At 62.6% G+C, this 54853-nt stretch carries 60 protein-coding genes, 1 tRNA gene and 1 pseudogene (2 of these 62 running past the window's edge); 19 read left to right on the plus strand and 43 right to left on the minus strand.

What is annotated here, in order from left to right:
• The 4 genes from N6L26_RS08340 to N6L26_RS08355 all read left to right on the plus strand — a co-directional run.
• Positions 1-1445, plus strand: the 3' portion of a protein-coding gene (locus N6L26_RS08340; RefSeq protein ID WP_263605134.1) for a lipopolysaccharide biosynthesis protein. The gene continues 43 nt to the left of window position 1, outside the view; 1445 of the gene's 1488 nt are visible here — the last part of the coding sequence; the start codon falls outside the window, past its left edge; it ends in the stop codon at positions 1443-1445.
• Between the two features lie 142 nt (positions 1446-1587).
• A complete protein-coding gene (locus N6L26_RS08345; RefSeq protein WP_263605135.1) occupies positions 1588-2568 on the plus strand; it encodes an aspartyl protease family protein in 981 nt (326 codons plus the stop codon).
• A 47-nt stretch (positions 2569-2615) separates the two neighbouring features.
• Positions 2616-4418, plus strand: coding sequence for an ABCB family ABC transporter ATP-binding protein/permease (locus tag N6L26_RS08350; protein ID WP_263605136.1), 1803 nt, complete (start codon positions 2616-2618; stop codon positions 4416-4418).
• 148 nt (positions 4419-4566) lie between these two features.
• Entirely contained in the window at positions 4567-6072 is a 1506-nt protein-coding gene (locus N6L26_RS08355; protein ID WP_263605137.1) for a SulP family inorganic anion transporter, read from the plus strand.
• Positions 6073-6154: 82 nt separating this feature from the next.
• Here the strand turns inward: N6L26_RS08355 and N6L26_RS08360 are convergent, their stop codons facing one another.
• The 5 genes from N6L26_RS08360 to N6L26_RS08380 all read right to left on the minus strand — a co-directional run bounded on the left by N6L26_RS08360 (position 6155) and on the right by N6L26_RS08380 (position 10330).
• On the minus strand, positions 6155-6907 hold the full coding sequence (locus tag N6L26_RS08360; protein WP_263605138.1) for an SDR family oxidoreductase: 753 nt from the start codon (positions 6905-6907) through the stop codon (positions 6155-6157).
• 569 nt (positions 6908-7476) lie between these two features.
• The gene (locus tag N6L26_RS08365; protein ID WP_263605139.1) at positions 7477-7881 is read right to left on the minus strand and encodes an ACT domain-containing protein; all 405 of its coding nucleotides are present in this window, start codon (positions 7879-7881) and stop codon (positions 7477-7479) included.
• Positions 7881-9182 (minus strand): ATP-dependent protease ATPase subunit HslU, encoded by a 1302-nt coding sequence (gene hslU, locus N6L26_RS08370; protein WP_263605140.1) that lies wholly within the window; start codon positions 9180-9182, stop codon positions 7881-7883. The genes N6L26_RS08365 and hslU overlap by 1 nt, the downstream gene beginning before the upstream one ends.
• A 92-nt stretch (positions 9183-9274) precedes the next feature.
• On the minus strand, positions 9275-9835 hold the full coding sequence (hslV, locus tag N6L26_RS08375) for an ATP-dependent protease subunit HslV (protein ID WP_263605141.1): 561 nt from the start codon (positions 9833-9835) through the stop codon (positions 9275-9277).
• Positions 9836-9877: 42 nt separating this feature from the next.
• A complete protein-coding gene (locus tag N6L26_RS08380) occupies positions 9878-10330 on the minus strand; it encodes an outer membrane protein assembly factor BamE (protein ID WP_263605142.1) in 453 nt (150 codons plus the stop codon).
• A gap of 161 nt (positions 10331-10491) precedes the next feature.
• On the opposite strand from N6L26_RS08380, the gene N6L26_RS08385 reads away from it, so the two are divergent.
• Together N6L26_RS08385 and N6L26_RS08390 are read left to right on the plus strand one after the other, a co-directional pair.
• Positions 10492-11019: a ubiquinol-cytochrome C chaperone family protein gene (locus N6L26_RS08385; protein ID WP_263605143.1), complete on the plus strand. Its 528-nt coding sequence runs from the start codon at positions 10492-10494 to the stop codon at positions 11017-11019.
• Positions 11016-11546 carry a YceD family protein gene (locus N6L26_RS08390; RefSeq protein ID WP_263605144.1) on the plus strand — a complete coding sequence of 177 codons (531 nt, stop codon included), beginning with the start codon at positions 11016-11018 and terminating at the stop codon, positions 11544-11546. Before N6L26_RS08385 ends, N6L26_RS08390 begins: the two co-directional genes overlap by 4 nt.
• 13 nt (positions 11547-11559) lie before the next feature.
• Here the strand turns inward: N6L26_RS08390 and N6L26_RS08395 are convergent, their stop codons facing one another.
• The 8 genes from N6L26_RS08395 to N6L26_RS08430 all read right to left on the minus strand — a co-directional run bounded on the left by N6L26_RS08395 (position 11560) and on the right by N6L26_RS08430 (position 19049).
• Positions 11560-12951, minus strand: coding sequence for a class I SAM-dependent methyltransferase (locus tag N6L26_RS08395; protein WP_263605145.1), 1392 nt, complete (start codon positions 12949-12951; stop codon positions 11560-11562).
• Positions 12948-13157 (minus strand): hypothetical protein, encoded by a 210-nt coding sequence (locus N6L26_RS08400; RefSeq protein ID WP_263605146.1) that lies wholly within the window; start codon positions 13155-13157, stop codon positions 12948-12950. The genes N6L26_RS08395 and N6L26_RS08400 overlap by 4 nt, the downstream gene beginning before the upstream one ends.
• Before the next feature lie 68 nt (positions 13158-13225).
• Positions 13226-14791: a hypothetical protein gene (locus tag N6L26_RS08405; RefSeq protein WP_263605147.1), complete on the minus strand. Its 1566-nt coding sequence runs from the start codon at positions 14789-14791 to the stop codon at positions 13226-13228.
• Positions 14792-15003: 212 nt separating this feature from the next.
• On the minus strand, positions 15004-15555 hold the full coding sequence (gene ssb / locus N6L26_RS08410) for a single-stranded DNA-binding protein (RefSeq protein ID WP_263605148.1): 552 nt from the start codon (positions 15553-15555) through the stop codon (positions 15004-15006).
• 101 nt (positions 15556-15656) lie between these two features.
• Complete coding sequence (feoB, locus tag N6L26_RS08415) at positions 15657-17504, minus strand: ferrous iron transporter B (RefSeq protein WP_263605149.1); 1848 nt, start codon at positions 17502-17504, stop codon at positions 15657-15659.
• Complete coding sequence (locus N6L26_RS08420; RefSeq protein ID WP_263605150.1) at positions 17501-17740, minus strand: FeoA family protein; 240 nt, start codon at positions 17738-17740, stop codon at positions 17501-17503. Before N6L26_RS08420 ends, feoB begins: the two co-directional genes overlap by 4 nt.
• Before the next feature lie 54 nt (positions 17741-17794).
• Positions 17795-18454 carry a COQ9 family protein gene (locus N6L26_RS08425; protein ID WP_263605151.1) on the minus strand — a complete coding sequence of 220 codons (660 nt, stop codon included), beginning with the start codon at positions 18452-18454 and terminating at the stop codon, positions 17795-17797.
• A gap of 1 nt (position 18455) precedes the next feature.
• Positions 18456-19049, minus strand: coding sequence for an ankyrin repeat domain-containing protein (locus N6L26_RS08430; protein WP_263605152.1), 594 nt, complete (start codon positions 19047-19049; stop codon positions 18456-18458).
• Positions 19050-19144: 95 nt separating this feature from the next.
• Here N6L26_RS08430 and N6L26_RS08435 point away from each other — a divergent pair, with 95 nt between their 5' ends.
• From N6L26_RS08435 to N6L26_RS08465, 7 genes are read left to right on the plus strand one after another with little or no spacing between them, the layout of a single operon-like run.
• A complete protein-coding gene (locus N6L26_RS08435) occupies positions 19145-19729 on the plus strand; it encodes an SCO family protein (RefSeq protein WP_263605153.1) in 585 nt (194 codons plus the stop codon).
• On the plus strand, positions 19717-20178 hold the full coding sequence (locus tag N6L26_RS08440; RefSeq protein WP_263605154.1) for a YcgN family cysteine cluster protein: 462 nt from the start codon (positions 19717-19719) through the stop codon (positions 20176-20178). Before N6L26_RS08435 ends, N6L26_RS08440 begins: the two co-directional genes overlap by 13 nt.
• Positions 20175-20897 (plus strand): M48 family metallopeptidase, encoded by a 723-nt coding sequence (locus N6L26_RS08445; protein WP_263605155.1) that lies wholly within the window; start codon positions 20175-20177, stop codon positions 20895-20897. The genes N6L26_RS08440 and N6L26_RS08445 overlap by 4 nt, the downstream gene beginning before the upstream one ends.
• A gap of 43 nt (positions 20898-20940) precedes the next feature.
• The gene (locus N6L26_RS08450) at positions 20941-21396 is read left to right on the plus strand and encodes a hypothetical protein (RefSeq protein WP_263607280.1); all 456 of its coding nucleotides are present in this window, start codon (positions 20941-20943) and stop codon (positions 21394-21396) included.
• Positions 21377-22348, plus strand: a complete 972-nt coding sequence (gene ribD / locus N6L26_RS08455) for a bifunctional diaminohydroxyphosphoribosylaminopyrimidine deaminase/5-amino-6-(5-phosphoribosylamino)uracil reductase RibD (RefSeq protein WP_263605156.1) — start codon at positions 21377-21379, stop codon at positions 22346-22348. The genes N6L26_RS08450 and ribD overlap by 20 nt, the downstream gene beginning before the upstream one ends.
• Positions 22349-22360: 12 nt before the next feature.
• Complete coding sequence (locus N6L26_RS08460; RefSeq protein ID WP_263605157.1) at positions 22361-22978, plus strand: riboflavin synthase; 618 nt, start codon at positions 22361-22363, stop codon at positions 22976-22978.
• Positions 22979-22998: 20 nt separating this feature from the next.
• On the plus strand, positions 22999-23583 hold the full coding sequence (locus N6L26_RS08465) for a sulfite oxidase heme-binding subunit YedZ (protein ID WP_263605158.1): 585 nt from the start codon (positions 22999-23001) through the stop codon (positions 23581-23583).
• Here the strand turns inward: N6L26_RS08465 and N6L26_RS08470 are convergent.
• The 4 genes from N6L26_RS08470 to N6L26_RS08485 all read right to left on the minus strand — a co-directional run bounded on the left by N6L26_RS08470 (position 23568) and on the right by N6L26_RS08485 (position 26999).
• Positions 23568-24077, minus strand: a complete 510-nt coding sequence (locus N6L26_RS08470; protein WP_263605159.1) for a hypothetical protein — start codon at positions 24075-24077, stop codon at positions 23568-23570. The two genes, N6L26_RS08465 and N6L26_RS08470, sit on opposite strands and share 16 nt — an antisense overlap.
• A 246-nt stretch (positions 24078-24323) precedes the next feature.
• Positions 24324-24863, minus strand: a complete 540-nt coding sequence (locus N6L26_RS08475; protein WP_263605160.1) for a GNAT family N-acetyltransferase — start codon at positions 24861-24863, stop codon at positions 24324-24326.
• The gene (locus tag N6L26_RS08480; RefSeq protein ID WP_263605161.1) at positions 24864-26045 is read right to left on the minus strand and encodes an aromatic amino acid transaminase; all 1182 of its coding nucleotides are present in this window, start codon (positions 26043-26045) and stop codon (positions 24864-24866) included.
• Positions 26046-26156: 111 nt separating this feature from the next.
• On the minus strand, positions 26157-26999 hold the full coding sequence (locus N6L26_RS08485; protein ID WP_412071321.1) for a DUF1134 domain-containing protein: 843 nt from the start codon (positions 26997-26999) through the stop codon (positions 26157-26159).
• A 231-nt stretch (positions 27000-27230) separates the two neighbouring features.
• Here N6L26_RS08485 and N6L26_RS08490 point away from each other — a divergent pair.
• Positions 27231-27322: transfer RNA gene (locus N6L26_RS08490), tRNA-Ser, on the plus strand.
• Positions 27323-27811: 489 nt separating this feature from the next.
• Here N6L26_RS08490 and N6L26_RS08495 read toward each other — a convergent pair.
• The 7 genes from N6L26_RS08495 to N6L26_RS08525 form a co-directional block, all read right to left on the minus strand.
• Positions 27812-28480, minus strand: a complete 669-nt coding sequence (locus tag N6L26_RS08495) for a ZIP family metal transporter (protein ID WP_263605163.1) — start codon at positions 28478-28480, stop codon at positions 27812-27814.
• Between the two features lie 195 nt (positions 28481-28675).
• Complete coding sequence (locus N6L26_RS08500) at positions 28676-30052, minus strand: PQQ-dependent sugar dehydrogenase (RefSeq protein WP_263605164.1); 1377 nt, start codon at positions 30050-30052, stop codon at positions 28676-28678.
• Positions 30049-30483 carry a DUF2231 domain-containing protein gene (locus N6L26_RS08505; RefSeq protein ID WP_263605165.1) on the minus strand — a complete coding sequence of 145 codons (435 nt, stop codon included), beginning with the start codon at positions 30481-30483 and terminating at the stop codon, positions 30049-30051. Before N6L26_RS08505 ends, N6L26_RS08500 begins: the two co-directional genes overlap by 4 nt.
• Before the next feature lie 34 nt (positions 30484-30517).
• A complete protein-coding gene (locus N6L26_RS08510; protein ID WP_263605166.1) occupies positions 30518-30820 on the minus strand; it encodes a hypothetical protein in 303 nt (100 codons plus the stop codon).
• Positions 30813-33350, minus strand: a complete 2538-nt coding sequence (locus tag N6L26_RS08515; protein ID WP_263605167.1) for a cbb3-type cytochrome c oxidase subunit I — start codon at positions 33348-33350, stop codon at positions 30813-30815. Before N6L26_RS08515 ends, N6L26_RS08510 begins: the two co-directional genes overlap by 8 nt.
• Positions 33347-34393 (minus strand): cytochrome c oxidase subunit II, encoded by a 1047-nt coding sequence (locus N6L26_RS08520; protein WP_263605168.1) that lies wholly within the window; start codon positions 34391-34393, stop codon positions 33347-33349. The genes N6L26_RS08515 and N6L26_RS08520 overlap by 4 nt, the downstream gene beginning before the upstream one ends.
• Positions 34386-34748, minus strand: coding sequence for a c-type cytochrome (locus N6L26_RS08525; RefSeq protein WP_263605169.1), 363 nt, complete (start codon positions 34746-34748; stop codon positions 34386-34388). Before N6L26_RS08525 ends, N6L26_RS08520 begins: the two co-directional genes overlap by 8 nt.
• A 125-nt stretch (positions 34749-34873) precedes the next feature.
• Between N6L26_RS08525 and N6L26_RS13290 the strand changes: the two genes are divergently transcribed.
• Positions 34874-35533, plus strand: coding sequence for a c-type cytochrome (locus N6L26_RS13290; RefSeq protein ID WP_412071322.1), 660 nt, complete (start codon positions 34874-34876; stop codon positions 35531-35533).
• Here the strand turns inward: N6L26_RS13290 and N6L26_RS08530 are convergent.
• From N6L26_RS08530 to N6L26_RS08555, 6 genes are all read right to left on the minus strand, one after another.
• Positions 35457-36107 (minus strand): cytochrome b, encoded by a 651-nt coding sequence (locus N6L26_RS08530; RefSeq protein ID WP_263605170.1) that lies wholly within the window; start codon positions 36105-36107, stop codon positions 35457-35459. The genes N6L26_RS13290 and N6L26_RS08530 overlap by 77 nt on opposite strands.
• Positions 36104-36667 (minus strand): cytochrome c oxidase assembly protein, encoded by a 564-nt coding sequence (locus N6L26_RS08535; protein ID WP_263605171.1) that lies wholly within the window; start codon positions 36665-36667, stop codon positions 36104-36106. The genes N6L26_RS08530 and N6L26_RS08535 overlap by 4 nt, the downstream gene beginning before the upstream one ends.
• 457 nt (positions 36668-37124) lie before the next feature.
• Complete coding sequence (locus N6L26_RS08540) at positions 37125-38186, minus strand: glutathione synthase (RefSeq protein ID WP_263605172.1); 1062 nt, start codon at positions 38184-38186, stop codon at positions 37125-37127.
• Positions 38183-39397, minus strand: a complete 1215-nt coding sequence (locus N6L26_RS08545) for a tyrosine/phenylalanine carboxypeptidase domain-containing protein (protein ID WP_263605173.1) — start codon at positions 39395-39397, stop codon at positions 38183-38185. Before N6L26_RS08545 ends, N6L26_RS08540 begins: the two co-directional genes overlap by 4 nt.
• A complete protein-coding gene (locus N6L26_RS08550; RefSeq protein WP_263605174.1) occupies positions 39394-40248 on the minus strand; it encodes an N-formylglutamate amidohydrolase in 855 nt (284 codons plus the stop codon). Before N6L26_RS08550 ends, N6L26_RS08545 begins: the two co-directional genes overlap by 4 nt.
• A gap of 389 nt (positions 40249-40637) precedes the next feature.
• Complete coding sequence (locus N6L26_RS08555) at positions 40638-40862, minus strand: hypothetical protein (protein WP_263605175.1); 225 nt, start codon at positions 40860-40862, stop codon at positions 40638-40640.
• 385 nt (positions 40863-41247) lie between these two features.
• Between N6L26_RS08555 and N6L26_RS08560 the strand changes: the two genes are divergently transcribed.
• Both N6L26_RS08560 and N6L26_RS08565 read left to right on the plus strand, forming a co-directional pair.
• Positions 41248-41604, plus strand: a complete 357-nt coding sequence (locus tag N6L26_RS08560) for a PRC-barrel domain-containing protein (protein WP_263605176.1) — start codon at positions 41248-41250, stop codon at positions 41602-41604.
• Between the two features lie 149 nt (positions 41605-41753).
• The gene (locus N6L26_RS08565; protein WP_263605177.1) at positions 41754-42794 is read left to right on the plus strand and encodes a sodium:calcium antiporter; all 1041 of its coding nucleotides are present in this window, start codon (positions 41754-41756) and stop codon (positions 42792-42794) included.
• Positions 42795-43125: 331 nt separating this feature from the next.
• On the opposite strand, the gene N6L26_RS08570 is transcribed toward N6L26_RS08565, so the two are convergent.
• Positions 43126-43347 (minus strand): hypothetical protein, encoded by a 222-nt coding sequence (locus N6L26_RS08570; RefSeq protein ID WP_263605178.1) that lies wholly within the window; start codon positions 43345-43347, stop codon positions 43126-43128.
• A gap of 14 nt (positions 43348-43361) precedes the next feature.
• A pseudogene (locus N6L26_RS08575) lies at positions 43362-43559 on the minus strand (plasmid stabilization protein); the annotation flags it as partial.
• Between the two features lie 254 nt (positions 43560-43813).
• On the opposite strand from N6L26_RS08575, the gene N6L26_RS08580 reads away from it, so the two are divergent.
• The gene (locus tag N6L26_RS08580; protein WP_050599070.1) at positions 43814-44311 is read left to right on the plus strand and encodes an MgtC/SapB family protein; all 498 of its coding nucleotides are present in this window, start codon (positions 43814-43816) and stop codon (positions 44309-44311) included.
• 89 nt (positions 44312-44400) lie between these two features.
• On the opposite strand, the gene N6L26_RS08585 is transcribed toward N6L26_RS08580, so the two are convergent.
• The 6 genes from N6L26_RS08585 to N6L26_RS08610 form a co-directional block, all read right to left on the minus strand.
• Positions 44401-45270 (minus strand): SDR family oxidoreductase, encoded by an 870-nt coding sequence (locus tag N6L26_RS08585; RefSeq protein WP_263605179.1) that lies wholly within the window; start codon positions 45268-45270, stop codon positions 44401-44403.
• Positions 45271-45313: 43 nt separating this feature from the next.
• Positions 45314-45931: a flavodoxin family protein gene (locus N6L26_RS08590; protein WP_263605180.1), complete on the minus strand. Its 618-nt coding sequence runs from the start codon at positions 45929-45931 to the stop codon at positions 45314-45316.
• A gap of 43 nt (positions 45932-45974) precedes the next feature.
• Entirely contained in the window at positions 45975-46769 is a 795-nt protein-coding gene (locus N6L26_RS08595; RefSeq protein ID WP_263605181.1) for an SDR family NAD(P)-dependent oxidoreductase, read from the minus strand.
• 2 nt (positions 46770-46771) lie between these two features.
• The gene (locus tag N6L26_RS08600; protein ID WP_263605182.1) at positions 46772-47953 is read right to left on the minus strand and encodes a zinc-dependent alcohol dehydrogenase; all 1182 of its coding nucleotides are present in this window, start codon (positions 47951-47953) and stop codon (positions 46772-46774) included.
• Entirely contained in the window at positions 47953-48597 is a 645-nt protein-coding gene (locus N6L26_RS08605) for an SRPBCC family protein (RefSeq protein ID WP_263605183.1), read from the minus strand. The genes N6L26_RS08600 and N6L26_RS08605 overlap by 1 nt, the downstream gene beginning before the upstream one ends.
• A 149-nt stretch (positions 48598-48746) precedes the next feature.
• The gene (locus N6L26_RS08610) at positions 48747-49793 is read right to left on the minus strand and encodes a fatty acid desaturase (protein ID WP_263605184.1); all 1047 of its coding nucleotides are present in this window, start codon (positions 49791-49793) and stop codon (positions 48747-48749) included.
• Positions 49794-50352: 559 nt separating this feature from the next.
• Here N6L26_RS08610 and N6L26_RS08615 point away from each other — a divergent pair.
• On the plus strand, positions 50353-50502 hold the full coding sequence (locus tag N6L26_RS08615; protein ID WP_263605185.1) for a hypothetical protein: 150 nt from the start codon (positions 50353-50355) through the stop codon (positions 50500-50502).
• A gap of 39 nt (positions 50503-50541) precedes the next feature.
• Here N6L26_RS08615 and N6L26_RS08620 read toward each other — a convergent pair whose 3' ends face one another.
• The 5 genes in view from N6L26_RS08620 to N6L26_RS08640 are tightly spaced (at most 60 nt apart) and all read right to left on the minus strand, a layout consistent with a single transcriptional unit that may run on beyond the window.
• Entirely contained in the window at positions 50542-50871 is a 330-nt protein-coding gene (locus N6L26_RS08620; protein WP_263605186.1) for a PepSY domain-containing protein, read from the minus strand.
• The gene (locus N6L26_RS08625; RefSeq protein WP_263605187.1) at positions 50868-51452 is read right to left on the minus strand and encodes a sulfite oxidase heme-binding subunit YedZ; all 585 of its coding nucleotides are present in this window, start codon (positions 51450-51452) and stop codon (positions 50868-50870) included. Before N6L26_RS08625 ends, N6L26_RS08620 begins: the two co-directional genes overlap by 4 nt.
• Positions 51449-52132 (minus strand): Fe2+-dependent dioxygenase, encoded by a 684-nt coding sequence (locus tag N6L26_RS08630; protein WP_263605188.1) that lies wholly within the window; start codon positions 52130-52132, stop codon positions 51449-51451. The genes N6L26_RS08625 and N6L26_RS08630 overlap by 4 nt, the downstream gene beginning before the upstream one ends.
• A 60-nt stretch (positions 52133-52192) precedes the next feature.
• A complete protein-coding gene (locus N6L26_RS08635; protein ID WP_263605189.1) occupies positions 52193-54562 on the minus strand; it encodes a TonB-dependent receptor in 2370 nt (789 codons plus the stop codon).
• Between the two features lie 19 nt (positions 54563-54581).
• A protein-coding gene (locus tag N6L26_RS08640) for an energy transducer TonB (protein ID WP_263605190.1) crosses the window boundary here: on the minus strand, positions 54582-54853 show its 3' end. The gene runs 475 nt beyond the window's last position; only the last 272 of its 747 coding nucleotides appear in the window; its start codon lies beyond the right edge, outside the window; the stop codon is at positions 54582-54584.

The raw sequence follows: 54853 nt of genomic DNA on the forward strand, positions 1-54853 counted from the left end.
CCCAGTTCATCACCTGGGGCTCGACCATATTGGTCGTGCGCCTGCTCGACCCGGCGGACTACGGCCTCTTCGCCATGAGCCAGGTGATCGTCACCGCGCTCCACTTCCTCAATGGCTGGAGCTTCGCCAGTTCGCTGATCCAGGCGGATGAGGTGGGCGAGCGCGATATCGGCCAGGTCTTCGCCCTTCTTCTGATCACCAACGGGTCGCTTGCCGCGATCCAGCTGCTGCTCGCCCCGGTCGTCGCGGATTACTACGGTCAGCCGGAGGTGGCCGACCTGCTGCGCGTGCAGGCGCTGATCTTCGCGATGATCCCCTTTACCGCTCTCCCCACTGCGCTGCTTGCACGGCGGCTCGAGTTTCGCAGCCAGGGCATTGCCAATCTGGTGTCCGCAGTGACCGCGGCGGCCACCGCGCTGGTGCTGGCGTGGCAGGGCTTCGGCGTATGGGCGCTTATCTATGCGCCGATCGCGGGCTTTGCAGTGCGCGCGCTGATCATGAGCGTTGCTGCCCGGCTGTGGGTGCGCCCGGTGTTCAATCTCAAAGGTGCCGGGCGGATGATCGGCTTTGGCGGGGCGCTGACGCTGTGCCAGCTGTTCTGGATCGTCCAGAGCCAGAGCGACATCTTCATCGCCGGACGGGTATTCTCGGTCTACGACCTCGGCCTCTATTCCGAAGCGCTCTTCCTGACGCTGATCGTTACCGGGCGTTTTATCCCGCCGCTGAACGACGTCGCCTTCCCCGCCTATGCCGAACTGCACAAGGCAGGGCGCAGCCTCGGCCCCTATTTCGAGCGCACGGCGCAAAGCGTCCTGCTGGTCGTCTCCCCCATCTATATAGGGCTGTCGCTGACCGCCCCCGAAGCGATCCTGGTGGTGTTCGGCGAGAAATGGACCGGGATGGCGCCGATCGTTTCGGGCCTTGCGCTGGTAATGCCGCTGATGGCGCTGCAGATCATCTGTTCGCCCACCTGCACCGCGACGGGCAAGGAACGCATCTATCTTGCCACCAGCATTGCCGGCGCAGCGATCTTCGCAACCTCCTTCCTTATCGGTGTGCAATTCGGCGCGCAGGGACTGGTGCATGCCTGGTGGATCGCCGCCCCCCTGCTGCTCGCCTTTACCCTCGCGCTGACGCTGCCGCAGATCGGCCTTTCGATGAAGCGCTTGGCGCTGGCACTGGCGCCCCCGGTCCTCGCCTGTCTGATCATGGCTGCGGTGGTGCTGGGTCTGCGCCAGATCCTGCCCGCGGATATCGGCCCTGTCGCGACGTTGGGAATTCTCGGGAGCGCGGGCGCCGCCACCTATGCGGGCATCCTCTATCTCGTCTGGCCCGACGTGGTGCGCCAGAGCATTGCGATGATCAGGCGCACCCCGGCAGATCCGCTGCCGCCGCACGCCTCCGCGCCAGTGCCCGCCGATCGAACCAGTACCATAACGGATTGAGCCGTGGGCCCAGCCGGAGCAGCCAGACGGGACGGGTCTCGGTCAAGCTCTGCGGCAGGCCCCACCTCTACCCTTCCCCCTCCCCGATTTTGTCGGCTCGCCCCGCCGTGGTATCCTGCGCGGGAGAGGAAGAGTGAAAGCCATGGCTCGATACGGGTTTTCCCGATTGGCCGCCGCCGCCGCGCTGGCGATAGCCGCGCCGCTGGCTGCGCAGTCGCCCGCCCCTGCCGAAGATGGCGCGCAGTCACCGACCGAAGACCATGTCATCGACCGCGATCGCTACGAACGGCTGACCGTGCCCGTCACTATTGCAGGTCAGGGTCCCTATCGCTTCCTTATCGATACCGGCGCGCAGGCCACCGTAGTCACGCATAGGATCGTCGATGATCTCGCGCTGCCGCGCCGCGGGCGGGCAATGCTCGTCGCGATGGGCAGCGCCGAGATGGTCGATCTGATCGAAGTCGACGAGCTGCGCTTTGCCGACCGTTCGGTCACCGGCCTGCTATCCCCGCTGCTTCATTCCAGCAATATCGGCGCCGACGGAATCCTCGGCCTCGACAGCCTGCAGGATTTGCGCGTGCTGATCGACTTCCGCGAAGAACGCATGCGAGTGGCCGATGCGGCGACGCTGGGCGGCAATGCGGGGTACGAGATTATCGTCCGCGCGCGGCGCAAGCTGGGGCAGATGGTCATCACCAATGCGCTGGTCGACAATATCCGCGTCGCCGTGGTCGTCGATACCGGCGCGCAAAACACCTTGGGCAACAGCGCGCTGCTGCGCAAACTGCGCGCGCGCGACATGGGCACGATCACCAGCATGGACGTTCACGGGACGCAGGTGGTGAGCGACCTTTCCTACGCGCGCGAGCTGGAGATCGGCGGGATGACGATGGGCAACGTTCCGATCGGCTTTACCGACAGCCCGACCTTCGCCGCGCTCGGCCTGGGCAAGCGGCCTGCGCTGATCCTGGGGATCGGCAGTATGCGCGTATTCGACCGGGTGGCGATCGATTTCGCCCGCCGCCAGATACTGTTCGACATTCCCAGCGCGCAGGATGCCTCGCGCGCGCGCGCGATGTTTATGTATGACGTGCCCGTTCCGGACGAGCCGGGGACCCCTTAGGCCCGCCACCTTGCCCCGGCGGCGCAATCATCCCACATAGCCGCCCTATGCCGCCCGACCCGACAGCCTCCGCCCAGCATCACGATCCCGAGGGCTGGACCACGGTCCGGCGCTTCCTTCCCTATCTCTGGCCCGCCGATAAACCGCATCTGAAGCGGCGGATCGTCGGCGCGATGCTGTTCGTGCTGATGGCCAAGGGGACCATGCTGGCGCTGCCGTTCGCCTATAAGGGCGCGGTCGATGCGATGACCACGCCCGCGAACGAGGCGGCGATGGTCGCGCTGGCCTTCGTCATTGCCTATGCCGCGGGACGCCTCGCCGCGGTGGTGTTCGACAATCTGCGCAACATCACCTTCGAACGCGTCGGACAGGATGCCACGCGCCAGCTGGCCGAGGACACCTTCGCCCGGCTGCACCGGCTATCGCTGCGCTTCCACCTCTCGCGCCGCACCGGCGAGGTGACCAAGACGATCGACCGCGGGACCAAGAGCATCGATGTCATGCTCTATTTCCTGCTGTTCAACATCGCCCCGACTGCGCTCGAACTGATCGCGGTGGGCGTGATCTTCTACCTCAACTTCGGCTGGGAGCTGGTCGCCGCCACCGCGCTGACCGTGGCCGCCTATATTACGGTGACCCGCAAGATCACCGAATGGCGCAACGATTTGCGCCGCCAGATGAACGAGCTCGACGGGACCGCGCTGGCGCGCTCGGTCGACAGCCTGCTCAATTACGAAACGGTCAAATATTTCGGCGCCGAAGTGCGCGAGCGCGAACGTTATGCGGAATCCGCGCATGCCTATGCCGAAGCCGCGGTGAAGAGCGAAAACTCGCTCGGCCTGCTCAACATCAGCCAAGCGGTGATCATGAACCTGCTGATGGGCGGCGCGATGGGCTTTACCGTGTGGCAATGGAGCAAGGGCGTGCTGACCACCGGCGACCTGGTGCTGGTCAACACCTATCTGATCCAGCTTTTCCGCCCGCTCGACATGCTCGGCATGGTCTATCGTACGGTCCGGCAGGGGCTGATCGACATGGCCGAGATGTTCCGCCTGATCGATACCAATGCCGAAGTGCAGGATGCCCCCGGCGCCCCGGCGCTGGTCGTACGGCGGCCGACGCTGGCCTTCGAGGATGTCGTCTTCGGCTATGAGGAAGACCGCACCATCCTCCACGGGCTGAGCTTCGAGGTCCCCGCCGGCAGTCATGTCGCGATCGTCGGTCCCTCGGGCGCGGGCAAGAGCACGATCGGACGGCTGCTGTTCCGCTTCTACGACCCGTGGCAAGGCCGGATCCTGATCGACGGACAGGATATTGCGCAAGTGACGCAGGCCTCGCTGCGCGACAAGATCGGCATCGTCCCGCAGGACACCGTGCTGTTCAACGACACCATCGGCTACAATATCGCCTATGGCCGCGCCGCGGCGAGCGCCGAGCAGGTGGCCGCAGCCGCCAGCGCGGCGGCGATCCTCCCGTTCATCGAACGCCTGCCCGACGGCTTCGATACCGAGGTCGGCGAGCGCGGGCTCAAGCTGTCGGGGGGCGAGAAACAGCGCGTCGCGATTGCGCGGACGCTGGTCAAGGACCCGCCGATCCTGCTGCTCGACGAAGCGACCAGCGCGCTGGACAGCCGCACCGAACAGGCGATCCTCGCCACGCTGCGCCGGGTATCCGAAGATCGCACCACGCTGGCCATCGCGCACCGCCTGTCGACCATTGCCGATGCCGACCGCATCCTCGTGCTCGAGCAGGGGCGGCTGGCGGAAAGCGGGACGCATGGCGACCTGCTGCGCGCGCGCGGTCTCTATGCCGAGATGTGGGCGCGCCAGCAGGCCGAAAGCGACGCCTGAGCCCGCTTGCTGCGGTCCGTATGGGATCCGCGCGATCCCGGTCTGTCCGGCCGCAGTCTTGTGATGCACTGCAACATCGTTCATAGGGCGAAGCGATTTTCGCGCGCCGATTGCGCGTGCGCTTCCCGAACCTGACAGGACATTTCCCATGCTCGACCGTGCCGCGATCCACCGCGACTGGTTTTCCAACATCCGCGCAGACGTGCTCGCCGGGCTCGTCGTCGCGCTGGCGCTGATCCCCGAGGCGATCGGCTTCTCGATCATCGCCGGGGTCGATCCGCGGGTCGGGCTCTATGCCTCGGTGGCGATCGCCATGGTGATCGCCTTTACCGGGGGGCGTCCGGGCATGATCTCGGCGGCGACTGCAGCGGTGGCCGTGGTGGTGGTGCCGCTGGTACGCGACCACGGGGTCGAATATCTGTTCGCCGCGACCATCCTGATGGGTGTGTTCCAGGGCATTGCGGCGCTGCTGCGGCTCGACCTGCTGATGCAATTCGTCAGCCGTTCGGTCATTACCGGCTTCGTCAATGCACTCGCCATTCTCATCTTCATGGCGCAGCTGCCGCAGCTCGATCCGAGCAATGCGGGGATCGGCTGGATGACCTATGCGATGGTCGCTGCCGCGCTGGCGATGATCTATATCATCCCGAAGTTCACCACTGCCGTGCCCAGCCCGCTGATCGCGATCATCGTGCTGACCGCGCTGACGATCTTCCTCGATGCGCCGGTCAACACAGTCACCGACATGGGCGAACTGCCCGAAGGCCTGCCCTATTTCGCGCTGCCCAATGTGCCGCTGACGTGGGAAACGCTGACCATCATCGCCCCCTATGCAGCGACCATGGCCGCGGTCGGCCTGCTCGAATCGCTGCTCACCGCGCAGATCGTTGACGACATGACGCATACCGGCAGCAACAAGCGCCGCGAAAGCGGCGGCCAGGGCATTGCCAACATCGTCGCCGCCTTCTTCGGCGGCATGGGCGGCTGCGCGATGATCGGCCAGTCGGTCATCAATGTGACCAGCGGCGGCCGCGGCCGGTTGTCGACCTTTACCGCGGGCCTTTCGCTGCTGATCCTGCTGGCATTGCTCGGCGATCTGGTCGGCCAGGTGCCGATGCCCGCGCTGGTTGCGATCATGATCATGGTCTCGATCGGGACCTTCAGCTGGAACTCGATCCCCAATATCGGCAAGCACCCGTGGCAAAGCTCGGTGGTGATGCTGGTCACCGTCGCGGTCGTCGTGGCCACGCATAATCTCGCGCTGGGCGTGCTCGCGGGCGTGGTGCTCTCGGGTGTGTTCTTCACTCACAAGGTGATGACGATGTTCGAGGTCGTGCGCGAACGCGATGGCGAGACTGCCACTTACCGCGCCAAGGGCCAGATCTTCTACGCCAGCGTCGAACGCTTCGAAGCCGCGCTTGGCCCTGAAAGCATCATGCCCGACCCCGCCGACCATGTGATCATCGATGTGTCGAAAGCCCACTTCTGGGACATCAGCGCGATCGGCGCGCTCGACAAGGTCGTCGAACGCATGCGCCGCAATGGCCGCAGCGTGCAGGTGGTCGGGCTCAACCGCGCCAGCAGCGACCTGGTCGACAAGTTCGCGCTGACCGACAAGACGGGCGTCGAAATCGGGCTCGCGCCACATCCCTGAGTGGGCTTTCCGCTGATAGGGCGGAAAGCGGACTGGCAGCTTTTGGACAGTTCTGCTGGTAAGCGGCCGGTCCTGGAGAGGACTATAGTTTTACCGCCGCGTTGCCGCCGTCTGCCCACAGCGCCGACCCGGTAACGAAGCTCGACATGTCGCTGGCCAAGAAAAGCGCCGCTTGTGCGATTTCTTCGGGATTGGCGATCCGCTTCATGGCGTGGAGGCCGGCAGCCCATTCTCGCTGGGCCGCGTCGCCAGCCATGTCGGTTGCAGTGCCGCCAGGCAGAAGGGCGTTCGCCCGAATGCCAGCAGCAGCATAGTCCGCCGTTATCCCGCGGACGAGACCCATCAACCCAGCCTTCGCCGCTGCATACGGACACATACCCGGCAATCCCACGCTGTTGCCGACAAAGCTCCCGGTGAACACAAGTGCGCCAGCCCCTTGCTCCAGCATCGCGGGGATCTGTGCTCGAGCGCCGAGAAATGCAGCCGTCAGGTTCACCGCCAGCACTTTCGACCATTCCCGAGGCTCTATCTCGGTCAGCGGCTTCATAGCTCCAACCAGGCCTGCATTGTTGAAGGCGATGTGCAAGCCGCCAAACTCTGCCCGTGCGGCAGCGACGGCCTGCTTGTGCGTGCGCTCTTCCGTCACGTCCCCCACGATGGCGAGAGCACGCCCTCCTAAATCTTCAATTTCCGCCACCGCCGAGTCCAGCGGACCCTCCCGTCGCGCGACGAGAACCACTGCAGCACCGTGCGCGGCAAACAGTGTTGCGGCCGCCTTCCCAATACCCGAACTAGCGCCCGTGATGATGGCTGCTTTGCTGTCTAACAATTTCACTTTGGGCCCCCTTGCTGGAGCTGGGCAGCTAGGGCTCTTTACAACGACACGCGTCCCGCTCCTTGCGATCAAAGCAAGTTTGCAACCTTACCCACGAAAATGCCCCGTTTTGGCGACCGCTTTCGGGGGTCATGCTCTTTTGGGAATGATCGACTTTGGGTCGCTAGCTGACAGGCAGCTTTCGGCACCGCAATCGCATTGGGGAGTTGGTCCGCTTCTGGGCGTACCTGGCAGCCTGCGAATGTCCGCAGATAGGGTGGTTAGCTGCCTTTATTGGCTCGCGAGCCATATATTAGCCGCGACAGCGGAGCAGAGACCAACTGCGCAGCCGGCGAACGTCCGCCACTTGCGCTTCAATGCAGCTACGATGACGCCAATCAAGGTCACCGAATACGGGAGCGAGGCATGGAACTCGACAGGCGAAAGTGGCACTGCTCGGTCTTCCTAAGTTACTTCGTAGAGTATCCTCTTCACTGCGATTCTGGGGCATTTTGTAAATGTCCGAAAAGTCGTCGCCAACCGCCATTCAGCACTGGCTGCCCCGGGTCGGGAACGCTGCCCGAACCCCGTCACTTCGATGATGCGGACAGTGCATGCAGCACGTCCATTGCCTCATCGGCCCGGTCGGAAGGCACGAAGGCATGATCGTGATGAAAAGCCGCGACCATGTTGCAGGCGACCCCGGCTGCGGCCAGCGCAGTCGCAACGGCTGCGGTCAGGCCAACGCCTTCGAGGTCGGAATGCACCGTCAGTGTGATGCGCGCGAAGTCCGGGCCGTCGATCCCCAGTTCATCCGCCAGCTCTGCCGGCACGATCGCGGTTACGCCCTCGTCCTCGCGAAAAGTACTGATAGCCGCGCCGAGCAATTGCGGCGCGGTGTCGGGCATAACGAGGACGAATCGCCAGCTGCGTGGGTCGAGCCGGGGCGCCATGGCGGCGATCATCGCCCGGCCATCGCGCACCGGCCCGCCCATTACAGGATATACTTGCTGAGGTCGGTATCGCCCGCCAGCGTTTCGAGCCGTTCGCGCACATAGGCGGCGTCGATCGTGATCGTCTCGCCCTTGTGCTCCTCGGCTTCGAAGCTGATGTCCTCGAGCAGGCGTTCCATGACCGTCTGCAGGCGGCGGGCACCGATGTTCTCGACCGCTTCATTGACCTGGGCCGCCAGCTTGGCGACTTCGGTGATCGCATCCTCGGTGAAATCGAGCGTGACGTCTTCGGTCCCGATCAGCGCCCGGTACTGTTCGACCAGATTGGCGCGCGTTTCCTTGAGGATGCGGACGAAGTCCTCTTCGGTGAGCGCGCGCAATTCGACGCGGATCGGCAGGCGGCCCTGCAATTCGGGCAACATGTCCGAAGGCTTGGACAGGTGGAAGGCGCCGCTCGCGATGAAGAGTACGTGGTCGGTCTTCATCGGCCCGTATTTGGTCGCCACCGTGGTGCCTTCGATCAGCGGCAGCAGGTCGCGCTGCACGCCTTCGCGGCTGACCGATCCGCCACGCACATCGCTGACCGCGATCTTGTCGATCTCGTCGAGGAACACGATGCCGTTGGTTTCGGCATTTTCCAGCGCGACGCGATTGATGTCGTCCTGATCCATGCGCTTGTCGCTCTCTTCCTCGACCAGCCGGTCCCAGGCATCGGGCACTTTCAGCTTGCGGCGCTTGAGCGGGCTCTTGCCCATCGCCTTGCCGAGCATATCCGAGAGGTCGATCATGCCGACCCCGCCGGGCATTCCGGGCACGTCCATCGGCGAGCTGGGCGCTTCGCGCACCTCGATCTCGACCTCGGTATCGTTCATTGAATTGTCGACGATCCGCTGGCGAAAGGCCTCGCGCGTCGCTTCGCTGGCATTGTCGCCGACCAGCGCGGTGAGCAAGCGGTCCATTGCCGCCTTGCTCGCGGTTTCGCGCACCGCCTCGCGGCGGCGGTCCTTTTCCAGCCGGATCGCTTCTTCGGCGAGATCGCGGGCGATCTGGTCGACATCGCGGCCGACATAGCCGACCTCGGTGAACTTGGTCGCCTCGATCTTGATGAAGGGCGCTTCGGCGAGCTTGGCCAGTCGCCGGCTGATCTCGGTCTTGCCGCAGCCGGTGGGGCCGATCATCAGGATATTCTTGGGCGTCACCTCGTCGCGCAGCTCGGCGCCGAGCCGCTGGCGGCGCCAGCGGTTGCGCAGCGCCACGGCGACCGCGCGCTTGGCATCCTTCTGGCCGATGATGTGCTCGTCGAGCGCGGCGACAATCGCCTTGGGGGTCAGTGCTTGGGTCATGTTTTCCTATCGTCATCCCAGCGAAAGCTGGGATCTGTCTCGGTTTGGCGCCTGGCCGAAAGCGATCCCAGCTTTCGCTGGGATGACGCATATCAAACGGTTTCGACGGTCACATTGCCGTTGGTGAAGACGCAGACGTCGGCGGCAACCGCCATGGCCTTGCGTGCGATGGTTTCGGGATCGTCTTCGTAATCGACGAGCGCCTTGGCTGCGCTGAGCGCGTAATTGCCGCCCGAGCCGATCGCTGCGATCCCGCCTTCGGGTTCGAGCACATCGCCATTGCCGGTGAGGACGAGGAGGTTGTCCTTGTCGGCCACGATCATCAGGGCTTCGAGATTGCGCAGGTACTTGTCCATGCGCCAGTCCTTGGTCAGCTCGACCGCGGCGCGCAGGAGCTGGCCGTTATATTGCTCGAGCTTCTTTTCGAGCCGTTCGAACAGCGTGAAGGCATCGGCGGTCGCACCGGCGAACCCGGCGACGACTTTCTCGCCTTCGCCGATCCGGCGGACCTTCTTGGCGTTGGGCTTCATCACCGTATTGCCCATGGAGACCTGTCCGTCCCCGGCAATCACGGTAACATCGCCGCGCTTGACGCCGATGATGGTGGTGGAATGCCACTGGGTCAGCCCGTGGCGATTGTCGTTTGCATCCATGCCGCGCGATATGGGGGGTGCGCGGCCGGGGTCAAGCGCAGCCTAGCCGCCGACGCCCGGTTGGCCGACCGCACCGATGTTGCCGAACAGGTCCTGCAGGAAGCCCCGCTCGCGGCCCAGTGTCGGTGTCTCATTGCCATCGGGGCTGAGAAAGACGACCTTGTCCATGCCGGTTTGTTCGGCCGAGATGACATTACCGGCGGCATCGAACTTCACCGCCAAGACCGAATGTTCCCGGATGCGCGGACGGACGAACGGCTTGCGCCCCGTCGTGCTCGACACATAATACCAGGTCTTCTCGCCATACTGGCTTTCGAAGGTCGGGCGCCCGAGCGTACCGGTGACGCTGCGCTCGTTATCGATGCCCGGCTGGACCGACTGCAGCAGGGTAGCGTCGACGATATAGCCGCGCGGTTCGCGGATCGCAGCGCAACCGCTTGTGGCAATGGCGGCCGCGCCAACTACGGCGAGGCCCAGAATTTTCGACCTGTTCATGGGAACAGCAAATCTCCGTCTGTCGGCAGGCGCTTGGCCGCGGGCGACCACCTGCCTATATGCTCGGCCAACGCCTTAATCCGAAAGCGTCGGCCCTTGCAACTCGGCAATGGGGTGCGCTTGGGGATCGCGGTTTGAATTGCCGCTGAACGGAGTAGTCTGTGTCTATCCTTGCCCGCCTTTTCGGCACCATCTTTTCCTCCGGCCCGGACCCGCGCGAGGAATGGCGCCCCCTGTGGCACCGCGTGGTCGCCGAAGCGCGCGATCCCGACTGGTACCGCATGTGCGGCGTCGCCGACAGCGTCGAGGGGCGCTACGACATGATCACGCTAGTGCTGACCCTGGTAATGCTGCGGCTGGAGGATGCGGGCGACATGGGCCCGGCCACCGCCCGGCTGACCGAATTGTTCGTCGAAGACATGGAAGGCCAGATGCGCGAAGCAGGCATCGGCGATCCCACCGTAGGCAAGAAGATCAATGCGCTGATGGAAAGCATGAACGGGCGCATCGGCGCCTATCGCGACGGGCTGCGCAGCGATCCCAAAGTGCTGGTCGAGGCGGTCCGCCGCAACGTCACCATGGCCCAGCCTGACGAAGCCGAGGCGCTGGTCCAGCGCATGGCCGCGCTGCATGCGCGGCTCGAACGCTCGAGCGTCGACGAATTGCGCGCAGGCGAGATCGCAGCATGAGCACAGGAGAACTCAGCCGCTTGGTAAAGCCGCGTGCGCTGCCCGGAGCGTCGCTGGTCGTGGAGGCCAGCGAGGCCGAACGCGCCGCGCTGGCGCAGCGGTTCGCTGTCACCTCGGTCCCCGACCTTACCGCGACTGTCGCCTTCGACACCGATGACGAAGCGGTGCTGGCCAATGGCACGCTCACTGCGACCATCGAACAGCCCTGTGCGGTGACGCGCGAGAATATCCGCTATACGGTGACCGAACCGCTCGCACTGCGCTTCGTGCCTGCGGGAACGACGCCGGACTATGCGCCCGACGAGGAAGTCGAACTCGATACCGAAGACCTCGACGAGATTGCTTACGAGGGCGATGCCTTCGATCTCGGCGAGGCGATCGCGCAGACGCTCGCGCTGGCCATCGATCCCTATCGCGAAGGCCCTGGCGCGGACGAAGCGCGCCGCAAGGCCGGCATCACCAGCGACGAGGAGCAGGCCTCCAGTGGCCCGCTGGCCGAAGCGCTGGCGGCGCTGAAGAAGGGTTAGTCCGCGGGGGTCGTCAGTTCCGCTCGAACCAGTACAACGTTCGCGTTGGCAGCACATCCACTGCCTTCACGATCCGCGCGCGCTGCGACAGCAGCTTGGCGAAGGTCTCATTGCGATAATCCGGGAAGATATCCGGTCGCTGCGACAGCAACAACTGCACCATCGGGTCTTCCTTGTGGGGGAATTCGATCACCCCGGCAGGCGCCAGGGACACGAGCCAGTCGACCGCCATGTCGAGCGGTACGTTGCGCCCGATGGCAATGTGGTGAATGAACGCGAGCGCCAGAAGCGCATCGGGCTTGGCGCGCCCGGCAAGGCCCATCCGCTCCGCCTCGCCCCAGCCCTGCGAGGGGCTCGGATTGGCCGCATCGAGCCACAGCGGCAGCAGATCGAGCTGTTCCAATTGCGCGCGCTTGAAGGCAATTTCCAGCGCGCCGTGGTCGAAATCGAAACCGATGACCTTTCCGGCCCCGGCCTCTAGCGCCGACTTCGAATAATCGCCCGTATTGCAGCCGAGATCGTAGAGCAGGTCCGGCTTGATGGCGGCGACAACCTCCTTGACCAGATCGTGCTTGGCCTCGGCTTCGGGAGCAGCGTAGCTGGTGTTGTTCGCGTAATCGCCCCACACCGTCTTGTGCGACGGGACTTCCATTTTCGCGATGGCCCCGCGCAGACCGCGAAGCATGCCTTCGAAGCTCGAGCGCGGCAGGCGCGCCTCGCGGTACCGCGACGAGCCCGTTGTCGTCTGCACCGACCGGTTCTGCAACGTAGCCTGGGCGATAACGTGGGTCAGCACGGTCCAGTTGAGCCGCTTCCTCAGCGGAACGAGTTTGGCCAGGTCTTCCGGCGCAATGCCTTCGAGCGATCCGCGGAACCAATGGTTCGGCTGGAGATCGAGCATCGACCACATCAGCAGCGGGTTGAGGAACTGCATGCAGAACTGGCGATGTGCGGCCCAGATCTCGCCGTCTTCGTACGGGCGGATCGACAGATGGTCGATATGAACCGGTCGGGTCCCGTCGAATTGCATGTTGTATGCAGTCGCATCGCTCAGCGTGAATTCCTGGGACAAAAGCTCGAGATGCAGGTCGAGATGCGCCAGCGCCGCCGCCTTGTGCACGCTGAAGCTCCATTCATACGGATATGAGATGAACGGGATCTGCGGATGGGAAAGGAGGACATCGGCCTGCTCGATTCCGACTTGCGATGCCTGTTCGGTCACATCGGTAAAATCGACCAGTCGGCCCCTGTCGACCAGCTTGCGCATGACGCCGGACTCTTCCGCGCGTGCAAAATTGCTCGCCGCGCTGCCCGTCACCGAGCGGAACACCTTCTCGCCGACACGGAATATTCGGCCGCCCGGATCGCGAAACGAACCGGGGTCAAGGACTGCGCTGGCGCTCATTCGTCGCCGCTGGGTTTCTGGCGGCTAAACAGCGCTTTCACCTTGTAGAGCGAAGTGCGGAAGAACAGCGTCGCACCGGCAACGGCCCCGATCGCAGCCTGCAGGACGATACTGCCCGTCGCGGGATCGATATAGGCGTGGGCCGGTGCAGATAGACTGAGCATGGCGGCAAGGCCGACGAGCGAAACCATGGTTCTGTGATGCATCGAGATTCCTTCGCAAGGGGTCTGGGCTGTGGTCAAATATGAAGCGGTTTGGCTAAAATCTTATTAATCTACTGGGCAAAACTCGGCAGCGGGCGCCACTCGCGCGGGGTGCCCGCCGCATCTGTCGCCGCCACTTGGTCGGGCGCGGGCGCGGGGCGCGGGGCTGCGGCGAACTCGCGCGCGCGGAAATCGGCCATCAATTGGCCGAGGGAATGCGTTCCGGGGACCTCGCCCGGGCTTTCACCGGGAACGCGGATCGCGAAGAAAGTCGAATAGGACATCAGCAACTCGCGCGGCGAAAGCTGTGGCCCGTCGACGAATGGCTGCGTGGGAGCGATCCGCGATCCGTGATCACCGTGGATCAGGACGATCGCTTCGCGGCCTGCGGGAGCGCGATCGAGCGCATCGAGCAGCCGGTCGAGCCGCTGCTGGAGACAGCGGACCTGGTCGGCATAGCCTTGTTCGCGCGAAGCTGCCGTGCCCGGCCCGTGTTCATCGAGCCACTGGGATTCGGGTTTCACCGTGCAATCGGCGGCCAGAATATACGGATCATGCGGCAGCAGAATATGCGCGAACTTCACTTCTCCCTCGCGCAAACCGGCAACGTCAGCGATGAACCTGTCGAACTGCCCGAGCGAGGTCAGCGGGAACAGCTCGCTGCGATTATGCGCCAGCCGAGCTGCGGGATCCGGGCGAAACCTGCCCGTGGCCAAGCGGATCGTCCTGGTCAGGTTGAGCATCGTGAAGCCGAACACTTTCGCACGGTCGATCGCGCTCAATTCGGTGCCGAGCATGGAAGACAGCCCGGAACTTTCGAACGTCCTGCACCGTGTCAATTTCTGCTTCACGCAAAGATCGAAATACGCGGGGAGCAAGGCGTCGATGCGATAGCCCATTGCATCGAGATCGGCGAAATAGGGCAATTGCTCGGGTATCGAATATTCCGAGGTGATCGAGTGGACCACGGGTTCGTCCTGCCCATAGGAAAACAGCGCCGGAAGCGAGTTCAGGGTCTTTGCATGCGGGCTGTAGGCGCGCGGATAGACCTGGAAATCGTGGCTGGTGAAAAAGCCGACCTGCTCGGACCGCAAGCCCCGGTAGATGTCCGGACCCAGCGCCATGCCGTCCAGCCCGAGATAGGAATCGAGTACCAGGTGAACGACCGGCGGGCGGTCCGCGAGATCGCGATTGGGGTCCTGCAGGTTCTGCGCCTCGTTCCCGGCTTCGCGCGGGCTGCCGTCGGTCAGAACCAGTTCAGCACCTTGGAAAAGGAGCACCGCAGCGGCCGCGGCGAAGAGGATCTTCACGAACACCTCGCGCACATAGAAAGCGATCACTGCGAAAACGGCCCAGCAGCCCAGGAACCAGATAGCGCGGATCGATGCGTTCAGATCGACCAGCAACGCTGTGAAGAGTGCCACGACGAGAAACCACAGACGCGGTTTCGCCGCTTGCTGGACGAGAGCCATCAGCGCCCCGATCACTCCGAGCGCCAGCATGGTTATAGCTACCTCGGACCGAAAAAGCGGATAGTCGTTGAAGTTGAGCAAATTGAGGAAACTGGCCCACAGCGCGACGATCCATACGCTATGAGCGAGCCAGCGATCACCCGATCCTTTTTCTTGAATGCTCATGGCGTCGTCCCCCCCCCCGAATCGGGCCCGGGGTAGGTGCGCCTTGGTTAAGATGCCCTAAAGTCGGAGGCTTAGGCCGCCGAAGATGGCAGCAAGCCACCCGCATTGAGACAGCTATACTGCGCTATGAACCAAGCAGCCTTCCTCCCCAGAAAGTAGAAGCTACTGCTATCGATAGGAGGAAGACTATCCGCGCCACTCCGCGCTCACATTCAGAACGGAATGTCGTCGTCGAGATCGTCGTAGTTCGAACCGCCACCGGCACCGCCCGCGCTGCCGCCCGAACCGCCGCCGGATGAACCGCCGCCGCCCTGGTTCCAACCGCCGCTCTGGCCGCCGCCACCCGAACCGCCGCCCTGGTCCCATGACCCGCCGCCGCCACCGCCGCCGCCGCGGTTGCCGCCGCCGCCCTGGGCGCCGTCGAGCATGGTCAGCGTGCCGTTGAGCCCGCGCAGCACCACTTCGGTGGAATAGCGGTCGTTACCCGACTGGTCCTGCCATTTGCGGGTCTGCAGCTGGCCTTCGATATAGACCTTGGAGCCCTTGCGCAGGAAGCGTTCGACCACGCCCACCAGACCTTCGGAGAAGATCGCGACGGTGTGCCACTCGGTCCGCTCCTGGCGTTCGCCGGTATTGCGGTCCTTCCACGTCTCGCTCGTGGCGATGCGCAGATTGGCGACCTTGCCGCCGTTTTGGAAGCTGCGGATCTCGGGATCGGCCCCGAGATTCCCGATCAGCATGACTTTGTTGAGGCTACCGGCCATCGAATCGTTCCTTCAAATAAACAGGCGTCGGGCCTAACCGACGCTGCGAGCGGGGGCTAGGCTGGCGGGCGCCGTTTCCACCGGACCGGAGCGGGTTCTGGCTAGAGCCCGGCCGCGGTTGCCGCCCAGAAGGTCAGCCCGCCCGCGACATAGGCCAGCGCGAAGAGGTAGAAGACCATGAACGCGGGCCATTTCCACCCATTGGTTTCACGCCGCGCCACCGCGATGGTCGAGATGCATTGCGGCGCGAAGACGAACCACGCGAGGAAGGCGAGCGCGGTCGGCAGGCTCCATAGCGCGGCGATCCGGTCGGTCACGCCTTCGGCGGCGAGTTCTTCATCCTCGGCATCAACCGCATAGGTCGTCGCGAGCGCGGACACCGCCACTTCGCGCGCGGCCATCGCCGGGATCAGCGCCAGGCTCATCTCGCGGTTGAAGCCGATCGGTTCGAGCACCGGGTGCAGCACATCAGCCACCTTGCCCGCGACGCTGGCATCCATCTGGCTTTCGCCCGGTTCGGCTTTGGGAAAGCTCAGCATCAGCCACAGCGCGATGGTGACGACGAAGATGATCGTGCCTGCACGGCGGAGGAAGACCCACGCGCGCTGCCACAGGCCGATGGCCAGATCCTTGATCCGCGGCAACTGGTAGCGCGGCATTTCCATGATGAACCCGCTTGCCGCGCCGCGTGCCACGGTGCTGCGCAGCACCAGCGCCACCACCATCGCCCCGACGATTCCGGCAAGGTAGAGCACGAACAGGACGAGTCCCTGCAGACCGATGCCCGGCCCAAAGCTGGTCTCGGGAATGACCGCGGCAATGATCACCGCATAGACCGGCAGCCGCGCCGAACAGGTCATCAGCGGGGCGATCAATATGGTGGTCAGCCGGTCCTTGGCATCGGGAATGCTGCGCGCGGCCATGATTCCGGGAATCGCGCAAGCGAAGCTGGAGAGCAGCGGAATGAAGCTTTTGCCGCTGAGGCCGACGCCCGCCATCAGCCGGTCCATCAGGAACGCGGCGCGCGCCATGTAACCGCTCGCCTCCATCAACAGGATGAAGAAGAACAGGATCACGATCTGCGGCAGGAAAACCACGACCGAGCCGACGCCCGCCAGCACACCTTCGGTAAGGAAATCGCGGAACAGCCCGGCGGGCAGGACATCGCTCACCACCCCCGATACCGCGCCGACCGCGCCTTCCAGCGCATCGGCAAAGGGCGTTGCCCAGGCGAACACCGCCTGGAAGATCACGAACAACAGGCCGAACAGGATGACCGGCCCGATCCACGGATTGAGCAGAACCCGATCGACGCCGTTCTCGACCGTGTGGCGAGTCGAGGTCGACAGGATCGCGCCGCGCGCCATATGCTTGGCCGCCAGCCGCCGCTCGGGCAGCGTCAGATGCCATTGCCGGTGCGCGTCCTCGTCGGCATGGGCTTCGGCTTCCGCGATCGCCGCGGACAATTCCTTCAGCCCCTTGCGCCGCACCGCGACCGTCGGGATCACCGGCACACCCAGCGCTGCGGACAGCGCTTCGGGATCGAGCACCAGACCGTCGCGCTCGGCGAGGTCGATCATGTTGAGCGCAACCACCGTCGGGCGCCCCAGTTCGAGCACTTCCTGCGCAAATACGAGATGCTGTTCGAGATTCGCCGCATCGAGCACGAGGACGATCACCTCGGGCGTCGCTTCGCCTTCGAACTCGCCGTGCACAACCTTGCGCGTCACGTCCTCGTCTGGGCTGGCGGCGTCAAAACTGTAGGAGCCGGGCAAGTCGATCAGTTCGACCGGTTCGCCGCTCGGCAGGGCGAGTCGCCCGGCCTTGCGCTCGACCGTCACGCCGGGATAATTGGCGATCTTCTGGCGCGCGCCGGTAAGCGCGTTGAACAGCGCGGACTTGCCCGCATTGGGATTGCCGACAAGGGCGGCGGTGCGTTTGCGGCTCATGCGGGTTCGACCTCGATCGCGAGTGCGTGGCTGCGGCGCAGCGCAATGGTCATGCGTCCGATACGGATGGCGAGCGGATCGCGCGTCCCGAAAATGCCGCGATGGATGACGGCGACTTCGGCGCCTTCGTCCACGCCCAGCGCCCTAAGGCGCTTGGCCTCGTCCTCGGCCAGCGCGGCCCAGTTAACGGCCACGATCCGCGCGGCCTTATCGTGTTCGAACCCGTCCAGCGTCATACGCGCCGCCCTGTCAGAAGTGCGCGGTAGTTGCAACTGGTTATCAATAGCGCGCTAGCGCGCGGGGTAGCGCAGTCGCCCGAGGAAGCGCGATACGCTGAAGCTCTCACGATCGGGATTGAGCCATTTGGCCTTGACCCGTTCGAAGGTCATCACGCCGTCGATCCGGCGCTCGAGGAAGGCCCGCGTCTCGGCCTTGCCCTCGCTTGCGTCATCGACGAACACCGCCAGCGTTGCGCCATAGATCGAGGCGAGGATCGCGCGCTTGGTATAGTGATTGTAATCGGTCGCCGTATCGCCTGCCAGCCGCCACATCACATCGGCGCTGTTCCAGCCGGTCTTGAGCGCGCGCGCGGCGTTTTGCGGCATCGCCATGATCGCCAGCCCGCGCCGCAGTGCCTCTTCCCGTCCCGCCACCGCATCGAGCCGGTACTGGACCAGGCTGCGAATGCGTTCGCGGATCTTCATTCCGGCCAGCTTTTCGGGTGGCAGGTCGAGCGTCATCTGCCGGTCGATCGTCTCGATCCAGGCGCAGATCATGCCCATCGCGCCTTCATCCTTGAAGGCGAGCCGGGCGACATCGCGGTCGGCCCCGAGCTGGTCGGCGGCCATGTCCAGCGCGGCATCGCTCCAGCCGTCGAATATTGCCGCCTCGGCGATGCCGGGGGCCAGCGCGAGTCGCAGCTCGTCGAGCGTGAGATCTTCGACTTCCATGTCAGCTCGGCCCGTAGGCCTCGGCCTGTTCGCCGCGATCGGCTTCGGCGCGTTCGATTTCTTCGAGCATGGTCGAGCGCGCGCCCATCAGCCGCGCATAATCGCGCGCCGTGCGGCCCGAATTATCCGCCCGGTCGGGATTGGCGCCCTTTTCGATCAGCAGCCGGACAAGGCTGCTGTCGCGCCGGTGAACGGCGGCAATCAACGGGGTTTCGCCGGTGCTGTTGGGGACATCGACCGCTGCACCGCGCCCGGCCAGGATTTCCACGCCTTCGGAAAAGCCGAGCTGGGCGGCGAGCTGCAGCGGCGTGGTGCCGTGCTTGTCGGCGAGATTGGGATTGGCGCCCTTGGACAGCAGGAACCGCAGCCACACCGCATCGCGCCGCTGGGTCACGATATGCAGCGCGGTTTCGCCGCTGGAAATGTCGCGCGAATTGACCAGCACGCTACCGGGTTCTTCAAGCAACAGCGTCGCTTCATCGCCCTGGCGCTTCTTCACCGCTTCGAGGAACTTGTATCCGTCACGCTGAGACTGCGCCTGCAGCGGCCCCGCCAGCAGCGATCCTGCCAGTACCGCCAGAAGGATGTTTTTCACCAAACGCTTCACCGTGTAAGGTCCCTATTATCCGCAATTCAATGGCTGACTCGCCCTTGCCGAGCGCCGGTTAGCAGACCATGAACCGTCACACCATGCTACGCAACCAAACCCCGATTTTCGCCGCGCTGCTGCTGCTCTCCGCCTGCAACAGCGCCCCTTCCGCAACACCGCCGCTGGCCGGCGCCGCGATCGGCGGCGAGTTTACGCTGACGGGCGAGGACGGCAGCGAGGTCAGCTGGAGCGATTTCGACGGGCAGTACCGCACCGTCTATTTCGGCTATACCTATTGCCCCGACGTCTGCCCGGTCGACACCCAGCGCGCGATGGCGGGCCTGAAGGCATTCGAGGAAGCGAACCCCGCGCTAGGAGCGCAGATCCAGCCGCTGTTCATCAGCGTCGATCCCGGCCGCGACAACCCCGCCACGCTCACCGAGTTCACCGACAATTTCCACCCGCGCCTGATCGGGCTGACGGGCACGAAGGAGCAACTCGACGCGGTCACCGGGGCCTTCGCCGCGACCTATACGATCGAGGATCCGTCCGATGGCGGCGGCTATCTCGTCGGCCATACCAACATCACCTATCTGTTCGGGCCGGATGGAGAGCCGCTGGCCATGCTGCCCACCGATGAAGGCCCCGCCGCAGTGGCGGCGGAACTGGAAAAATGGGTGCGCTGAGAGAGCGTTTCTGGGAGCGGCCACTGGCCGATCTCTCCACCGAAGAATGGGAAGCGCTGTGCGACGGCTGCGGGCGCTGCTGCCTGCACAAGGTCGAATATGAAGACACGGGCGAGATCGAGCACACCAATGTGGCGTGCAAGCTGCTCGACCCGCAATCAGCCCAGTGCACCGACTACAAGCATCGCAAGGCCTTCGTCCCCGATTGCCTGCGGCTGACGCTCAAGATCGTCGAAGACGTGAGCTGGCTGCCCGCGACCTGCGCCTATCGCCGCCGCGCCGACGGCCAACCGCTGCCGCGCTGGCATTATTTGCTGACCGGCGACCGCGAGGACGTGGTCCGCGCGGGCGTATCGGTGGCAGGCCGCGTGGTGAGCGAAACCGATGCCGGTCCGCTCGAACACCATGTCGTCGAATGGGACGACGACGACGAGGAAGACGCGGCATGATCGACTGGCTGCGCCGCGAAGCGCTCGAGCCGGTGATCGCGCTGGATGACCGCGAACTGCCGATCGAGATCATCCGCAACCGCCGCGCCCGGCGGCTGACGCTGCGGCTGGTGCCCGATGGCAGCGCGGTGCGGATCACGCTGCCGCACTGGTGCCGCAGCGCCGAGGCGATCGCCTTTGCGCATGCCCGGCGCGAATGGCTGGCGGCGCAGCTGGCCAAGGTGCCCGCGCAGCGTGACCCTGCGCAGGAACGGCGGCTGCACTATCGCGGCGCGGAGATTGCTGTCGACTGGCGCGCGGATGCCCCGCGCAAACCGCAGATAGCGGGCGAAACGCTGACCATCGGCGGCCCCGAGGATACGCTTGGCAAGCGCCTCCAGCGCTGGCTCGAGGGCGAGGCAGTGCGGCTGTTTGCCGCCGATGCCGCCGATTACTGCGCCCGCGGCGATCTCGCGCAGGCCGACGTCAAGCTCACCCGCGCACGGCGGCGTTGGGGGAGCTGTTCGTCCGAAGGCGTGTTGCGGCTCAACTGGCGGCTGGTGCAGGCACCCGACCATGTCCGGCGCTCGGTCGTCGCGCATGAAGTCGCGCATCTGGTCCATTTCGACCATTCGCCCGCCTTCCACGCACTGCTCGACCAGCTCTACGAAGCCAATATCGAACACGCCAATCGCTGGCTCAGCCGCCATGGACGCGAGCTTTACGCAAGCTTCGGCTAGCCAATACTGGCGCGGTTCATCGAAAGCCCCTATCTTGGCGCGCATGCGCTTCACGTCACGCTTCGATCCCCGGGCCGGGGCCGCCGACCTGTGGGAATATATCCGCGAACCGCGGCCCTATCGCTGGCCGATCCTCGCGGTATCGATCGCGATCCCGCTCGCCGGGGTGGCGATGCTGGCGCAGGAATCGCACTTCCGTCCGCCCGATGCACCCAAGGTCAACTTCATCTCGACCTTCGCCGAAGGGCGCAGCGACGAGGAAATCCGCCAGTCGAACATCGTAAACCAGGAGCGCAAGGAAGCGCGCGAAGCCGAACGCGAAGAACTGCGGGCGCGCAAGGTCGAGGCCTATAAGGCGCTCGGCCGCGCAACCGGGCTCGATGTCGATGAAATGGAGCGGCAGGCACAGATCGAAAGCGCCCGCGAACAGGCCATCGCCGAAGCGCGGCGGCGCGAACGCTATCAGGCAGGCCCGGCAGTTGACCTCAGCGGCGACTGACGCGCGCTGGCTCGATGCGGCAGCACGGCTGGCGGGTCGCTCGCGTCCGGTCAGCTATCCCAATCCCGGCGTGGGCTGCATCCTCGTCAAGAACGGCCGCGTAGTCGGACGCGGCTGGACCCATGCGGGTGGCCGCCCGCATGCAGAGGCCGCCGCGCTCGACCAGGCGGGTGAGGCCGCGCGCGGCGCCACCGCCTATGTCACGCTGGAACCCTGTGCACACCGCTCGCCGCGCGGCCCCGCCTGCAGCGATTTGCTGATCGAGGCCGGTGTCGCGCGCGTGGTAGCCGGGGTCGAGGACCCCGATCCGCGCACCGCCGGCGATGGGCTGGCGCGCTTGCGCAAGGCGGGGATCGAGGCGGCCCTCCGCCCCTCCCCCGCAGCCGAAGCCAGCCTGGCGGGCTATCTCACGCGGGTCCATCACGACCGGCCCCATGTGACGATGAAGATCGCCATGTCGCTCGATGGCTGTATCGCCATGGCCAGTGGCGAAAGCCAGTGGATCACCGGCGATGCCGCACGCGCGCATGTCCATTCGCGCCGCGCACAGGCCGATGCGATCCTTGTCGGCGGGGGGACATGGCGCGCAGACCGGCCCGGCCTCGATGTGCGGCTGCCCGGGCTCGAAACCCGCAGCCCGCAGCGGGTCGTGCTCACCCGCGGGGTCGCCCCCGACGGGGTCAAGGTCATCAATACGCCCGCGCAGGTCGCGGGGCTCGAGGCGCTCTATCTCTATGTCGAGGCGGGCGCGAATATCGCCGCCAGCTTCCTTACCGCCGATCTGGTCGACCGGCTCGAGATTTACCGCGCCCCGATCGTCATCGGCGGCGGACGCGGCGCAGTCGCCGACCTCGGGCTCGACAGCCTCGCTGCAGCGCATGGCCGGTGGCAGCTTACCGAAAGCCGCCAGCTTGGCAGCGACAGCTTCGCCGCCTACAGCCGCCTGCGGTAATCAGGAGCACACATGTTCACCGGGATCGTCACCGCCATCGGCACCATCAGCGAAGTCGCGGACAAGGGCGATTTGCGCGTCACCATTGCCTGCCCGTGGGACCCGGCGGGGATCGACATCGGCGCCTCGATCGCCTGTTCGGGCGTCTGCCTGACGGTGGTCGAGAAGGGCGGACAGGAAGGCGATGCGTGGTTCGCAGTCGACGTCTCGGGCGAGACGGTCAGCCGCACTGCGCAGGACCAATGGCACGCTGATCGCCGGCTCAATCTCGAACCCGCGCTGCGCCTGGGCGACGAACTGGGCGGGCATCTCGTCACCGGACATGTCGATGCGGTCGGACGGGTGGCGCTGGCAGAGGATATCGGCGGCTCGACCCGGCTGGAAATCCTCGCAGGCGCGGATATTGCCCCTTTCGTCGCTGAAAAAGGCTCGATCACCGTCGATGGCGTTTCGTTGACGGTCAATACGGTCGAGGACGAACCCAGCGGCGAGGTCCGCTTCGCGCTCAACATCATCCCGCATACGGGCGAGGTGACCACGCTGGGCGATTTGTCCGAAGGCGATACGGTCAATCTGGAGATCGACGTGCTCGCACGCTATCTCAAGCGGATGCAGAGCCTCGCCGGCTGACAGGCGCGGCGATACCCCCAGTGCTTTCGATCAAGCGATCGCGCCCGATGCTGTGGCTGGTGCTGGCATTGCCCGCGCTGTGGATCGGGCTGCGCTGGTCGATCACGCCCGATGCATATGGCTATGGCCATGCAATCGGAGACAGCGGCGACTGGGCGGCATGGCTGCTGATGGCGACGCTCGCGGTTACGCCACTGCGGCTGGCGTTCCGGCGGAGCGGCTGGAGCCTGTGGCTGATGCGCCGGCGGCGCGATATCGGGGTGGCCAGCTTCGCCTATGCGGCGCTGCACACCGCGATCTATCTCGTGCGCAAGGGTTCGCCCGAATATGTGCTCGCCGAATTCACCACCCCCTACATGCTCGCAGGCTGGGCGGCGCTGGCGCTGTTTGTGCCGCTGGCGATCACCTCGAACGACATCGCGGTGCGGCTGCTCAAGCGCGGCTGGAAGCGCCTGCACCGGCTGGTCTATCCGGCGGCGATCCTCACCTTCCTCCACTGGGTGTTATCGGCCTTCGATCCGACCACGGCCTGGATCCATGTGGGGGTCCTGGCCGCGATCGAGATCGTCAGGATTACGCTACAGCGCGCTCAGAGAGTGACGTAGTTCTTGAACCGTTCGACTTCGGCTTCGTCGACATACTTGCCGATCTCGCGATCGAACACGTCCATGTCGGCATAGGGACGGTATTCTTCGAATTCATGGACCATCTTGTCGGTCATGCCGGGAATGAGGCGAATTTCTTCCTCGGTGCCGCTGTTGAGGTTCACCGGCACGAAGACATTGGTGAGAACGGCGGCGGCTTCCTCGGCGCTCAGCGTTTCGAGCAGCGTGGCGTTGAAGTCGGTCACGCTGGCATAGGGCTGGCCGGCCATGATCGCGGCAGCCAGTTCCTCGCTCACGCCTTCCACGCCGACAAGCTGTTCGGCAGTGGCGGTGCTGGCATCCAGCACGGCGCCGGTTTCGGCGGCTGCGGCGTCGTCGACGGTTTCGACTTCGGCAGTGTCGACCGGCTCGGCCGTTTCGTCGGCAGCGCCCGAACAGGCGGCGAGAGTGAGCGTGGTGCCCGAAAGGGCGGCGGCAAGTACCAGCTTACGCATAGGGTGATTCCTCCTTTTGAGAAGCGCTCGCAATAACCGTGCTATCGGCGAATGGAAAGCGAAGCGTGCCGATTTTCCTACTCGGGCGAATTCTGCTCGAACCCGCAGGATGCCGACACCGTTCGCCTCTGCCGTTTTGCCCGTTTCGCAGGTTCGGCCGCAGCCCCGCGTTATCTTCGCCTGGACCGTGTAACATGCGGTCCATGTGACAGGACTTGCCCGCGGCAATCCTACACATGTCCTACATCAGCTCAGCGGGCCCTGCATGAAGCCTTCGCGGTCGATCTCGTAGACCAGATGCACCACGCGCTTGCCCTGGTACTTTTCCAGTTCGTAGCGGTCGGTGCGCACCGCGCCGATGGCTTCCAGCGCATTGCGCGAGCGGTAATTGGTATCGCCAACGCGGAACTCGACCAGCGCGACATGCTCGAAGGCATATTCCAGCATCGCGCGCTTCATCTCGGGATTGATACCCTTGCCCCACCAGCGCGGCGCGAGGAAGGTCCAGCCGATCTCGACCACCCCGCCCTCGTCCGCATCGTATTTGTCGAAGCGGGTGGAACCGAGCACGCGATCATCGCGCTTGTCGACCACCGCCAGCGCGCCGCCGCTCGCCAGTCCTTCGCCGAAAAAGGCGTCGAACACTTCGCGCCGCCAGCGATCGTGGATCGGGTGCTGTTCCCAGACCGCGGGATCGGAAGCGACTTCGTACAGCGCCTCGCGGTCGGCCTCGGCAAGCGGACGCAGGACCAGCCGCTCGGTTTCGAGAGTCGGCTGGCGGTCCATTTACGCGTTCGTGACTTGCGCCAGCGCGGCGATGAACCGGGGCGTATTGCCCTCGTGCAGCCCGGCCACATTGATGCGGCCCGAACCGGCCATGTAGATGCCGTGATCCTCGCGCAATTGCGCAATCTGCTCGCGCGACAGGGGGAGCATGGCGAACAGGCCGTTCTGGTGGCCCAGCGCCGCAAGGTTGAGGCTTGGTGCCTCGCTATCCGCTGCGGCCAGCCGCTCGCGGACGCGGCGCATGCGCGCGCGCATTTCGCCCAGTTCGTCGAGCCACTGCCTGGTCAGTTCCTCGTCGCGCAGCACCGTGCGCACCGCCGCACCGCCGTGATCGGGCGGCATCGACCAGTTGGCCCGCGCCAGCGCATTGGCGTTGGATACGATCGCCGGCAGGTCGGCAGCGCTGCGCGCGATCATGTAAAACGCACCCACGCGGTCGCGGTAGAGCCCGAAATTCTTGTCACAGCTATAGGCGACGAGCGCCTCGGGCACCTTGGCGAGCACCTGGCGCACGCCCGCGATGTCTTCCTCCAGCCCCTGGCCCAGCCCATGATAGGCGACATCGAGGATCGGCAGGATACCGCTTTCGACAAAGGCGTCGGCGATCCGGCCCCATTGCTCCTGCGTGTAATCGACCCCCGTAGGGTTGTGGCAGCAGCCATGCAGCAGGATCGCATCGGTCGCGCGGGCATTGGCTATCGCGTCGAGCAGCGCGTCGATATCGGCGGTGCCATCGGCATTGGCGTGATGGAAAGTGGTGGTTTCGACCCCGACATCCTGCAGGATCTGCGCATGGTTGGGCCAGCTAGGCACACCGAGATGGATCCGCGTTACGCCTGCTGCCTTGGCCAGCGCCACCGCCAGCCGCACCGCGCCGGTGCCGCCCGGGGTCTGCATGCCCTCGAGCCGGCCGCCCATCGTGGCGTCCTTCCCGAAGATATACGGCTTGAGCGCATCGACGAAGCCGGTGTCGCCCTCTGGCCCCAGATAGCTCTTGGAATCCTGCGTATCGACCAGCCGCTGTTCCGCCGCCTTGATCGAGCGGAAGACGGGCGTCGCGCCGTCATTGGTGCGATAGACGCCCACGCCGAGGTCGACCTTGTCCTCGCGCGGATCCTGCGCATGCATCTTGATAAGCGCGAGCAGCGCGTCGGGAGACTGGGCTTCGAGTTGGTCAAGCATGCCTGCCTCATCGCGCCATATGCCAAGGGCCGCAACAGGAAATCCCGCTACTGCCCGCTGCATGCGCGAATTATGGTTGGGCGATCCGAAGAGCGGCTTGGTCGCCTTCGCTCAGAACGGGAGCCAGCGGTGCTTCTTGGAGAACTTCATATAGCCCGCATTGATGCCGAGCCGCAGCCCCGCGCCCATGCGGATCGGGATCAGCACGACATCGCCCTTGCGCAGGTAACTCGCGGTCAGCCCGCCGATGACATAGGCCTGCCCCTCGCCCGCCGGATAGCGCTCGTACAGTTCCTCGGTGTCGTAGAGGTTGTAGACCAGCACGAAGGTGCTGCCGGCATTCGCCCCGGCGTCGAGACCGATCGAGGGACCCGTCCAGTAGACCGGCAGTTCGCCTTCGATCTTGTGGTAGAGCGTGCCCGAGCCATAGCGCGCGCCGACGATGAAGGCCCCGCCCGCCTCGCGGCCGACGATATAGCCATTGGGTTCGCCCTGCTTGTCCAGCAGGCCGCGGATCATCTTCGCCACGCCTTCGGCGCCCTTGCCGAATACGCCTTCAGCCGCGCCGATCAGGTCATCTTCGCGATAGGTGGTCGAGGGATCGTCGACCACCGCGCCATCGACGGCATCGCTGGCGGCCGCTTCGGCAGCCTGCTCGGACCATTGCGGCTGGCCCGGGTCGCCCGGTACTCCATCAGTCTGGACCGGATCGGTTTGCGCCTCATAGTCCCAGGCCGTTTCATCCGTCCCGTCGGTGGATGGGGGCGGCGCATAGCTGGGCGTGGTCTCGGGCTCGCCATAGACCGGCTGGTCACCCGGCTGCTCGACCAGATCGCCATCGATCGCGCTGTCGGGGTCGATCGTTTCGACCTGCGCGGCGAGCGGGCTCGCCGCCATGCCGATGGCCGCGAGTGCCATGCCAAGGCGCGGCAATATGCGTATAGATTTCATCATCGATCCCTCCGTGTCGGCGGCGCGTGCGCAGACAGCTGCGCGGTGAGAAGAATCCTCTTAGAGCGGCGCGGCAATGAAACGGCGATGAACCGAATCGGAAATGCGGCGAACCGAGTCGTGGGAGGGGTTGGGCCGTTGTCTGCACCGGCATGCAAAACTCCGCTTGAAGGCCCGCAAAGCCATGGCTATAGCGCGCCCCTCGCAGCGGGCATGCCCGATCCTGCGATGTGCGGAGACGTGGGTGAGTGGCTGAAACCAGCTCCCTGCTAAGGAGCCATACCTGGTAACGGGTATCGAGGGTTCGAATCCCTCCGTCTCCGCCACCGATAATTTCTATTATATTTCACATACCTACCGATGCTCAGCCGTGGCAGGTGGCCTAACAAGTATTTGAATATGCGTTGTGTAAAGCAGCCTAGACACCATGATTCGGGGCTTTGATGATGCCCCGTCGAGAGTGTACTTTGTACTCGCGAATGTCGTTGCGGTGCCTATGACTTCCCCGGCAATCCGATGAGGGGAATCCGGGCAGTGTCCGCTCAAGTTGGTATCGCGGCCCTGCGCGACGACGCCCTCCGACCGCGATTACACTGGCCATGGCTAAAACCAATGCCAAAAGTGGTGGAGTTGGAGGTCCACTTCGCGCCCCAATTTCGGATGCGGCGATAGCTAGCAGTTACTCCCAAAAGCAGACAATCAGAGTGCCTGCGAACAGTTTGGTGCATGCTCTTCCCGTTAAGCCGGCTCGCTCTTTTGCGCTAGCGTCTGCGAGCTGCTCATGGCCGCAAAATAATCCCTAGTCTTCCGAACGCCTAGGCCGAAAGGTAACTCGACAATAAGAGAAGCATCGCGAAGCCACAGGCGAATGCGGGGCTTGAAACGCGGCGGGGCGCACCTGACTGGTCTGCTTCGGGTACGATTTCCTCAATCGTTGCGGTCAGCAGGAGACCGGCGAGAAACGCAAGGGTGATGCCGGTCGCGAAATCTCCCGCGTTCTTCAGCGTAAAATATCCGATTACAGCGCCGAGAAGTGGCAAGAGAGGGTAAGCCGATAGCATCACGAGCCGTTGGTTTCGCGGTATGGCCGTAGCCCTAAAATTGGCGGCAATGGCAAAGCCGCCGGGAAGGTTACCGATGACCTGCGACAGCGCCAACAATATGCCGAGACTTGCCGCGACCGCCGCGCCGCTGCCGGTCATCAGCCCATCGGTCAGCAAGTCGGCGCCAACTGCCACATATGCTCCGACCGTGGTGGCGCGCATTCCTCTGCTCGGGAGGCTCGCACTGATAACCCGAGACAAACGGGCAATGCCTAGAGAGGCAAGGGATCCACAAACGAGCCCGATTGCGAGCGACCACATCTCGATCCGCTCGATTGCGCGGGGTACCAGTTCTACCGCGGCGACCGCAGTGGCAAGCCCCGCTGCGGCGTGCATCGCTCCACCGACAAGCCAGGGAGGCGGCTTGCGCCATTCGGCCAAACCGACGCCGATCAGACTGCCAAGCGCGGGCAGTAGTGCTAGCAGCAGGACGGTAGCTAAATTGATCGCTTCATCGCTTTCCGTCCCGCCTATCGCGCGAAAGAGCTACCCCCTTGTGATCGTACCACCCGACGAAACTCATGCCGGTGACGAGCAATATCGGTCTATCGGTGATGGACCACGCCGCCAAGCGAACTAACTCGTGGCTGAAGGCATAGACGACGACCGTCTTTCCTGAGATTTTGGGGACACCTCCCGAGGCAAGCTTCGGGGCGACCAGTTTAGCGGGACAACCCGCCAGACGGTATTCGACACATCGTCTGCAACATAAAGGGCGCCGTGCGCCGCATCATAGGTTACGCCCACTGGACGTCCTCGCGCTTGGCCGTCCTTGAGGAAACCGGTGAGAAGGTCGATGGGTTCACCATTTGGCCGACCGTTGCGGAAAGGCACGAAAACGACTTTGTAGCCCGATGGATCGCTGCGGTTCCAGCTTCCGTGCATACCGATAAAGGCTCCTTCGCCGAACCGGCTGCCCATTCTGGCATCGCTGGTAAAATCGAGACCGAGTGTGGCGACGTGAGAGCCGAGGGCGTAGTCGGGCACGACGGCCTTCCTCACAAGATCAGGGCGTGCGGGCTTGATTCTCGGATCAACATTCTGTCCGAAATAGCTGTAAGGCCAGCCATAGAAGGCGCCGTCGCGGACCGACGCCAGGTAATCGGGGACCAGTTGCGGCCCCAGTTCGTCACGCTCATTGACGACCGCCCAGAGCTGATCGTTCCACGGGTCGAAGGCCAGGGCAGTGGGGTTGCGCAGCCCGGAAGCGAAAATGCGGCTTGCTCCGGTTTCGCGATCGATCTCCCAAACCACGGCGCGGTTTTCTTCGACATCCATGCCACGCTCGCCGACATTGCTGTTCGAGCCGATACCGACATAGAGTTTCGATCCGTCGGGACTGACGGTCATCGACTTGGTCCAGTGGTGGTTGATCTTCGCCGGAAGCTTGGTGAGCTCGGTGCCCGGCCCGGCGATACTTGTGGCCCCTTCGGTATATTCGAAGCTGACCAGATTATCCTGATTGGCGACGTATAAAGTTCCATCCACGAAGGCTAGGCCGTAGGGTGCATTGAGATCGTCGATGAAAGTGGTCTGGAGATCGGTCTGTCCGTCTCCGTCCTGATCGCGCAGCAGGGTGATCCGGTCTCCGCCTTCGACCGGGCTCTTGCCGCGGTTCTTAATGAAGCCGGCGATGACGTCTTTGGGCCTCAGCTTCGGCGCGTTGCCACCCGAGCCTTCGGCAACCAGCAAGTCCCCATTGGGCAGGACAAGCATCTGCCGCGGGATCTTGAGGTCCTGCGCGATAGCCGTGACGGCGTAGCCTTCGGGTACGGTCGGCAGTTCATCGCCCCACGCTTCCGGTGTGGGAATCTCCATCGCGGGGACGAGCGCATCGCTCTGTTCGGGAAGATTGGGTCGCTCACCGGTCTGGTCGAGATCGGGATCGCTGCTAACCTGGCAGGCGGCAAGCGCGATGGTTAGCGGAATTATGAGATGGGCGAGGCGGTTCATTTCCGTTTCTCCACCGTATACCTGCCATAGGCGATAGAGGCCGCAATCAAGGCGAGGACCGAGCACGAAATCGACAGGACGAGGCCCAGCGTTTCGACCGAATGCCAGCCGTCGCGCGCATGCTGGAAAGCGTTGAGAACGCCGAACGCGAACATCGCGGCGACGATAGCGAGGTAAAAGTTTCCACCCCCCTTTGCATGTGGTGCACGCTCGAAAAACAGACCGATCAACGCCCAGGCGAGTAAGAGTCCGGCGAAAAGATCCGCGCCTACAATCAGCCACGAGGAGAAGTTCGCCCACTGGATTTCGGCCGTATTGAGATAGGTGATGTCGGTCAGCAGAGCGGAAGGATAAAGCGCCACTGGAAAGGCCAGCAGGATGGCGTGCAACGGATTGGCGAAAGAACGGGACTGCGTGACTGGGCGGTCCATGCGGGCAATCTCCTATACCGGGTTTGACTCCAAACTAACCAATAATGGCCGGGAAAGTGCCGAAGAAGATTGCTGCCCCCGCGAGGCCAAGCGCGCCAAGACTGAGCGGTGAGCGTGGACCGGGCAGCCTCCGGAACTGTAACAGCAATGCGACAACCGCGATGAGGCCCGCGATTATCGCGATGAGCCGTGCGATCCCGCTTTCGGGAAAGACAAGCACCCCGCCGTAGCTGACGGCGAAATGCGCCGTCCAGATGAGAAAGGCGATCAGCAAGATGCGATAGACCGGCGGCCGGTCGATCCGGTCGTCATTCTCGTTTTTCCGGAATTCAGGCACCGGGGAACACCCGCGGTAAGAGAGTGAAAACCATGCCCTGCAGCGCGCAGAAGATGATGAAGCGCGCGACGATGTCCATGGTCACGTTGGTCGGCGTAGTCATAATCCCGCGGGCCTCACGAAACGCGAGATAGACTGCCATGATGACGGCAACTGCTACCACCTGTCCCTGCAGCACTGAGAGCATGAAAACGGTCGCGCCCATGCCATTGGCGGTGGGTTCGAGACCTGTCGCGAGCCAGCCGGTTACATCGAGATATAGCGCGCCTACCAGCAGGGCCGCAGCCAGCGCTTCGAACATCCAAGGCAGGTCTTCGGCAAGCCGCCCCTCTTTCGTGGCGAGAAATCGTCGCCCGCCCCAGGCTGCAAGCAGGGCCAAGGCTTCGATCCCCCCGATCAATGCGGTTTCGCCGAGCGGCGGTGGTGCGCTCCAGACCTCGGGATTGATCCCGTAAAGATAGAGATAGGCAAACACGGCCATGAAACCGATCATGCCGATCACAATCATCAGCGTGTTGAGTGCCCACCAGCCGTGGCTTTTCGGGCCCGTTATCGCGATCGGCACTTCGATGCCTGCGCCGATATCGGCGGCTTCCTGTTTGATCGGGCGGTCGGTTTCCCATAGCCACCGCAGCGTACTCAGCACCGCCACGATTCCGCAGAAGATGGCGAAAGCATAGCCCTGAACCGTCAGCGAAAGGAAGAACAGCGCGGTGAAGATTGCTGCAGCCACGGGCCAGGGCGACGGGCCGGGCATGAGCTGGACATATTGCGGTTCGGCCATCACCGGCGAGGTGATTAATGTCTCGCGCTGACCGGATACCGAGTTCGGAAGGAAATAGCGCCCTTCTTCAACTTCCCTCGAAATTTCCGGTCGGTCCCATAGAGGCTCACGCGAAGTGACGAGCGGTATAGAACGGGTCGAAAACAGACCGGTCGGCAGCCATTCCAGCGTCCCGCCCCCGTAAAGGTTGCCCGCATCGTCATGCACCGTGAAGCGGAACCGCCGCGCGAGATCGAACAGGAACAGCAATATCCCTGCGGCCATGATGAAGGCGCCGACGGTCGACACCAGATTGAGCAGGTCCAGTTCGCGCCCAGGCAGATAGGTATAGACCCGGCGCGGCATGCCCATCAGCCCTGTCAGGTGCATCGGGAAAAACGTGACATGAAGGCCGGCGAACATCAGCCCGAAGACCCATTTGCCCACTCGCTCGGACAGCGCCTTGCTGCTGGTCATGCCGTGCCAGTGATAAAAGGCGGCGAACATCGGGAAGACCATGCCGCCCATGAGCACGTAATGAAGATGAGCGACAATGAAATAGGTGTCGTGCGCCTGCCAGTCGAACGGCACCATCCCCACCATGACACCGGTCAGGCCGCCCATAGTGAAGATCACCACGCTGCCGACGACGAAGAGAGCGGGCGTGGTCCATTTGATCTTGCCGCTGGCGAGCGTCGCGATCCAGCAGAACACCTGAATTCCCGCGGGCAGGCTGACCGCCATGCTCGCTGCGGAGAAATAGCCCGCCGACACGCGCGGCATGTCGGTGGTGAACATGTGGTGTGCCCAGACGCCGAAACTGATGAAACCGGTCGCGACAAGCGCCAGCACGTTGAGACGGTAACCGACCAGCGGGACCTTTGCGACCGCAGCCACCATCATGCTCATCAATCCGGCCGCGGGAATGAAGATGATGTAGACCTCCGGATGGCCGAAGAACCAGAACAGGTGCTGCCACAGCATCGGATCGCCGCCGCGCAGGGCATCGAAGAATGGCCAGTTGAACGCGCGTTCGATCTCCAGCAGCATCGTGCACAGGATCACGCTGGGAAAAGCGACGACGATCATCACCGCGAAGACCAGCATGGCCCAGGCGAACATCGGCATCTTGTCGAGAGTCATCCCCGGCGCGCGGGTGCGCAGCACGCCGACGATGATCTCGATCGCTCCGGCAATGGCGGAAATCTCGATGAAACCTATGCCGAGCAGCCAGAAGTCGGTGTTGATGCCGGGGCTGAAGGCGATGCTTGTCAGCGGGGGGTACATGAACCAGCCGCCATCGGGGGCGAGCCCGACGAATAGCGAGAGGAAGAACATCGTCCCGCCGAAGAAATAAGCCCAAAAAGCGAAGGCTGACAGCCTGGGAAATGGCAGGTCACGCGCCGCGAGCATCTGTGGCAGCAGCATGATCCCGATCGCTTCCACCATTGGCACGGCGAACAAGAACATCATCACCGTTCCGTGCATGGTGAAAAACTGGTTGTACGTGTCGACGCCGAGGAAATCCTGCATCGGTGCAGCCAGCTGTATCCGCATGCCCAGCGCCAGGATGCCGGCGGCAAGGAAGAACCCGAAAGCGGTGACGACGTACCAGAAACCGACATAATTGTTGTTGACCGCAGTCAGCCGCGCCCACCCCTTGGGCGCGCGCCAGATGCGGTTCAGTTCCTCAACCTCGCTGTCGGGGCGCTTGGCGGTGGGGAAGCGCCCATACAGCGCATGATCGAAACCCGTCTCGGATTTCATTTCTGCTGCTCAAGCCAGATTGCGATGGCCTCAAGTTCATCTGCATTGAGCATGTCGTAGCTCGGCATGCGATTGCCGGGCTTGAGCGATTGGCTGTCGCCGATCCAACCGATGAGGGTGCCGCGATTGTTGGGTAATATGCCGGCGCCCAGCGTCCGGCGCGATCCGACATGGGTAAGGTCCGGGCCGGCGAGGCCATTCGCTTCGGTCCCGGCTACTCGGTGGCAGGCTGCGCACCCCGATTGCATAAAGAGTTCCCGCCCTGACACTTCACCGGGGATCGCATCAGGGCGGGCAATCGGACGTTCCTCCGCTGATCGCGGCGAACCGCGCGAGGTTGCCGCAGTCGGTGGCTCATTCTGCATCGTTATGCCTGAACCGAGCCTGGCAAGTCCCGCAGTCCGCTGGGCATACCAATCGCGAAAATCGCCGTCCTCGTGGGCGACGGCGACAAACCCCATCAGCGCATGTTGCCTCCCGCAATATTCGGCACAGACCCCGCCGAACTCGCCCGTGCGGTCGGCTTCGATCCGCAGAAAGGTGCGGCGGCCGGGGATCATGTCCTTCTTGCCGGAAAGGTGCGGCACCCAGAAGCTGTGGATCACATCAGCGGATTCGAGTTCGAGTACCACCGGCTGTCCGACCGGAATGTGGATCTCGTTCGCATCCTCCATCACGACCGCGCCCGAAGAATCTAGGTACTGAACCCGGAACCACCACATCTCCCCCGTCACGCGAATGCGCATCTCGTCGCCGCGTATCGGCTCGGTCAGACTGGCGGTGAGGGTAAGTCCCCAAACCAGTAGCGCGGTCAAGACAATGCCCGGAAAGGCAACCCCGCCGAGCCAGATCGCGCGTTCGCCTCCAAGCTCCGCTTTCCACCTGCCGGGCCCCTTGATCGCGATCCACAGCGCGACAATCACCACCAGTGTGACAAATGCACCCAGTCCAAACAGCGACCAGGCCAGCGTCGTGACCTTGCCCGAATAGGGACCTGCCGGATCGAGTACCGGGGGTGGCCAATCCCACAAAGTGTCAATCATGGTCGAGCCCGTAGAGATAGGCTGCAATATCTGCCGCTTCATCTTCGCTAACAGGCATCGACGGCATAGAGGACCCCTCTTTTACAGCGGGTGCATCGCGAACAAAAGCCGCCAGAATGTCGGGTCGATTGGGCAATTGGCCTGCGATCAAGCCGACATCGTCGAAGCCTTCGAGCGAGGGTCCAAGCCGCCCTGACGGCCAGTCTAGTCCCGGAATTTCGTGGCAGGAACCGCATCCCGCGCGCTCGATTGCGGCTAGTCCGCGGTTTTCGGCACCGCTCGCAGGCTCGCGCCGCGTCTCTACCGGATCCTTGCAAGCGACAAGCGGAGCACCGACGAGCGCCATGGCGGTCATGGTGACTTTCCGGGTCCATTGACGATTTTCCACACTCCCCATTCCCATGGGAACCGAACAATTGCACGCATCGTTCCCGCCAGACGATGCTTTTCCGCCAAGCCCCGTCAGCAATAGCCATGTCTATGTCGCTAGTTTCCTGCAGTCCCGCGCCGGTCGAAAATCCGCTCGATGACACGGGCGAGTTGATTGCATTATCGGGAGGGAATGCGGGCCCGCAGGCAGCTTGCCATACCTGCCACGGGCTGAACGGAGGCGGCGACGGAGTACTGGTGCCGCGGATAGCGGGAATGGATTCCGGATATCTGGTGCGTCAACTGGGTTTCTTCGCCGACGGGCAGCGCAGCCATCCTCAAATGTCGTGGCTCGCCGGTCGTCTGGATACCGGCGAGCGGTTAGCTGTCTCGGCCTATTACGCCGCTATGGAAATGCCGACCGACCTTGAAAGCAAGACAGCCTTGGACGCTTCCTGTGACGCCCCCAGTGGCCAGAGGATATATCATAATGGCGCGCCCGAACGCGCTCTCGCGTCGTGCGCGTCCTGTCATGGAACAAACGGCGAGGGTGTCGGTGCCGGGAACCCGTCCCTGCTCGGCCAAAGTGCAGCGTACCATGAAGAGCAATTGCGCCGTTGGCGGAACGGTAAGCGATACGGCGATCCTCTCAATGTCATGCATGAGGCGGCGAGCAAGGTGCGTGAAGACGAGCTCAGTCCGCTCGCGGAGTATATTGCGTATGGTCCGGAGCCGCCTCGTCGTCGCGGATCTCAGGAAGGATGCCTCTGACCGTATTATCGCGGTCCCAAAAATGATGCTTCAATGCCGCGATGATGTGCACCGGCACCAGCAAGGCCAACCCGATAACGCCCAGGACGTGGACGTTCTCCGCCCAATCCAGCACCTGGAATTGCCATGAGGACCTAAGGGAGTGAAACGGCATCGGAGGTATTGCGACCAGTCCGCCGAGCCGCAAGGGTTGCACCGGCTGGATCGCGGACCACATCGCCCATCCGCTCAACGGAAGAAGCGCAAACAGGCCGTAGAAAGAAATTTGGGTGAGATGGGCAGCTCTTTTCTGCCAGCCGGGCCCGTCTGCATCGCTAACCGGATCCGGGACGAACAATCGCCAGCCGAACCTTAGAAGGGCAAGGAAGAGAATGGACAGACCGAGCTCGCTATGCAGTTCATAGGTGGCGAGTTTGTTACCTCCAACCGGGTAGCGCGACATCATCCAGCCGGATCCTAGTTGAAACAGCACCAATCCCGCCATGATCCAGTGAAACCAGACGCCGATGGGCGAATATTTGCCCCCTTCGGTATAGCTGACCGCCCATCTTCGTATGAGGCGATGAAGTCTCACGTGGACGCCCTGCTACCGAGCGAGCGATAGAGTATCGCCAAAGCAGCCATCAGATAAACTAGGCTTGCCGGTGCCCACATAATGATACCCGCAATCTGCTGGTCCTCTAGCGGCGACAAACCCCACTGTTGGGTCGTCAGCCAATGCGGCGCGTAGAAGGCCCGATGCGCAAAAGTGAGCAATGCACCTAGCGCGCCCATCGCGACCATTGTTGCGAGTAATGCTGTCACAGCTGCCGGTACTGGGGATCGGACGATCTTGGCCCACCATGCTGCCGCCGTGGCCACGATACTAGCCTGCATAAGCCAAAACAAAGCATCGTTGTTCATAGCCCCTTCGTACAGGGAGGGCGCATGCCAGAGCCAGAACGTCAGGCCGTGAATAACAGTCCAGAAAGTCAATCCGCCGGAAATCTCCTTTTCCTCGATCCGGAAACTCGCGACGAAGAGCGGGGCGAGTATCGCCGCCAGTATGACGTCATGAGTGATACGCACTGTGAAAAGCGCCGAACCAAGCGCGCAGAAAGGGCTCACATAAAGTACACCAAATACGACCGTCACGGCATATATGGGCCCCTTCCTCAATCGCCCGGGCTTCAGGTGAACGACCGCCGCCAAAGCCAGAAAACACATGAGCAATTCGGGCGCGAAATTCCAGTGCGTCAGCCAACCGCTGGGATTTGGAGCCTTTCCGCAATATGGCAGAAAATCGTACAGCAGTTGTCTCCGGTCAGCTTATGGTCGTGGTACCTGATAAATGCATGGTCACACAGTGAGGTCCTGCAGATTTTTCGACAAGGCCAACGAGCGATGAGCGCCTCGATTGTTATTTCGACGAGGATATGGCCGAGAATGCGGAGAAGAGGCGCGGTTGAGCGCCGCGATCTTCATCCGCTTTGTTACATTGTAACGGTCCGGCCCAATAATGCCTGAATAGCTAAGGCAGTTTTGATCCTGCAGGATTGCCGACCGGATGAGGAACCTAACCTTAAGAATGAAAAGCTAGAGGTCTATAGATTTATATAACAGCGAGCTGACGGTTGGTCAGCGTGCCGTCATATTGACGCTGCAGGCGGACCTTGCGTTCCAGATCGTCGATGATCGCGCCGCTGAAATTCACCCCGCTGAGATCTTCCATGAAACTGATCCCGCCGGGCGTATCCACGTTCAGTTCGATCATCTTGTCGCCCACGATATCGAGCCCGGTCAGATACATCCCGTCGTCGATCAGCTTGGGCCCGACGATTTCGGCGATCGCCAGCGCGTCTTCGTCGGGAGCCATCATTTCAACTCCGCCACCGGCCGAGATGTTCGACCGATGATCCTCGGTCTGGCTAAACCGGCGCAGGCTGGCATAGGTGTCGTCAACCTTGAGCGGGCGCCCGTTCAGCGTGATCATGCGCAGGTCGCCATCCTTGGCCGCGGGAAGGTATTCTTGGACGATGGCATAGCCATCGCGAATGACTGCTTCGGTTATCTGATTGAGATTCTGGCGGTTTTTCTTGTCGAGGAGGAAAACCCCCTGGCCGCCCGAGCCCTGCAAAGGTTTGATCACACCCTTGCCGCCATGGGCATCAAGAAACCGCCTCACCTCTTCGGATTCGCGGGTTATGGTCGTCTCGGGACGCACACTGCCGGGGAAGCCTTGGAAATAGGTCTTGTTGACCGCGTCGGTCAGGTGGCGTGGGTCGTTGAGCACGATCGTTCGCTCGAGCGAGGCAAGTTGCGCGAACAGCAGGCTCGATGACGGAGCCCAGCTGCGCGAGACTAGTTCTTCGGCCGGGTCGCTTCGAAGCATGAGGACATCCCAGTTGCTAAGTGCAATTCTGGTCCGTTCGAGTTCGGTGTCTTGCAGGTGCGCAAGATAGACAGTATCGTCCGCGAACTCGTCGATCTTGCTGAGAATAGCCATGGCGCAAATGCCATCCTCCCAGTCGTAGATGAAATCGCCAAGTCCGATGAGCCCGACCTCGTGCCCCCGCGCCACCGCCTTCCGAGCAAGACGAATGGTCGAGTAATTGTCTTGCTCGGTGGCCACATCATTGACCACGAACGCCAGCTTGATCTTTTCGGCCGTCACCGGGGTCTCTCCTGATAGAGCATCCTGAGCGGTAATTCGCGTGCCTCGGCGAGCCGCTGGCGAGCCGCCGCATCCTCGCCATAGGCGGGGAGCAGTTCGGGCGCGTGAAGAATGCCCTGATTGATCAGCTTTTCCAGACTGGGCAATTGCTTCAATGCAAACTTCCCGAGGAACAGGATCTCGAACTCGTCATCGTGTCTCAGATAAGCGAGGAGCTCTTCTAGCCCCTTGAGATAGAGCGCATCCTTGGTCAGCCCTCCGCCTCGCTTGGCGCGCACCGCGGTGTCGAATGCATCTTTGGACCGGATCCCGTGTTCTTCGACCAGGCACGCGTAGATTTCAGCACCCTTTTCTTCCTCGGCAGCCATGTGCGCGGCAACGACCCGGGCGGCGAGCAGGCGCAAGCGATCGGCGGGGAGGTAGCCGGTGAGATACTCGCTCAGGACTGCAAGCCCTTCCTGCAGGACATCGTAGTCGCACAGCCCGCCTGCCAAGGTGTGCAGCGGCTGCCGCCGTCCGTTGTGGCGCGTAACGACATGGGTACCGATCTCGTGGGCGATCAGCGACTTCACCCGGTGGCGCGAGGTGCGGTAATCGTGCGCGACGTGGAAATCGCCCGCGGAGACGTACATCGAGGTTCCCGGGGTAGGGTCGACCACGACTTCGCAGCGGAAGTCCGGCGCTAGCTTGCGATAGCCAGCGATGGCAGCCTCGGCCGCCTCACAAATTTCGGTGGCCCCGACATCCTCCTCATCCGGCGGGACGATCGGAACGGTTTCGAGCAGGTCGAGCGCGGTCTGGAAAAGCCGCTCGCTGACGTGCCCGAACAGGTCGATGCTCGCCAGGATGAAACCATCCCTGTCGCGCATACGCACCAGTTCGATCTGGCGATCGAGCTCGCGCTGCTTCTCGAGCATGAGCGCCTCGATGAGCGGATTTTCGATCTCGCGGACAGGCAGCGCGAAGAGCTCGCTGCGTAGCACCGGCGCATCCCGGTCGAGCCCTTCGCCATACCGGCTGTCGGGCATGGAGCGGAAAGACGAGGCCTGAAAACCGTCCCAGATCTCGTCGATATTGATCGGGGTCAGCCGCTCCAGCCAGTCGATCTTCCGGTCCATTTCCTCGAGCGCATGATCGACATCGATCGCGGCTTCGCAAAACGCTTCGCCGCCCTCGCTTGGGCGGCTTCTATCCCCGGCGACGCCGGTCATGCTCGCGCTCCCGCTTCGGGCGAGGCTAGACCAGGCGCCGGGTGTGCGGCGAGCCAATCGCGCGCCTCGTCCACCGCCGCCAGAAAGCCCTCGCGCAAATCCTGCAGCGCGAGGATGTCGGCCGAATAGCCCCACTCGTCCATGAATATTTTTTTGTATTCGAGCGTCATCACGCAGGCGGCGTCGCCATATTCGGCATGGAGCCATTCGGGGAAATGCCCGCCATCCTCCCAGCGAACATTGGTACCCACTTCGGGGCTCCGCCCGGTCACCGGACGCGAGCGCAAGGCATCGGCGAACCTGTCGAGAAGCTCCCCGTAAATATCCTTGTGCAGCGTCGTGGCCCCGAGGTCGATATCGGGGCTGCCCTCCGAATCGTCCGGTTTCGCATCGCGCCCTTCTCGCCGGTGATTGTAGCTGTGCACGTCGAGCACGAGGATCCGCCCATGCTCCGCGATCATCGCCTCGACAAGCTCGGCGATCCGATCGTAAAATTCCCGGTGGAGCGCGAGGGAGAGCTCCTTTTCCTTCTTAGGCAGGGCGGGGTCCCAGATACGCAGGCCCCAGGTGTCCTCGGGATCGGTGGTTACCGCACTCTCAGGCGGTCGGTTGAGGTCGAACTCGAACCGCGATCGGTTGGCGCGTATTATGCTATCGCCAGCGGCAAGGAAAAAGTCGGTAAGGGGATCTTCCTCCCGCAGTCGATCGGTCTCTCCGATCTCGAGCCAGGGCCTGAGCGACTTCCGAATTGTATGGCCTGCGTGGATCGCCGCGACGAGCACCGGTCCGGGCTGTGTGACGATATCCCACGGGGCAGTTGTGTTCGACGAAGGGAGTGATGCCTGCTCCATGCGTGCCTAACGGACCTGCGCTCGGGGTGTTCCTACTAGCTGCGCGATCGGTGGGCGAGGACCAAGGACTTACCGACCGTGCATCGCCGCCGAGTCCATAAGCGCGACACAATCGAAAGGCAGAGGGTGCCGTCCTGACGATATGGTGGCAAATTGCCGTTGCAGTGCGGACGCGCCGTCAGGTCATTTGTGACCACGTTCCAAAGCAATCTACCGCTTCTGAACCGGCGTCCGATCAATCCACGAATATCTCATGGCATCAAAGCGAGTTCGGAATTGAGCCGCAACTGACTCGGCGAGGTATTCTATGTGCAATCGTTTCGACGCCTATCGGTCAGTCGACGAATACGCGCACATAAGTCCGACCACAGCGATGCACTCAAACCTGGTTAATCTTTCACGTTTTCGTTTGGCTTACCTATCAGCCAGACCCCCGTTTCGGCGACCAGTTCCATGGAGCAGATAGGGCTTCCATCTTCGTACAGGTCAGCCTTGTTCCCGCGCGCCACCATCTTCGCCTTGTCCAATGCGCCAGCGATTGAAACGCTATCGAAGGCGATTTCTTCACGCAGCGCAGAACGTTTGTCCCAGGAATGCAAGACATAGTGGCTCATTGGTAACCTCACCTTTAAAATTGAATTCTTGTTCCCCGCCCTCGCCGTTTAGACATCCACTTTGCTGAAGATAGTACGCGACATGCTCCCGGCGCGCTGTTGCGATTCGCCTCCGCCGCAAAACCTAGAATATCATTCCCTCTCACAACAACAATGGAAGTGGTTCTCAAACAACCGCATGACGAGAACCATCAGGCGCTCTCAATCCAAATCTCGCCGTGAACAAATCCCCTGCCGTCCTCTCATCCCACTTGTCGAACATCCTGTCTGACAGTGTCAAAGATTCCGGATCATCATTTGATCGGGAGCGTTTTCTCCAGTGGCACCGGCCCCTTCTCGATGTGCTTTCGAGAAGCCTGGTGCAATTCAGCTAAGGAGTGGGAAAATGGATACTGAAGCAGAAAAGAATTCCGCTGTTATCTCAAGCGATCGCGTTGAAGGTACCGCCGTTTTCGATCGCGCTGGGAAAAACATCGGCCACGTCGATCACGTCTTGATCGAGAAGCGTGGTGGGCAAACAACCGAAGCAGTTTTATCGGTCGGCGGTTTTTTGGGGATGGGTGATGAGAGGCACTGTGTCCCGTGGTCGAAACTCGATTACGATACCGACCTAGGCGGCTACCATCTCAACATTGACGAAAACACTCTTCGAGAGGGACCTCGCTTCACCTCTGGGGAGCGACGCAAAGCCTACGACGACAATTTCCGGTCTGGCGTCCACAAATATTATGAAACAGCGTAAGTGACCTAGACCCAAGAAACTTGGGGGCCTGCCTTCAGGGTTGGCCCCCACTCGTTTCGTCTTGCATCGCTACTGAACCGTGTCGCTACAGATGAGCCCAGTCCACGAGCTCAAGGTCGGCAAAGGGGATTTGGGAGAATCTTCGATTGATGCCTGACTTCATCACGATGTCCTTGCCCGTCCTCTCGGCCGTCTTCTTTGGTGGAGCGGCGCTGGTATGGTATGCCGGGACCAAGCTGGCGCTCTATGCCGACGAGATCGCCGAACGGTCCGGCCTCGGCCAGGCCGTGGTCGGTGTCCTTCTGCTGGGTGCAGTCACTTCCTTGCCCGAGATATCGACGACCACCGTCGCCACGCTTTCCGGCAACCCCTCTATGGCAGTCAACAATCTGCTGGGTGGAGTGGCGTTTCAAGTCGTCGTGATTGCGCTCGCCGACTTGTTCATGGGCAAAAAAGCGCTGACCAGCACGGTCCCGGGGCCGCGTACGATTCTCAACGCTCTGGTCAGCATCGTCTTGCTCATCATCGCCGCCATCGGCGTGATGGTGGGCGATTGGTCGCTGCCGGGAAGCATCGGGTTCTTCCCAGTTCTGATCACGGTCACCTACATCATCTGCATTCGCCAATTGAGCCGCGAAGTCGCGGTCAGCGGATGGGTGCCGGCCATGGAAGCGGAAGTCGAGACCAGCGAGATCAAGAAGGTCTCCGCTTCCAATGCGCGGATTGCGCTGCTCACTTCCGGCATGGGACTGCTGATCTTGATTGGCGGCACGATGGTTACGCTCTCAGCAGAAGGCATCGCAGAAAACACCGGAGTCGACACCGGTCTGATTGGATTGACCCTGCTCGCGTTCGCTACATCTCTTCCCGAACTCAGTACGGCGATTGCGGCGGTACGGCTGCGCCGCGCCGAACTGGCGATCGGAGACATTCTAGGCGGCAACATGTTCGACATTGTCCTGATCGGGTTCATCGATGTGCTGGATCAGGGCGAGCCGGTGCTGCGGCAGGTTGATCGCGCCTCAATGACGGCGGCGTTGATCGGCGTACTGTTGACCGCGCTGGTGCTGATCGGACTTATCGAGCGGCGTGACAAACACGCGCTGCGCATGGGCTATGACAGCATTGCCGTGCTAATTGTCTACGTCGCCGGAGTGGTCTCGATACTCGCCGGCATCTACGCTCGCTAGGGATGATTGCAGAAGCATGTGCAAGGCCGCTCCCGCAGAAACATCCCTCTTCAGCTTGTGACCGACCTAATGATGCAAGATAAGGATTCAATGGGCTCTTCAGAGCAATGTGATGCCCTGCGTAAAGCTCAGGCAGCTTTTCGATATACTTAGCTAAAAGCAGACAGACCACTATCGGCCCCGTTTCGGACCGACCGCTTCGCGTCCTAATTCCGGACGTTCACGGCTGCTTTCGGATGCCCTTTTATCTCCCGCGCGCGGCGAATTCGAAAAGCAGACGCAGAGCTGGAAACTACCCGCGGTCTAAGGGCTGCTCGGCTATAAATTTAGTTTAGCATTCAGGTGACCGCGGCTTACCAACCAGCCACACGCCTGTTTCCGCCACCAGTTCCATCGAACAAATCGGCGCGCCATCTTCGTAGAGATCGGCGTGGCCGGCTTTGACCATGGCCTTGGCCTTATCCAGAGCTCCGACAATCGAAAAACATTCGAAATCGATCTCTTCAATTACTGAATCGTGATCATCGCGAGCGCACAGCTTGTAACTATGCATCACTTGCTTTCCGCCCCGTCTTCGCGCGAACTCTTGTGCCCGCCCCGGCCAGAGCCGGACTTGTTGCCGCCGCCGCTTTGTTTGTTGACGGTCGACCAGGCGCGGCGTTCGGCTTCTTCCTGCGACACGCCGCGGTCCTCGTAGCTCTCTTCGATGTGCTCAACCTTGCGCTTCTGCTGGTCGGTATATTTGTCCTTGTCTCCCTTCGCCATCACGTTTCTCCTCGTGTCCTGTTGAGACCCCGCCCGCGCTAAGAAAATGTATGGGGAACCCCGCATGAGGCAAGGGCCAAGCGAAGAGATTGTCTCACATTTGCAACGGGTTATCATAGGGGCACTGCCCGGCTGTCTACAGGAGAGAGCATCCGACCCGGCAATTTGCAGCACTCGGGTTGAATGTCCTATCGGCTTGCGGCGAGCGCAAAGACCCCATCCCGGGACCCGGGCAGAAAGCGGAATAGCCAACCATGGAACTCAACCCTGTCACATCCCTCGAATGGCTCGATTGGGATATCATCAGCCGGCTTGGCGTGGCTGCGATTCTCGGTCTGGTGCTGGGGCTTGATCGCGAATGGCGCGGCCATGCCGCTGGCATGCGAACGCATGGCCTGATCTGTGTCTCGGCAGCGGCCATGGTCGTGTCGATCATGGCCCTATACCATCAGCTCGACGGTCCGCGGATGGACCCCCTGCGACTGTTCGAGGCAGCCGGAGCATTCATCGGGATAATCGGGGCGGGCCTGATCGTCTTCAGCAAGGGCCAGCTCCACAATCTGACGACGGCGGCCCATCTATGGCTAGCGACCATGGTGGGCATCGCCTGCGGTGCTGCGCAATGGCCCCTGGTGGCGATTCTGACCGTTGTCAGCCTGATCATGATCACGGTCTTACGGGTTGCGGAGGACAAGTTCGGCAAGGAGGATCGCAACATCGCGCGCTCAATCGGAAGGTCGCCCGACGAATAGGCGTCCGCGTCGGAATCGCATGTCCGTCCGGGCATTCCGAACCGGTCGCCGCGCGCTGTTTCGCTCCCCCTGCACGGGCAGTCGACAGATCACATCATCGGTTTGCCGCCGGTAACGGCGATTGTAGCCCCCGAGATATAGCTCGCTTCATCGCTCGCCAGCATGACGTAAGGCGGCGCGAGTTCGGCGGGCTGCGCGGGGCGGCCGAGCGGATAATCCTTCCCGAATTCCGCGACGTCCTCTTCCGGCATCGTCGAGGGGATAAGCGGTGTCCAAACCGGCCCGGGCGCGACGCAGTTCACCCGGATTTTCCGGTCTGCCAGTAGTTGCGCGAGGCCTGTCGTGTAATTCTGGATCGCACCCTTCGTGGTTGCGTAGGGCAGCAGCGTAGGATTGGGCTGGTCGGAATTGATCGATGCCGAATTGATGATCGAACTGCCCTCACCCATGTGGGGCAAAGCGGCTTTGGCGAGATAGAACATCGCGTGGATATTGGTCGCGAAGGTCCGCTCCCACTCTTCGTCGGGAATGTCTTCCAATGTCTCGAAAGTCATCTGGTGGGCAGCGTTGTTCACCAGCACGTCGATCCCGCCGAAGGTGCGGACAGCCTGGTCGATTATCGCCCGGCAATGCGCCGCATCGCTGATATCGCCGCGCATCAAGGCGCATTTGCGCCCGGCTTTTTCGACCCATTTCTTCGTTTCCTGCGCGTCGTGATCCTCGCACAGATAGGCTATCAGGACATCCGCGCCTTCCCGCGCGAAGGCGATTGCGACCGCGCGACCGATCCCGCTGTCACCGCCGGTAATGACAACCCTCTTTCCTCCGAGACGGCCGGAGCCCTCGTAGCTGTCTTCGCCGTGGTCGGGCTTGGGGTGCATTGCCTCGGTCGCGCCCGGGACACGCTGTTGTTGCTCAGGCAGGGGCGGCTCGATCTGGTTGGTGGTTTCTTGTCCCATGATGATCTCCCAAGAAATTACGGAATGTGGGCGTGCCGGGCCGTCAGGTCTTCGTCCCGGGGTAGGTGTCGCCCCCGAGAAGTTTGGCGAGATGTGCGGCATTGATCGCGCACATCTGCGCGGTCTCGTTCACCGCGTCGGGGGTTTTGGCCAGCTCCTTGAAGTCGGTGCCGCCCATTGCCTCGCCGACCCAATAGCAGGCTGCGCCCGCCGGGATCGTCCAACCGGTGTCGTTGAGCGACTGGAACAGCTGAGCCGAGCTCCAGTGCGCGCCATCTTCATTGCCGACGATCGCGGCAATCGCCACCTTGCCGAAGCTCGGCATCCGGCCTTGGTCGTCGGTTTCGCTGGTGAAGGCATCCATGCGTTCGAGCACGCGTTTGGCGACCGACCCGATCTGGCCCATCCAGATCGGCCCGCCGAAGACCAGGATGTCCTGGTTCAGGATTTTCTCGCGGATACCTGGCCAGTCGTCACCCTCGCCCTCGTCCGACGTCACGCCCGGCGGGACATTGTAATCGGCGATGCGGATGGTTTCGGCCAGTTCGACATCCTGCTCGGCCAGATGCTCTTTCAGCACGGCGATCATGGCGTCGGTGGAGCTTGCTTCGTCCGAAGATTTCTTGAGCGAGCAGTTCAGGGCAATGGCGGTGAGAGGCATAGGTGTTCTCCTCGGTTGTTGCGATTGGCGAAAGCGTGGGGCCCTAGCGATCGTCAGGTTCGGCCATCCGGCGGTGCATCTGGGCAAGCACCGTGTCGGGAATCACGCCGGCGAACATATCCTGGATCTTGTTCATGAAGCCGCTGACCGTGTGCGCGTCGCCTTCGAGAAGGGCGTTGTAGCCCGCCTCGGCGACCATGGCGGGATCGTCCTTGCTGTCCGATTTGCCGACATCGGTGTTCTCGAGCCCGGCGCGGTCGAAGAACTGGGTATCCGTCGGCCCCGGCATCAGGCACGAGACGACCACGTCGGTATCCTTGAACTCGTTGCGCAGCCCGAAGCAGAAGTAATCGATGTAGCTCTTGGTGCTGTTGTAAACGAGCTGGAAAGCGCCGGGGATGTGCCCCGCGATCGAACCGGTCACCAGGATGCGGCCGGCATTCTTCGCCCGCATCTTCTGCCCGATATGGTGCAACAGCCAGGTCGTGCCGGTGACATTAGTGTGGATGACATGGGCGATGTCCTTCCACTCCTGATCGAGGAACGCTTCGCCCAGCCCGTGGCCAGCATTGGCAAGCAGGACATCGGGCGTGCGGTCACCAAGCGCCGTCACGAGGGCCTCGAGGCCATCGCGGGTGGCGAGATCGGCTTCGACCGTCTCGACACCTGCGGCACCGCACTGCCGCGCGGCGGCTTCGGCCGCGCCAAGATCACGGTCGGCGGCGAGGATCAGGTCGCAGCCATCGCGGGCGGCCAGCTTCGTGAGCTCGAGCCCGATCCCGCTCGAAGCACCGGTGATCACGCACAGCCCGGACAGCTTGTCGATCTTCCCGGCCATGATCAATTCTCCATCCCGGGCTTCAGAATGACCTTGGTCCATTCATTCTGCTGCTCCTTGAAATTCTTGTAGCCTTCGGCCGCCTGTTCGAGCGGCAGTCGGTGGCTGATCAGGAACGTGGTATCGAGCGTGCCATCCTCGATCTTCTCGAGCAGTTTTTTGGTATATTTCTGAACATGGGTCTGGCCGCCGCGGACCTGCAGGCCCTTTTCCATCATCGCCCCGAGCGGCCACTTGTCGGTCATCCCGCCATAGACGCCGGGGATCGAGACCTTGCCGCCGAACCGGACCGCGAGAATCGCCTGTTTCAGCGCGCTCGCGCGGTCCGCCCCCATGCCGACCTTCTGCTTCACCACGTCGAACATGTTGTCGATGGCGAAGCCGTGCGATTCCATGCCGACCGCGTCGATCACCGCATCCACGCCGATCCCGCCGGACATTTCCATCAAGGCCTCGCGCACATCGGTCTCGCGGAAGTCGATGATCTCCGCGCCCAGCTGCTTCGCCAGTGCGAGACGGTTCGGATAGTGATCGATCGCGATTACCTTGGATGCACCCATCACGATGGCCGACTGGATCGCGAACAATCCGACCGGGCCGCAGCCCCACACCGCAACGGTATCGTCGGGCTGGATGTCGGCATTTTCCGCCGCCATCCAGCCGGTCGGGAGGATGTCCGAGAGGAACAACACCTTGTCGTCCTCCAGATGGTCGGGAACGATGATCGGGCCGACATCGGAAAATGGCACGCGGGCGTATTCCGCCTGTCCGCCCGAGTAGCCACCGGTCAGGTGCGAATAGCCGAACAGCGCGGCCATCGGCTGGCCGTAAAGCGTCGCCGACATATCCTGCTTTTCAGCCGGGTTGGAATTGTCGCAGGCGGAATATTGCTGCTGCTTGCAGTGGAAACAGCCTCCGCAGCTGATCGTGAACGGCACGACGACGCGCTGCCCTTTCTTCAGATCGCTCGCAGCCCCCGTCTCGACGACTTCGCCCATGAATTCATGGCCCAGCACATCGCCCGGCACCACGCCGGGAATGACGCCATCGTAAAGGTGAAGGTCGGACCCGCAGATGGCGGTGCTGGTGATCTTGATGATCGCATCGCGGGGATTGATGATTTCCGGATCGCTGACCGTGTCCACGCGAACGTCGTTGGTTCCATGCCAGGTAAGTGCTCGCATCATCCGTTCTCCTGCTTGGCTGCACGGGTTTCGTCCCGCGTTCGCGCCGATGTCGCTATTTCCCCGGTTTCCATGAGCATCTTGAAACGCTTCAGATCGTGCCGGGCCTGGACCTGCGGCTCGCGCAGGAACAGCTTCGCCACCGCTCGGCCGAGCGCGCCTGCGGGCGGGTCGTAGGCCATCACAAGACTGACTCTGGTTCCACGCTCGCCCGGCGCATCTTCGAAGCGAACCTCGCCGCTTGCCTCGATCTCGGAATCCTCGACCGAGCGCCAGGCGATCAGCTCGTTCTGCTTCTTGCTGGCGATTTCGGTTTTCACCGCGACCGTCTGGCCTGCGGGGGCCTTGATCCGCCAGGTCGATGCTCCGTCTGCGCCGGCTTCGATCGCTTCCACATTCTCCATGAATTGCGGCAAGTTGGAGAAGTCCGACCAGAATGCGAACAGTTCGGCTCGCGGCTTGCGGATGGTTACCGATCGACCGGCCTGCGCGTTGTCGCCTTCAGGCTGGCGTTTGGCATGGTTCGCGGCATCGTCATATCCGCGATTTTGGTGCCTATTGGATAGGAACGCTCCGAACGCGATCGCTCCGGCGGTAAGAACGACGCCGCCCAATCCGGCGCCGATTTTGGAATTTTGAGACATAGGTTTTCTCCGCGACATGATGACGCAGCGAATTCCCGCTCAAACAGTTCCGGACATTTACGGCGAGACGTTGGTGGGTTGAGTTCAATTCTACCGAGGCACTCTTCAGCGGCGTTCAGGGCCGGATCTAGCTACTTAAAAGCGCAAGCTTAGCCCATCATCTTCTTGGCTTCAGCAAACGTCACCATACGCTGCTGTTCCTCATCCCATAGAGCCAGACGGAACGCGCTGAGCGACTCCCATGCCGTGTAGCGGTTGAGATCGCGTAGAGCCGGATGCGCCTTCAGGACTTCGGGCAGGCGGTGGAACGGTATCGTGCTCGAAAGGTGGTGCACGTGGTGGATGCCGATATTGCCGGTGAACCAGCGCAGAACCGGCGGCAGATCTAAATGTGTGCTGCCCATCAGGGCGGCTTCGGCGAAGGACCAGTCGGATTTGCTTTCCCAGTATGCTTGGGGGAACTGGTGCTGGATGTAGAACAGCCACACTCCCATGCTCGCGGCAAAGAGCAGAGTCGGCAGAAATACTGCCAGCGTCACTCCGAAGCCGACTAACCATATTGGCACGGCTAGGATTGCGAGAGTGGCAAGGTTCGTGCCCAGCGCGCTGATCCAGAACTTCCAGCCCTCCTTCATTAATCCCACTGGCAGACGGTGCCGCAGCAGAAAGAGGTAGGCGGGGCCGAAGCCAAGCAAGGTCAACGGGTGGCGGTATAGGCGATATCCGAGCCGCTGGGTCCTCGATCTCTCACAATACTCGCGCACCGTCAGCGTATCGACATCGCCAAAGCCGCGCTTGTCGAGATTGCCAGTCATGGCGTGATGACGCGCGTGACTGAGGCTCCAGCAATCATAGGGCGTGAGGGTGAAGACGCCCAGCATCCGCCCGAACCAGTCATTACTCCGCCGCTCCCGCAGGAAGGATCCGTGGCCGCAATCGTGCTGGATAATGAAGAGCCGCAGTAGGAACAGTCCGGCGAGCGGAGTAAGCGCGAGAGCGAGCAGGTAACCCGCGTCCGCTGCTCCGATAATCGCGGCGAACAGTCCAAGAAAGGGGATCAGCGTGATGCCAAGCTCCCACAGGCTGCGCTCCGGTTTTGGATCGCGGAACACCTGAAGGTCGCGCATCAACTGACGAGGGTCGGGCATGGCGGGGCGGACGATTGCCGAGGCCGCCTCAGAACGGGAAACACTCACTCGCGATCCGCTAATGTGGCATGGCGCGATTGTCACGCAGGATCGACTGTGCTCGGAAATGCGGGCGACTTTCCGTGTGTCCCGCGCCAGAGGCGGACTGTCCACTAACGCCCAATTTCAGACCTGGAGCGACTCAGGTCGATGGGCAACAAAATCCTGATCCCCAGGCCTTATGGGGCAACAATTTCGAGCGAATGCAGGCCACAAGACGAAAAGCAGCCTAGGCTATAGTTGCTCTTGGTTGCCAAATTCGAAGCCCACGTCAGCAAACAGAAGCTATCCCAAAAATTGGGGGCACATTTGGGGGCACAGACCACGGAATGCCCCAAATTGCTGTGCAATCTCAGTAACTTAGGCTTTAAATTCAATTCCCTCCGTCTCCGCCACTGGCTCCCGGGCCGGGCATCGCCGAGGAAATCGGTGTCGAAGTGACCTCGCAAAGCGGAGCGTCATTTCAACCATCGGGATCAGACTCGGCGGGAGACGCGGCCGAAATGCGGGTCACTAGCCGCGCAGGGAAGTTCGATGGCTTCGCCTGTGCCGTATCGGGGGCAACCGCTTGACCGCAGCGGCCTTGGCCATCTCGCGGATCGGCTGCCCGACGGCGATCACCGGCGTCCACGAAATTGCCGCGGGTCAGCATGCGGTCGCCCGCTTCGAAGGTCTTGGCGAAGTCGCCGCGCGCGTCGTGTCTGGTGACACTGCCTAGCCCGCCCCTCATGCGCGAGGGGCAACACCAAATCGAACGCTAGCCGGTAAACCCGTCGGCGCGGTAGATTTCCTGGCCGCGGCGGAACACCACCAGCTTCTTGAGCGTCACCGGGTGGAAAAAGGCTTCGATCGACTGGCCTTCCTTGGTCCGGGCGTAGACTTCGTAACAATCGCCTTCGACCTGCATTTTCAGCAGCTTCCATTCCTCCAGCCAGACCTTCTTCTTCAGCTTGGAGATCTTCTGCCAGCCATCCTTGGGGCCGGCCTTGCAGGTGATGTCGCCATCGGCCTGCGCGGGGGCAGCGAGGCCGACAGCCGCGACGGCAGCGAAAAGGGTCGAAGCCTTGAGGATCCGGCGAAAACTCATGCGATACTCCTGGTAACGATTGTCCTGCGGCGCATGACCATGCGCAATGTCCATGCCACCACTAGCGGGGCGAGGTGAACGAGCGCTGGCCCCCATGCCCAATCGAGCAACAGCCAGTGGATCAGCGCCAAGATGAAAGCCGGATAGACGAGGCGCTGGAGTTGCTTCCAGCCCCGCCCGAGACGGCGCATCGCGGCATCGAAGCTGATCGCAGCAGGTACCAGCAACAGCGCGAAGGCCAGCCAGCCGGTCCAGATTCCGGGAAAGGCCAACTCGCCCACCATCGCCGACACCAGCTGCATGTCGAGTACGTAGAAAACGAGATGCAGCAGCGCGTAAAGGAATGCGGCTACGCCCAGATTGCGGCGGATCGCCAGCCAGCCGCGCAGGAAGCGGTTGGGGCCCAGCGCATCGGTCAGCGGACCGGGCAGCAGCGCGCAGATCATCAGCCGCACCGACATCTCGCCGCTGGGGTGGTAGATGTCCATCGCCAGCGTCTCGCCACTGACGAAACGCTGGATCATCAGCGCCGCCGGAATGGCAAGGACGAGCCACAGCAGCGCGCGGCGCCAGCCGATCACGGCTGCGCCCAGCGCCGCAGCAGATTGTGATAGATGTGGATCAAGCGGTTGATCTCGGCATCGTCCTGCGGACGGTCGGGCGTCAACGCGCGGATCGACTGGTCGAGATCGTAAAGCAGCGCACGCGCCGAGGTATCGGCCACTGCGCTCTGGATCCAGCTGATCGCGCAGATCCGCTGCCCGCGGGTGACAGGCGCGACCTGGTGCAGGCTGGATGAGGGGTAGAGAACCATGTCGCCTGCGGCGAGCTTGACCGCCTGTGCGCCGAACTGCTCTTCGACGATCAGCTCGCCGCCGTCGTAGCTGTCGGGATCGGACAGGAACAGCGTCGCCGAAAGATCGCTGCGGATGGTCAGATCGGCTTCGGGCAAGCGCATCAGCGCGGCATCCGAATGCGTGCCGTAATGGCCGCCATCCTGGTAGAGATTGAACACCGGCGGCCAGATCTTCTCCGCCAGCGAAGCCGAGACGAATTCGGGATGCTGGCCCAGTCGGCGCAGGATCGCCGTGCCGAGTTCCTGCGCAAGCGCATCCTGCCGCGGCAATTGCAGGTTCTGCTTCACCGCGATCGACCGCGTCCCCGCGGTGCTGGCCCCATCCTGCCAGTCGGCATCGGCCAGCCGGTCGCGAAAGGCGCGCACCTCTTCATCGTCCAGCAGGTTCTCGATGATGGTCAGCATGGCGGACAGTCTTGTCGTAAAGGATGGCAGGGCGCGAGCCGAAGCCCGCGCCCCGCCGTATCAGAACTTGCCGGTGAGCGTGAGCGTCGCCCGGCGTTCGTCACCCTTGTAGAGGAAGTGGCCCGAACGATAGCCGGAGAGGTAGTAATCCTCGTCGGTTACGTTGGTCACGTTCACACGGGCACCGAAGTTCTGGTTGAAGTCCATGCTCACGAAAGCATCGAAGGTCCAGTAATCCGGCACGCGATAAGTGTGCACGCCCAGCGCGTCGACGAAGCTTGCCGCATCGTCGGGCTGACCGGTGTATAGCGCACCCTTGTAAGTCGCGGTCCCGCCGAAGGCGATCGCATCGGTCGCCTGGTAGCGGATCTGGCCGCTGAACTGCGTGTTGGCGAAATTGCTCAGACGGCGACCGATCTTGTCCGGATCGTTCGAATCGGTGATTTCCGATTCCATCACAGTCAGTGCCGCCTGCGCGAGCAGCTTGGGCGTGATGTTGCCAACAAGGCCAAACTCGATACCGCGCACACGGTTTTCACCGGTGTTGAGCGAGCCGCCCGGAGTGTACCCGTCGCCGGCGGATTCGAACACATCACCCTTGGTGATCTGGAAGGCCGCGGCAGTCAGCATGAAGCGATCGTCGAACAGGTCGGCTTTAACGCCCAGTTCGAAGCTGTCGCTGCTTTCGGGGCGCCCATCGCCAATGTCGGTGCCGTCATCGACGCAGATCCCGCCGTAGCCGCAATTGCCGCCAAGGTCGGATTCGCCGCCGTTGATGTTCTTGGCCGAACCGTAGTTGAAGTAGACGTAGACCTCTTCCATCGGCTTCACGCCAACGCCGGCATGGCCGTTCCACAGCGTATCGCTGTAGCCAAAGGGCGTCACCGTACCGCGGCTGTCGACCACATTGCTGTAGCTGAAGGCGTCCATGCGGATGCCGCCATGGATCGACAGCCAGTCAGTGAAGTCGATCGTGTCCATTGCATAAACCGACAGCGTTTCGACCTGCCAGTCGCTGTCGACATCGCTGCGAACGATGTCGCGCTGCAGCAGGTTGTGGATTTCGCTTTCGCCGAACAGCACATTGCGGTTTTCGTCGGTGATGCAATAGCTCGGGTTGAGACTACCACCACGACCGGCAGTGACGCAATTGGTCGCACCGTTGTTGGTCACGTCATAGGTGCCATTGGCGACCTTCAGGTTCGAATATTCGGTGCCGACGATCAGATTGTGCGCCAGGCTGCCGGTGGTGAATTCGCCGATCACGTTGAACTGGTTGACGAAATACTCGACTTCCTGATTGCCCTGATGGCTGCTCAGCGTGACCGGGGCGAAGGTGTCGGTGTCCGGATCATAGGCGCCGCCACGCAGGCCGGTGAGGACGTACCCATTGCTGGTTTCGCCATAGCGGGTCGAGTTGACGATCGAGAAGCCGTCGAACGGGGTGATGTAGATCCGACCGGTGAAAGTATCGACATCGGATTCGAGGAAGTCGCCGGTCTGCGCGTAACTGGGCACATCGTCCCACGGCTGGTAGACCGTCACATCGCTCGGGCCGGTGCCGGTCGGGCGCGGGACATAGCCGCCCAGATCAGGCGTATCTTCCGCCGTGAGGTGGTAATAGTCGAGCACCAGTTCGAAGGTGTCGCTGGGCTTGAACGCCGCCGATACGGCTGCACCGTAACGCTCGCGGTCGGAGAAGTTGCGGTTGGGCACTTCCTCATAGCCGTAGAGCAGGTTGGCGCGCACCGCGAACGTGTCGGTCAGCGGCACATTGGCGTCGAGCGTCACGCGGTAATAATCGTCGGTGCCGATGCCGGCGTCGACGCGCGTGAACTGGTAATCGGTGCTGGCCTTTTTGGTGATCGAATTGACCGCGCCGCCGGTCGAACCGCGGCCCGCGAAGCTCGAGCTCGGCCCCTTGGTGATCTCGATCTGGTCGACCGCGAAGGTTTCGCGCGTGGTCATGCCGGGATCGCGCAGGCCGTCGACGAACACGTCGCTGCGCGCTTCATGGCCGCGGATGATGTAGCGGTCGCCAAAGGCGTTGCCGTTCTCGCCCGTACCCACGGTCACGCCGGGGACGTTGTCGAGCACGTCGCGCAGATCGGTCGCGCCCTGTTCCTCGAGCTGCTGTTCGGTCAGCACCTGGATCGTCTGCGGGGTTTCCGACAATGGCTTCACGCGGCGCAAATCGCCCGAAGTGCGCGCCTTGTAGGGCACACCCGGCTGCGCGTTCGGATTGACGTCGGCGGTGGCATCTTCGATCTGCAGCGTGTCGAGGACGACTTCCTCTTCTTCATTGGCATCCTGTGCCTTGGCGTTGCCGGCGATCAGCGCTGCCGACAGGCCGATGGCCGCCACTGCAGTGCTCCGTCCGGCACCGCGCAGGCTGATCGGACGGATCACGCCCTGGTTACGATCCCTCATGGAAAAACCTTTCTAATCATCATCTTGTGCGTAGTGAATAGTCGATAGGAAGCGAGATCGTGACGCTGTCTTTGGTCATCGATCGCGGGAATTTGGGCAGCGGCGCAACGCGCTGCATCAGGTCCAGCGTGGCCTGGTCGAGCAAGGCGTGCCCGCTGGAGGAACGGATCGAGCTGGCGCTGATCCGGCCATCGGCAAGCACGGTGAACCGCACCGTCACCACGCCTTGCTGGCGCGCCTTCTTGGCCTCGCTCGGATAGCGCTTCTTGCGATTGAGATGCGCGCTTAACA

Origin of the sequence: Qipengyuania sp. SS22 (assembly GCF_025736935.1) — a bacterium.
GTDB lineage: Bacteria > Pseudomonadota > Alphaproteobacteria > Sphingomonadales > Sphingomonadaceae > Qipengyuania.

Bases quoted from the DNA above. Each gene is read 5' to 3' on its own strand.
- N6L26_RS08345 (WP_263605135.1), top strand. From the start codon at position 1,588: ATGGCTCGATACGGGTTTTCCCGATTGGCCGCCGCCGCCGCGCTGGCG.
- N6L26_RS08350 (WP_263605136.1), top strand. From the start codon at position 2,616: ATGCCGCCCGACCCGACAGCCTCCGCCCAGCATCACGATCCCGAGGGC.
- N6L26_RS08355 (WP_263605137.1), top strand. From the start codon at position 4,567: ATGCTCGACCGTGCCGCGATCCACCGCGACTGGTTTTCCAACATCCGC.
- N6L26_RS08365 (WP_263605139.1), bottom strand. From the start codon at position 7,881: ATGGGCGGGCCGGTGCGCGATGGCCGGGCGATGATCGCCGCCATGGCG.
- hslU (WP_263605140.1), bottom strand. From the start codon at position 9,182: ATGACCCAAGCACTGACCCCCAAGGCGATTGTCGCCGCGCTCGACGAG.
- hslV (WP_263605141.1), bottom strand. From the start codon at position 9,835: ATGGATGCAAACGACAATCGCCACGGGCTGACCCAGTGGCATTCCACC.
- N6L26_RS08380 (WP_263605142.1), bottom strand. From the start codon at position 10,330: ATGAACAGGTCGAAAATTCTGGGCCTCGCCGTAGTTGGCGCGGCCGCC.
- N6L26_RS08390 (WP_263605144.1), top strand. From the start codon at position 11,016: ATGAGCACAGGAGAACTCAGCCGCTTGGTAAAGCCGCGTGCGCTGCCC.
- N6L26_RS08395 (WP_263605145.1), bottom strand. From the start codon at position 12,951: ATGAGCGCCAGCGCAGTCCTTGACCCCGGTTCGTTTCGCGATCCGGGC.
- N6L26_RS08400 (WP_263605146.1), bottom strand. From the start codon at position 13,157: ATGCATCACAGAACCATGGTTTCGCTCGTCGGCCTTGCCGCCATGCTC.
- N6L26_RS08405 (WP_263605147.1), bottom strand. From the start codon at position 14,791: ATGAGCATTCAAGAAAAAGGATCGGGTGATCGCTGGCTCGCTCATAGC.
- ssb (WP_263605148.1), bottom strand. From the start codon at position 15,555: ATGGCCGGTAGCCTCAACAAAGTCATGCTGATCGGGAATCTCGGGGCC.
- feoB (WP_263605149.1), bottom strand. From the start codon at position 17,504: ATGAGCCGCAAACGCACCGCCGCCCTTGTCGGCAATCCCAATGCGGGC.
- N6L26_RS08420 (WP_263605150.1), bottom strand. From the start codon at position 17,740: ATGACGCTGGACGGGTTCGAACACGATAAGGCCGCGCGGATCGTGGCC.
- N6L26_RS08425 (WP_263605151.1), bottom strand. From the start codon at position 18,454: ATGGAAGTCGAAGATCTCACGCTCGACGAGCTGCGACTCGCGCTGGCC.
- N6L26_RS08435 (WP_263605153.1), top strand. From the start codon at position 19,145: ATGCTACGCAACCAAACCCCGATTTTCGCCGCGCTGCTGCTGCTCTCC.
- N6L26_RS08440 (WP_263605154.1), top strand. From the start codon at position 19,717: ATGGGTGCGCTGAGAGAGCGTTTCTGGGAGCGGCCACTGGCCGATCTC.
- N6L26_RS08445 (WP_263605155.1), top strand. From the start codon at position 20,175: ATGATCGACTGGCTGCGCCGCGAAGCGCTCGAGCCGGTGATCGCGCTG.
- N6L26_RS08450 (WP_263607280.1), top strand. From the start codon at position 20,941: ATGCGCTTCACGTCACGCTTCGATCCCCGGGCCGGGGCCGCCGACCTG.
- N6L26_RS08460 (WP_263605157.1), top strand. From the start codon at position 22,361: ATGTTCACCGGGATCGTCACCGCCATCGGCACCATCAGCGAAGTCGCG.
- N6L26_RS08470 (WP_263605159.1), bottom strand. From the start codon at position 24,077: ATGCGTAAGCTGGTACTTGCCGCCGCCCTTTCGGGCACCACGCTCACT.
- N6L26_RS08475 (WP_263605160.1), bottom strand. From the start codon at position 24,863: ATGGACCGCCAGCCGACTCTCGAAACCGAGCGGCTGGTCCTGCGTCCG.
- N6L26_RS08480 (WP_263605161.1), bottom strand. From the start codon at position 26,045: ATGCTTGACCAACTCGAAGCCCAGTCTCCCGACGCGCTGCTCGCGCTT.
- N6L26_RS08485 (WP_412071321.1), bottom strand. From the start codon at position 26,999: ATGATGAAATCTATACGCATATTGCCGCGCCTTGGCATGGCACTCGCG.
- N6L26_RS08500 (WP_263605164.1), bottom strand. From the start codon at position 30,052: ATGAACCGCCTCGCCCATCTCATAATTCCGCTAACCATCGCGCTTGCC.
- N6L26_RS08505 (WP_263605165.1), bottom strand. From the start codon at position 30,483: ATGGACCGCCCAGTCACGCAGTCCCGTTCTTTCGCCAATCCGTTGCAC.
- N6L26_RS08515 (WP_263605167.1), bottom strand. From the start codon at position 33,350: ATGAAATCCGAGACGGGTTTCGATCATGCGCTGTATGGGCGCTTCCCC.
- N6L26_RS08520 (WP_263605168.1), bottom strand. From the start codon at position 34,393: ATGATTGACACTTTGTGGGATTGGCCACCCCCGGTACTCGATCCGGCA.
- N6L26_RS08525 (WP_263605169.1), bottom strand. From the start codon at position 34,748: ATGACCGCCATGGCGCTCGTCGGTGCTCCGCTTGTCGCTTGCAAGGAT.
- N6L26_RS13290 (WP_412071322.1), top strand. From the start codon at position 34,874: ATGTCGCTAGTTTCCTGCAGTCCCGCGCCGGTCGAAAATCCGCTCGAT.
- N6L26_RS08545 (WP_263605173.1), bottom strand. From the start codon at position 39,397: ATGACCGGCGTCGCCGGGGATAGAAGCCGCCCAAGCGAGGGCGGCGAA.
- N6L26_RS08550 (WP_263605174.1), bottom strand. From the start codon at position 40,248: ATGGAGCAGGCATCACTCCCTTCGTCGAACACAACTGCCCCGTGGGAT.
- N6L26_RS08555 (WP_263605175.1), bottom strand. From the start codon at position 40,862: ATGAGCCACTATGTCTTGCATTCCTGGGACAAACGTTCTGCGCTGCGT.
- N6L26_RS08560 (WP_263605176.1), top strand. From the start codon at position 41,248: ATGGATACTGAAGCAGAAAAGAATTCCGCTGTTATCTCAAGCGATCGC.
- N6L26_RS08565 (WP_263605177.1), top strand. From the start codon at position 41,754: ATGCCTGACTTCATCACGATGTCCTTGCCCGTCCTCTCGGCCGTCTTC.
- N6L26_RS08570 (WP_263605178.1), bottom strand. From the start codon at position 43,347: ATGCATAGTTACAAGCTGTGCGCTCGCGATGATCACGATTCAGTAATT.
- N6L26_RS08580 (WP_050599070.1), top strand. From the start codon at position 43,814: ATGGAACTCAACCCTGTCACATCCCTCGAATGGCTCGATTGGGATATC.
- N6L26_RS08585 (WP_263605179.1), bottom strand. From the start codon at position 45,270: ATGGGACAAGAAACCACCAACCAGATCGAGCCGCCCCTGCCTGAGCAA.
- N6L26_RS08590 (WP_263605180.1), bottom strand. From the start codon at position 45,931: ATGCCTCTCACCGCCATTGCCCTGAACTGCTCGCTCAAGAAATCTTCG.
- N6L26_RS08595 (WP_263605181.1), bottom strand. From the start codon at position 46,769: ATGGCCGGGAAGATCGACAAGCTGTCCGGGCTGTGCGTGATCACCGGT.
- N6L26_RS08600 (WP_263605182.1), bottom strand. From the start codon at position 47,953: ATGCGAGCACTTACCTGGCATGGAACCAACGACGTTCGCGTGGACACG.
- N6L26_RS08605 (WP_263605183.1), bottom strand. From the start codon at position 48,597: ATGTCTCAAAATTCCAAAATCGGCGCCGGATTGGGCGGCGTCGTTCTT.
- N6L26_RS08620 (WP_263605186.1), bottom strand. From the start codon at position 50,871: ATGAGTTTTCGCCGGATCCTCAAGGCTTCGACCCTTTTCGCTGCCGTC.
- N6L26_RS08630 (WP_263605188.1), bottom strand. From the start codon at position 52,132: ATGCTGACCATCATCGAGAACCTGCTGGACGATGAAGAGGTGCGCGCC.
- N6L26_RS08635 (WP_263605189.1), bottom strand. From the start codon at position 54,562: ATGAGGGATCGTAACCAGGGCGTGATCCGTCCGATCAGCCTGCGCGGT.